Source organism: Dasania marina DSM 21967 (assembly GCF_000373485.1).
Classification (GTDB): Bacteria; Pseudomonadota; Gammaproteobacteria; order Pseudomonadales; family Dasaniaceae; genus Dasania; species Dasania marina.
On the sequence record NZ_KB891585.1, the window covers coordinates 634,388 to 676,505 of the forward strand.

37 protein-coding genes and 6 tRNA genes (1 of these 43 only partly in view) are annotated in these 42,118 nt (G+C 48.1%); 18 read left to right on the forward strand and 25 right to left on the reverse strand.

Annotated elements, in window-relative coordinates:
* The 3 genes in view from pheA to gyrA are tightly spaced (at most 49 nt apart) and all read right to left on the reverse strand, a layout consistent with a single transcriptional unit that may run on beyond the window.
* On the reverse strand, positions 1–332 hold the 5' end (the start) of the coding sequence (pheA, locus tag B067_RS0112560) for a prephenate dehydratase (protein ID WP_019530439.1). 811 nt of this gene lie to the left of the window's left edge; only the first 332 of its 1,143 coding nucleotides appear in the window; its start codon is at positions 330–332; the stop codon falls past the left edge of the window.
* Between the two features lie 11 nt (positions 333–343).
* The gene (gene serC / locus B067_RS0112565) at positions 344–1,423 is read right to left on the reverse strand and encodes a 3-phosphoserine/phosphohydroxythreonine transaminase (RefSeq protein WP_019530440.1); all 1,080 of its coding nucleotides are present in this window, start codon (positions 1,421–1,423) and stop codon (positions 344–346) included.
* Positions 1,424–1,472: 49 nt separating this feature from the next.
* The gene (gene gyrA / locus B067_RS0112570; protein WP_019530441.1) at positions 1,473–4,115 is read right to left on the reverse strand and encodes a DNA gyrase subunit A; all 2,643 of its coding nucleotides are present in this window, start codon (positions 4,113–4,115) and stop codon (positions 1,473–1,475) included.
* 375 nt (positions 4,116–4,490) lie between these two features.
* On the opposite strand from gyrA, the gene B067_RS0112575 reads away from it, so the two are divergent.
* The 5 genes from B067_RS0112575 (at position 4,491) to B067_RS0112595 (ending at position 9,309) form a co-directional block, all read left to right on the forward strand.
* Positions 4,491–5,822, forward strand: coding sequence for a TRZ/ATZ family hydrolase (locus tag B067_RS0112575; protein ID WP_019530442.1), 1,332 nt, complete (start codon positions 4,491–4,493; stop codon positions 5,820–5,822).
* Positions 5,823–5,861: 39 nt separating this feature from the next.
* On the forward strand, positions 5,862–6,569 hold the full coding sequence (ubiG, locus tag B067_RS0112580; RefSeq protein ID WP_019530443.1) for a bifunctional 2-polyprenyl-6-hydroxyphenol methylase/3-demethylubiquinol 3-O-methyltransferase UbiG: 708 nt from the start codon (positions 5,862–5,864) through the stop codon (positions 6,567–6,569).
* Positions 6,566–7,243 (forward strand): HAD family hydrolase, encoded by a 678-nt coding sequence (locus B067_RS0112585; protein ID WP_019530444.1) that lies wholly within the window; start codon positions 6,566–6,568, stop codon positions 7,241–7,243. Before ubiG ends, B067_RS0112585 begins: the two co-directional genes overlap by 4 nt.
* A 25-nt stretch (positions 7,244–7,268) precedes the next feature.
* Positions 7,269–8,021, forward strand: coding sequence for a YciK family oxidoreductase (locus tag B067_RS0112590; protein ID WP_019530445.1), 753 nt, complete (start codon positions 7,269–7,271; stop codon positions 8,019–8,021).
* A gap of 346 nt (positions 8,022–8,367) precedes the next feature.
* Entirely contained in the window at positions 8,368–9,309 is a 942-nt protein-coding gene (locus tag B067_RS0112595; protein WP_019530446.1) for a GGDEF domain-containing protein, read from the forward strand.
* An 86-nt stretch (positions 9,310–9,395) separates the two neighbouring features.
* Here B067_RS0112595 and pepN read toward each other — a convergent pair whose 3' ends face one another.
* From pepN to B067_RS0112650, 11 genes are all read right to left on the reverse strand, one after another.
* Positions 9,396–12,047, reverse strand: coding sequence for an aminopeptidase N (gene pepN, locus B067_RS0112600; RefSeq protein ID WP_026244629.1), 2,652 nt, complete (start codon positions 12,045–12,047; stop codon positions 9,396–9,398).
* 39 nt (positions 12,048–12,086) lie between these two features.
* The gene (locus B067_RS0112605; RefSeq protein ID WP_019530448.1) at positions 12,087–12,932 is read right to left on the reverse strand and encodes a DUF2797 domain-containing protein; all 846 of its coding nucleotides are present in this window, start codon (positions 12,930–12,932) and stop codon (positions 12,087–12,089) included.
* 133 nt (positions 12,933–13,065) lie between these two features.
* Positions 13,066–13,347, reverse strand: a complete 282-nt coding sequence (locus tag B067_RS0112610) for a YeaC family protein (RefSeq protein ID WP_240472860.1) — start codon at positions 13,345–13,347, stop codon at positions 13,066–13,068.
* 55 nt (positions 13,348–13,402) lie between these two features.
* Complete coding sequence (locus tag B067_RS0112615; protein WP_019530450.1) at positions 13,403–14,266, reverse strand: rhomboid family intramembrane serine protease; 864 nt, start codon at positions 14,264–14,266, stop codon at positions 13,403–13,405.
* Between the two features lie 24 nt (positions 14,267–14,290).
* Positions 14,291–15,205, reverse strand: coding sequence for an NAD(+) kinase (locus B067_RS0112620; protein WP_019530451.1), 915 nt, complete (start codon positions 15,203–15,205; stop codon positions 14,291–14,293).
* A gap of 64 nt (positions 15,206–15,269) precedes the next feature.
* The gene (locus B067_RS0112625; protein ID WP_019530452.1) at positions 15,270–16,316 is read right to left on the reverse strand and encodes a cyclic nucleotide-binding domain-containing protein; all 1,047 of its coding nucleotides are present in this window, start codon (positions 16,314–16,316) and stop codon (positions 15,270–15,272) included.
* A gap of 111 nt (positions 16,317–16,427) precedes the next feature.
* Positions 16,428–17,345 (reverse strand): 1-aminocyclopropane-1-carboxylate deaminase/D-cysteine desulfhydrase, encoded by a 918-nt coding sequence (locus B067_RS20420; protein WP_019530453.1) that lies wholly within the window; start codon positions 17,343–17,345, stop codon positions 16,428–16,430.
* A gap of 5 nt (positions 17,346–17,350) precedes the next feature.
* Positions 17,351–18,760, reverse strand: coding sequence for a hypothetical protein (locus tag B067_RS0112635; RefSeq protein ID WP_019530454.1), 1,410 nt, complete (start codon positions 18,758–18,760; stop codon positions 17,351–17,353).
* A 217-nt stretch (positions 18,761–18,977) separates the two neighbouring features.
* Positions 18,978–19,053: transfer RNA gene (locus B067_RS0112640), tRNA-Val, on the reverse strand.
* A gap of 107 nt (positions 19,054–19,160) precedes the next feature.
* A tRNA-Asp gene (locus B067_RS0112645) sits at positions 19,161–19,237 on the reverse strand.
* A 21-nt stretch (positions 19,238–19,258) separates the two neighbouring features.
* A tRNA-Val gene (locus B067_RS0112650) sits at positions 19,259–19,334 on the reverse strand.
* Between the two features lie 255 nt (positions 19,335–19,589).
* On the opposite strand from B067_RS0112650, the gene queD reads away from it, so the two are divergent.
* Positions 19,590–19,946: a 6-carboxytetrahydropterin synthase QueD gene (gene queD / locus B067_RS0112655; RefSeq protein ID WP_035802227.1), complete on the forward strand. Its 357-nt coding sequence runs from the start codon at positions 19,590–19,592 to the stop codon at positions 19,944–19,946.
* A 256-nt stretch (positions 19,947–20,202) separates the two neighbouring features.
* On the opposite strand, the gene B067_RS0112660 is transcribed toward queD, so the two are convergent.
* Entirely contained in the window at positions 20,203–20,748 is a 546-nt protein-coding gene (locus B067_RS0112660; protein ID WP_019530456.1) for a hypothetical protein, read from the reverse strand.
* 289 nt (positions 20,749–21,037) lie between these two features.
* On the opposite strand from B067_RS0112660, the gene B067_RS0112665 reads away from it, so the two are divergent.
* Together B067_RS0112665 and B067_RS0112670 are read left to right on the forward strand one after the other, a co-directional pair.
* Positions 21,038–22,021 carry a porin gene (locus B067_RS0112665; protein ID WP_019530457.1) on the forward strand — a complete coding sequence of 328 codons (984 nt, stop codon included), beginning with the start codon at positions 21,038–21,040 and terminating at the stop codon, positions 22,019–22,021.
* 74 nt (positions 22,022–22,095) lie between these two features.
* On the forward strand, positions 22,096–22,464 hold the full coding sequence (locus tag B067_RS0112670) for a hypothetical protein (protein ID WP_156820825.1): 369 nt from the start codon (positions 22,096–22,098) through the stop codon (positions 22,462–22,464).
* An 8-nt stretch (positions 22,465–22,472) separates the two neighbouring features.
* Here B067_RS0112670 and B067_RS0112675 read toward each other — a convergent pair whose 3' ends face one another.
* Both B067_RS0112675 and B067_RS0112680 read right to left on the reverse strand, forming a co-directional pair.
* On the reverse strand, positions 22,473–23,051 hold the full coding sequence (locus tag B067_RS0112675; protein WP_019530459.1) for a lysophospholipid acyltransferase family protein: 579 nt from the start codon (positions 23,049–23,051) through the stop codon (positions 22,473–22,475).
* Between the two features lie 39 nt (positions 23,052–23,090).
* On the reverse strand, positions 23,091–23,648 hold the full coding sequence (locus B067_RS0112680; RefSeq protein ID WP_026244633.1) for a nitroreductase family protein: 558 nt from the start codon (positions 23,646–23,648) through the stop codon (positions 23,091–23,093).
* 174 nt (positions 23,649–23,822) lie between these two features.
* On the opposite strand from B067_RS0112680, the gene B067_RS0112685 reads away from it, so the two are divergent.
* Positions 23,823–25,070 (forward strand): HD-GYP domain-containing protein, encoded by a 1,248-nt coding sequence (locus B067_RS0112685; protein ID WP_019530461.1) that lies wholly within the window; start codon positions 23,823–23,825, stop codon positions 25,068–25,070.
* A 9-nt stretch (positions 25,071–25,079) separates the two neighbouring features.
* Here the strand turns inward: B067_RS0112685 and B067_RS20425 are convergent, their stop codons facing one another.
* Positions 25,080–25,535 carry a PilZ domain-containing protein gene (locus B067_RS20425; RefSeq protein ID WP_169335574.1) on the reverse strand — a complete coding sequence of 152 codons (456 nt, stop codon included), beginning with the start codon at positions 25,533–25,535 and terminating at the stop codon, positions 25,080–25,082.
* A gap of 135 nt (positions 25,536–25,670) precedes the next feature.
* On the reverse strand, positions 25,671–27,533 hold the full coding sequence (locus B067_RS0112695; protein WP_026244634.1) for a beta-ketoacyl synthase: 1,863 nt from the start codon (positions 27,531–27,533) through the stop codon (positions 25,671–25,673).
* 155 nt (positions 27,534–27,688) lie between these two features.
* Here B067_RS0112695 and B067_RS0112700 point away from each other — a divergent pair, with 155 nt between their 5' ends.
* Together B067_RS0112700 and B067_RS0112705 are read left to right on the forward strand one after the other, a co-directional pair.
* Complete coding sequence (locus tag B067_RS0112700; RefSeq protein WP_019530464.1) at positions 27,689–28,678, forward strand: GlxA family transcriptional regulator; 990 nt, start codon at positions 27,689–27,691, stop codon at positions 28,676–28,678.
* A gap of 97 nt (positions 28,679–28,775) precedes the next feature.
* A complete protein-coding gene (locus B067_RS0112705) occupies positions 28,776–29,750 on the forward strand; it encodes an ABC transporter substrate-binding protein (RefSeq protein WP_019530465.1) in 975 nt (324 codons plus the stop codon).
* A gap of 86 nt (positions 29,751–29,836) precedes the next feature.
* Here B067_RS0112705 and B067_RS0112710 read toward each other — a convergent pair whose 3' ends face one another.
* The gene (locus B067_RS0112710) at positions 29,837–31,003 is read right to left on the reverse strand and encodes a TonB-dependent receptor (protein WP_019530466.1); all 1,167 of its coding nucleotides are present in this window, start codon (positions 31,001–31,003) and stop codon (positions 29,837–29,839) included.
* Between the two features lie 161 nt (positions 31,004–31,164).
* Between B067_RS0112710 and B067_RS0112715 the strand changes: the two genes are divergently transcribed.
* Positions 31,165–32,352 carry a pyridoxal phosphate-dependent aminotransferase gene (locus B067_RS0112715; protein ID WP_019530467.1) on the forward strand — a complete coding sequence of 396 codons (1,188 nt, stop codon included), beginning with the start codon at positions 31,165–31,167 and terminating at the stop codon, positions 32,350–32,352.
* 371 nt (positions 32,353–32,723) lie between these two features.
* Here B067_RS0112715 and B067_RS0112720 read toward each other — a convergent pair whose 3' ends face one another.
* The 3 genes from B067_RS0112720 to B067_RS21850 form a co-directional block, all read right to left on the reverse strand.
* A complete protein-coding gene (locus tag B067_RS0112720) occupies positions 32,724–34,325 on the reverse strand; it encodes a 5-guanidino-2-oxopentanoate decarboxylase (RefSeq protein WP_035802232.1) in 1,602 nt (533 codons plus the stop codon).
* Between the two features lie 244 nt (positions 34,326–34,569).
* Positions 34,570–34,974 (reverse strand): type III PLP-dependent enzyme domain-containing protein, encoded by a 405-nt coding sequence (locus tag B067_RS21845; RefSeq protein WP_276201905.1) that lies wholly within the window; start codon positions 34,972–34,974, stop codon positions 34,570–34,572.
* Between the two features lie 79 nt (positions 34,975–35,053).
* Positions 35,054–35,383, reverse strand: a complete 330-nt coding sequence (locus tag B067_RS21850; RefSeq protein WP_026244637.1) for a type III PLP-dependent enzyme domain-containing protein — start codon at positions 35,381–35,383, stop codon at positions 35,054–35,056.
* A gap of 199 nt (positions 35,384–35,582) precedes the next feature.
* On the opposite strand from B067_RS21850, the gene B067_RS20430 reads away from it, so the two are divergent.
* Positions 35,583–36,011 (forward strand): Lrp/AsnC family transcriptional regulator, encoded by a 429-nt coding sequence (locus B067_RS20430; RefSeq protein ID WP_051083849.1) that lies wholly within the window; start codon positions 35,583–35,585, stop codon positions 36,009–36,011.
* Here the strand turns inward: B067_RS20430 and B067_RS0112740 are convergent.
* Positions 35,995–36,285 (reverse strand): hypothetical protein, encoded by a 291-nt coding sequence (locus B067_RS0112740; protein ID WP_019530469.1) that lies wholly within the window; start codon positions 36,283–36,285, stop codon positions 35,995–35,997. The two genes, B067_RS20430 and B067_RS0112740, sit on opposite strands and share 17 nt — an antisense overlap.
* A 204-nt stretch (positions 36,286–36,489) precedes the next feature.
* Between B067_RS0112740 and B067_RS0112750 the strand changes: the two genes are divergently transcribed.
* Positions 36,490–37,299 (forward strand): type 2 periplasmic-binding domain-containing protein, encoded by an 810-nt coding sequence (locus tag B067_RS0112750; protein WP_019530470.1) that lies wholly within the window; start codon positions 36,490–36,492, stop codon positions 37,297–37,299.
* A 166-nt stretch (positions 37,300–37,465) separates the two neighbouring features.
* Here the strand turns inward: B067_RS0112750 and B067_RS0112755 are convergent.
* Positions 37,466–37,540 (reverse strand) — tRNA-Asn (locus B067_RS0112755).
* Positions 37,541–37,792: 252 nt separating this feature from the next.
* Between B067_RS0112755 and uvrB the strand changes: the two genes are divergently transcribed.
* The 4 genes from uvrB (at position 37,793) to B067_RS0112775 (ending at position 41,570) form a co-directional block, all read left to right on the forward strand.
* Positions 37,793–39,802 carry an excinuclease ABC subunit UvrB gene (gene uvrB, locus B067_RS0112760; protein WP_019530471.1) on the forward strand — a complete coding sequence of 670 codons (2,010 nt, stop codon included), beginning with the start codon at positions 37,793–37,795 and terminating at the stop codon, positions 39,800–39,802.
* Between the two features lie 130 nt (positions 39,803–39,932).
* Positions 39,933–40,009 (forward strand) — tRNA-Val (locus B067_RS0112765).
* A gap of 270 nt (positions 40,010–40,279) precedes the next feature.
* The gene (locus tag B067_RS0112770) at positions 40,280–41,086 is read left to right on the forward strand and encodes a hypothetical protein (protein ID WP_156820826.1); all 807 of its coding nucleotides are present in this window, start codon (positions 40,280–40,282) and stop codon (positions 41,084–41,086) included.
* A 397-nt stretch (positions 41,087–41,483) separates the two neighbouring features.
* Positions 41,484–41,570, forward strand: a tRNA-Leu gene (locus B067_RS0112775).
* Positions 41,571–42,118 lie beyond the last annotated feature (548 nt).

Consider the following 42,118-nt stretch of genomic DNA (forward strand, 5'->3'; position numbering starts at 1 on the left):
TCCATGGGCTTTTCTAAGGCCAAACAGGCCGACATAATTTCGCGAAACAAATGCGCTACCGTTTTATCCGGTAGCGGCCCTTCATTTCTGTCCATGACTTTTTGTAACACCTGCGCTTCACGCTCAGGCCGATAAAACATGACCTTTGATAAATCAGCTTCGCCGGTTTCGGCTGTTAGCTCGGCGAGCTTAACTTCTGCTACTCGCTCGGCCAGCCTAGCACGGTGATTTAATAAGCCCTGGATTTTGCAATCCACTTGATCAATCGCTTTACGCAATTGATCTAGGCTATGTAAACTGGCTATTTCATCTAGCTGATCTTTATCACTCATTTTTTATTGGTTTATCCGTTACGTTGAGCAAAGTCTTTCATAAAGTTAATTAAGGTATCTACCGCCTCTTCAGGTACGGCGTTGTAGATGCTGGCACGCATGCCGCCTACGCTGCGGTGACCTTTAAGGTTTAGCAAACCAATTTCATCGGCCTCAGCCAAGAAGGCTTTATCGAAATCGGCACTGGCTAAGGTAAAGGGTATGTTCATTGATGAACGGCTGCTAATTTCAACAGGGTTGGCGTAAAAGCCGCTATTATCGATATAACCGTACAGCTTTTCAGCTTTACGACGGTTTAATTGCTCCATAGCAGCCAAACCACCCTGCTCTTTTAACCAAGCAAACACTAAACCGGCCAAGTACAAGCTATAGGTTGGCGGAGTGTTATACATAGAGTCGTTATCGGCAGCGGTTTTATAGTCCAACATGGTTGGACAGTAATTGCTGGCGTTACCCATTAAGTCTTTACGCACTATCACCATGGTTAAACCGGCAGGGCCGATATTTTTTTGTGCACCGGCGTAAATCACACCAAATTTATTGACGTCTATAGGGCGCGATAAAATGGTTGAAGACATATCAGCCACTAGCGGCACATCTACCTTAGGCACGTCAAAAAACTCTACTCCACCTATGGTTTCATTAGGGGTGTAGTGCAAATAAGCCGCATCTTTATTTAACTGCCATGAATCTAGCGCAGGGATAGTGGTGAAGTTGGTATCTTCTGAGCTGGCCACTACATTAACATCGCAAAAACGCTGCGCTTCTTTAATGGCTTTTTTAGACCACTGGCCGGTATTGACATAGTCAGCACCGGTTTTGTCGCCTAATAAGTTTAACGGCACAGCCGAAAACTGGGTGCTGGCGCCGCCCTGTAAAAACAGCACGGCATAATCGTCAGAGATATTGAGCAGATCACGAAAATCTTGCTCGGCCTTATTGGCTATACCTACTAATTCAGAAGAACGGTGGCTCATTTCCATAATAGAAAGGCCAGCGCCCTGCCAATCGACTAACTCTTGCTGCGCCTGTAGTAAAACGGACTCAGGTAATGCCGCAGGGCCTGCACAAAAATTAAAACGTCGTGTCATATCAATTACTACCTATAAGATTAATAAACTTTTTAAGCGCGGGCTTGGCTTACTCTTCGCCAAGCTCGCTTGCATCTACGCTTTCGCCGTCCACATCACCTACCGCAGGCTCTGGGTTTATCGCGGGGGCAGGTTCGCCTTCTTCGATAATTGCAATAATCTCGTCGGGCTCTTCTATGCGCTCTATACCCACCACATGCTCGCCTTCTTTCAGACGTATCACGCGTACACCTTGGGTATTACGGCCTAAGATGGATATCTCATCGGTGCGGGTACGAACCATAGTGCCCTGATCAGAAATCATCATTAATTCGTCGCCCTCAAATACCTGAACGGCTCCCACCATAGCGCCATTGCGCTCGCTGGTTTGCATAAAGATCATGCCTTTATTACCACGGCCTTTAGTGGCGTATTCAGTCACTTCGGTGCGCTTACCGTAGCCGTTTTCGCTAACGGATAAGATGCGGCCACCCTCTTTCGGCACGATTAAGGAAATCAGCCTTTGGCCTTCATCCATGCGTATGCCGCGCACACCTTTGGCGGTACGGCCCATGGCGCGGACATCGTTTTCATTAAAGCGTACCGCTTTACCGGCTGTACTAAACAACATGACATCGCAATCGCCATCGGTAATCGCTGTGCCTATTAACACATCACCTTCTTCTAATTCTAAGGCGCGTAAACCGACGCTACGCTGTCTGGCAAAATCAGTTAGCGAGGTTTTCTTAACCGTGCCAAAAGATGTAGCCATAAAGATGTAATAGCCTTCGGTGTAATCACGTACCGGTAAGATAGAGGTAATTCGTTCACCCTCACCCAACGGCAGCAAGTTAACCATGGGCCTACCACGCGAGTTACGGCCCGCTAATGGAATTTGATACACTTTTAACCAGTACACTTTGCCGACGTTAGAGAAACATAAAATGGTATCGTGGGTGCTGGTCACCAATAAGTGCTCAACAAAATCTTCGTCTTTCACTGCCGTTGCCGACTTACCCATGCCGCCACGGCGCTGGGCTTGGTAATCACTAAGCGACTGGGTTTTGGCATAGCCACCGTGTGAAATAGTTACCACGCGATCTTCTTCGGCAATTAAATCTTCGGTGGTTAAATCACGTAGCGACTCAATAATTTCCGAGCGACGCTCATCGCCGTACTCAGCCAATATCGCCTCTAGCTCTTCACGTATCACTGCCATTAACACCAGCGTATCATCTAATATACCGATGTATTCGGCTATTTCGTCCAACTTCTCTTGGTATTCTTTCAGAAGTTTTTCGTGCTCTAGGCCAGTCAGTTTTTGCAAACGCAAATCAAGAATGGCCTGTACCTGCGCCGGTGACAAACGGTATTTACCATCGCGGAAACCAAAGTGCGCCGGCAAATCGTCAGGCCTACAAGCCTCTTCGCCAGCACGCTCTAACATTCCCAATACATCGCCTGGTTCCCACACAGCTGCCGATAGCTTTTCTTTGGCTTCGGCTGTTGTATCAGAGGCTTTAATCATTGCGATTACGGGATCAATATTCGAGATAGCAACGGCCAAGCCTTCTAAAATATGGCCGCGCTCACGCGCCTTACGCAATAAATAAATGGTACGGCGCGTCACCACTTCACGGCGGTGACGAATAAAATGCTCTAATAATTCTTTCAGGTTTAACTGTTTGGGCTGGCCATCAACTAGCGCCACGATGTTAATACCAAACACGTTTTCTAGCTGGGTTTGTTGATAGAGATTGTTTAACACTACCTCGCCGCTTTCGCCGCGTTTCATCTCTATCACTATGCGCATACCGTCTTTATCAGACTCATCACGCAGTTCAGCTATGCCTTCAATTTTCTTCTCTTTAACCAGCTCGGCGATTTTTTCGATTAAACGCGCCTTGTTAACCTGGTAGGGAATTTCATGGACAATAATAATATCTTTATTGCGCTTATCATCATGTATCACTTCGGCTCTGGCGCGTATATAAATACGGCCACGGCCGGTACGATACGCCTGCAGAATCCCGGCGCGGCCATTAATAATAGCGGCGGTTGGGAAATCGGGGCCGGGGATATATTCCATCAGCTCATCGATACTGAGGTGCTCGTTATCGACTAAGGCCAAACAAGCGGTAACCACTTCTTTTAAGTTGTGGGGAGGAATGTTGGTCGCCATACCCACAGCAATACCGGAGGAGCCATTAATTAATAAGTTAGGCACCTTAGTAGGCATTACCGCTGGCATCATTTCAGAGCCATCGTAGTTGGGTACCCAATCGACGGTTTCTTTTTCCAGATCAGCTAGTAACTCATGGGAGAGTTTGCGCATACGAATTTCGGTATAACGCATCGCCGCCGCAGAATCGCCATCCACGGAACCAAAGTTACCCTGGCCATCGACCAACATATACCGCAGCGAGAAAGGCTGTGCCATACGAACAATGGTGTCATAAACCGCCGAGTCGCCATGCGGATGATATTTACCAATAACATCACCCACCACACGGGCAGACTTCTTATAAGCTTTATTGTAATCGTTGTTAAGCTCGCTCATGGCGAATAGCACACGGCGGTGAACAGGCTTTAAACCATCGCGCACATCGGGCAAGGCTCGCCCAACAATAACGCTCATCGCATAGTCTAAATAGGATTGTTTCAGCTCATCTTCGATGTTAACTGGCAGGATTTCGTTGTTTATATCACCCATAAAACTCGGCGTTCCTTATTATAAATTGAACGACCACAGATTAACTGCAACCGCTGCTTTACCCACCCCTGATACACACCGGTATCAGGGCCGGTATAGACTAATCAATAAGTTAATCAATAGACCAATAAAATAGACAAACAAAAACAGGGCTAGGCCCCCTTACACAAAGGCGAAATCATACCATAAAACCCCAGTAAACCCACAGCTCTTAATCGCTTTTGTCTAAGCCCTAAACCGCTACCAGCATTAGAGTTTTAGCCCCAGCAGTACACCTTTAGCTTTAAATACCGTTATACTCGCGAGCATTCGTTTGCAGGGCGACCGGCCGCTGCAAAATCGCTCACTGGTAACCCAACAGAAATCGCTTATTTAATGAACAGCAACAGCCCGCAAACCGTCGACAGCTTAATACACGCGGAGTGGATTATCCCCATACGCCCCGCCAACACCCAGCTAAAACATCACAGCATCGCAATAAAAGATGGCGTTATTGTCGACCTATTACCCACCAAACTAGCCAAGCAACAATATTGCAGCGCCAACACCCATGAGCTAGCACAACAACTACTCATGCCCGGCCTAGTGAACGCCCACGGCCACGCCGCCATGAGCCTGTTTCGCGGCATGGCCGACGATCAAGACTTGCACAACTGGCTACAAAACCACATCTGGCCTGCCGAAGCGCAATGGGTAGATGCTGAATTTGTTAAAGATGGCTCACTATTGGCCATAGCCGAAATGCTGCGCTCGGGCACCACCTGCTACAGCGACATGTATTTCTTCCCCGATGCCGCCGCCGAAGCGGTGCAAGACAGCGGCATACGCGCCCAGTTTTGCTTTCCCGTATTGGACTTTGCCAGCACCTGGGGCAGCGATGCCGATGACTACATCAGTAAAGGCCTAGCTGCCCGCGAGAAATGGCAGCACCAGCCACTACTGAATTTCGCCTTTGGCCCCCACGCCCCCTATACCGTGAGCGACCAGCCTATGTCGCGCATAGCCGCCTTGGCAGCCGAGCTAGATATAGGCATACAAATACATTGCCACGAAACCCAGCAGGAAGTGACCGACGCCATCAACAAGGATGGCGAACGCCCGCTGGCTAGGCTTAACCGCCTAGGCCTGCTAGGCCCTAGCACCCAGCTGGTACACATGACGGTTTTAAACGACGCCGACATAGAGTTAGTGCGCCTAAGCGGCGCCCACGTGGTGCACTGCCCCGCCTCCAACTTAAAGCTGGCCAGCGGCTTTTGCCCCACCCAGCAATTATTGGAACTAGATATTAATGTCGCCTTGGGCACTGATGGCGCCGCCAGTAATAACAACTTAGATTTGTTCAGCGAAATGCACATCGCCGCGTTATTAGCCAAAGCTACCAGCGGCAATGCTGCCGCACTGGGCGATTGGCAGGCACTGGAAATGGCCACCTTGGCTGGTGCCAAAGCACTGGGGCTAGACCATAAAATTGGCAGCTTAGAAATAGGTAAACAAGCCGACCTTATCGCCATAGACATGAGTAATATAGAGCAGCAGCCTATCTACCAACCCATCTCGCAGCTGGTTTACACCCATAGCGCCGGCAATGTTAAACACAGCTGGATAGCGGGCACCCAGGTATTGCATAATCGCCAGCCCACCCAGATAAACCTCACCCAACTGGCACAAAAAGCCCAGCAGTGGCGTGATAAAATTCAACCCGCATAGCACTAAACTGCAGCGGCACAACGAATAAGAGAGCACAGCGTGAGCAACGTAGACCCACAGGAAATTGCCAAATTTGAAGCCTTAGCCAGCCGCTGGTGGGATAGAAACAGCGAGTTCAAGCCACTGCACGAAATCAACCCGCTGCGCGCCAACTATATAGATGAGCGTTCACCGGTAGCCCAGCGCACCCTTATAGATGTCGGTTGCGGCGGCGGCATCTTAAGCGAAGCCATGGCCCAACGCGGCGCCATAGTGACCGGCATCGATATGGGCGCAGCCCCGCTAGCGGTAGCCAAGCTGCACGCCTTAGAAAGCCAAGTGACTATTGACTACCAACAATGCACTGCCGAAGAAATGGCCGAACAACACCCCGCCAGCTTTGATGTCGTCACCTGCCTAGAAATGCTGGAGCACGTACCCGATCCCAGCTCGGTCATCAAAGCCTGCGCCCAACTATGCAAGCCCGGCGGCCATATCTATTTCTCTACTCTCAACCGCAACCCCAAGTCATATTTGTTTAGCATTATCGGTGCCGAGTATCTGCTTAAACTGCTACCTAAAGGCACTCACGATTACGCCAAATTTATTAAACCCTCAGAGCTGGCCAGCGCCATACGCGAGGCGGGTTTACACTTAGAGCATATGACAGGCATGGTCTACAACCCCATCACTAAGCAGTATCGCTTAAAAGACGGCGACGTAGATGTTAACTACTTAGTACACACCCGCAAGCCCTTAGCAGAATGATACAACTACAAGCCGTACTGTTTGACCTAGATGGCACCTTACTAGACACCGCCCCGGATTTTTTTGTGGTGGTTAATCAGCTGTGCCAGCGCCATGGCTGGCCGCAACAGGATTACGCCAGTGTGCGCAACACGGTATCCCACGGCTCGCGTGCGCTAATCACCTTGATCTCGGGGGTAGAGCCCGATGCACCGCATTTTGAAAGCCTACGCAACGAGCTGCTGGCGCTATACATAGATCATATCGCGGTAAAAACCACCTTCTTTGACGGCATGGAAAACGTACTCAACTGGCTGGAAAGCGAAAACATACATTGGGGTATAGTCACCAACAAACCCCGGTTATACACCGAGCTATTATTAGCCCAGCTGCAACTAGCGCAACGCTGCGGCACCGTGGTTTGCCCCGACGATGTTAGCGCCACCAAACCCGACCCCGAGCCCTTATTTTTAGCCTGCCAGCAACTCAATATAACCCCCGCCAGCAGCCTTTATGTGGGCGACCACCGCCGCGACATAGAAGCAGGCCAGCGCGCAGGCATGCAAACCGTGGCCGCCAACTACGGCTATATAGACCACAGCGACCCTGCCCACAGCTGGGGTGCCAATTACTTAGTCGAACACGCCAGCGAACTGCTGCCACTGCTGCAAAACAAACAACTGTTCTCACTATAAAACCGCCAGACTACAAGAGACCCTCATGAACACCGCCCAACACTACCAAGCCCCCGCACAACTACTTAAAGATCGCATAATCCTAGTCACCGGTGCTGGTGCCGGCATAGGCCGCAGCGCTGCCCTCAGTTTTGCCCACCACGGTGCCACGGTAATTTTATTAGGTAAAACCATCGCCAAGCTGGAGGCGGTATACGATGAGATAGAGCAAGCAGGCTACCCGCAGCCGGCGATTTATCCGCTGGACCTCAAAGGTGCAACTATGAGCGACTACCAAGACATGCACGATAGCCTAGCGCAAAACTTCGGCCGCTTAGATGGCCTACTGCACAACGCTAGCGTATTAGGCGATCGCAAGCCCATAGCACAGAGCAATGTTGATATCTGGCAGGAGGTGATGCAGGTTAATGTCAACGCTGAGTTCATGCTTACCAAAGCCCTGCTACCACTGCTAGAAGCCAGCGATAGCGCCTCGCTTATTTTCACCTCATCGGGTGTGGGGCAACAAGGCCGCGCCTATTGGGGTCCTTATGCGGTATCGAAATTTGCCACCATGGGTTTGATGCAAGTGCTGGCCGACGAGCTGGCTAACACCAGTAATATCCGGGTAAACGCCATCAACCCCGGCGCCACCAACACCGATATGCGCCGCAGCGCCTACCCCGCCGAGCAGCCCACCAACAACCCCGAGCCCGAAGCCATTATGCCTAGCTACCTGTATTTAATGGGTGCCGACAGCGCCGAACTTAACGGCCAGATTATCAACGCCCAAGGTTAGTCCTAAACAGCCCGGCAACATTGCCTAGCTGGGCCCCTTCCTATTTTCGGACCTGACCCCTCACCTTGCCCGCCTCCTCGCATTGCCCTTAGCACTCAAACTCCCAGCCCTCAGCCCAGCGGCAAACTCTAGCGGCAGCAAATTGGCTAACGGCAGGGATGGCATTGCCGCATTGACCGCCAAAATACCGTCATCGCACTAAGCCCTCGCTCAACAACTCAAACAATTTCAATAAGTTACGATAATAGAGAGCAATTGGCATGGTTTTCGCTTATTCAACACAAAGCCTATAAAAGCGGAATGGAAGCGCTGCAGGCAGATGCAATGAATCAAAGGCGCTAACCCCATGGCAAACACCCTACAACGCCAGCCTGGCAAACTCATAACAGAGAACTTTATCTTTGAGGGCGCTGTTGGCTCACTGCATGAGCCACAGCACCCCGGCCGCGACGTTTTGTCTAGCCAAGACCTGCAACTGCACATCAGCCAGTTACTACAAACCAGCCTAGAGCTGGAAAAAATACTGCACCTATTCCACAGCGAAGTGCAGCAACACTTAGCCGTGGACAGCTTAGGTTATCGCAATGAGGACAGCTGTATCGTGTTAGATTACGGCAGCAGCCGCCAACACAGTTGCCATTACAGCCTGCAAATTAATAGCAGCCGCCTAGGGGATTTAATCTTAACCCGCAGCAAACCATTCAATAGCCACGAACTCACCTTTATAGAAGCACTGATCAGCAGCCTAGTGTGCCCCATACGCAACGCCCTGCTCTATAAAGAAGCTGTCTCAGCAGCACTGAAAGATTCGCTAACCCAAATAGGCAATCGCGCCGCCTTAGAAACGGCACTGGAAAGAGAAGTAAGCTTAGCCAAAAGACACCAGCACCCTTTCTCACTATTAGTACTGGATATTGATTTCTTTAAACAGATTAATGATAAATACGGCCACTCTGCTGGTGATGTAGTCATAGCAGGCCTAGCCCACACGCTTAGCGAGTGCTGCCGCGAAACAGACACTTGCTATCGTTATGGCGGCGAAGAATTTGTATTACTGTTAAACCAAACCAACAGCCATGGTTGCCTGCAGATAGCCGAACGCATACGCAGCAGCGTTGCCGAAACTATTTTTGCGCATGAAGAGCTGACAATGAAAGTCACCGTCAGCATAGGCGCGGCCACCCTACAAAGCCAAGACAAAACCTTCGAGCTATTCAATCGCGCCGACAAAGCAATGTATAAAGCCAAACAACAAGGCCGTAATATCGTGGTATCCGTTGATAGTTAGTAGGGTTAATCTTTAGCCCTACTAACTCGTACAACTACATCTGCAACTACAACGAAACCATCACAGCGCAAGCGGGCAACAGCAACTTATGCCTGCAAGCTTTTCGATACCACTTCGTAGACATCTTTGGATAGTTTTTCCTCTCCCATAATGCGCTGCAAAGCGTCACGCATTAGCGCTGCACTGTCATTTTTATACTGTTTCCACTTAGTGAGCGGCCCCAATAAGCGCGCGGCAATTTGTGGATTTAAGGTATTGAGGATAATGATTTGATCCGCCAAAAACTGGTAACCACTGCCATCCGTTTGATGGAAATTGACTGCGTTAGCGGTAAAGGCCCCTATCACTGAACGTACTTTATTGGGGTTTTTAATATCAAAGGCCTGGTGCGCCATTAAGGCCTGCACCCTATCCAGTGTACCTGCCAAGTAACAACCTGCTTGCACCGATAACCATTGGTTAACCACCAAGGCCTCAGCCTGCCAGCGCTGGTAGAAATCGGCTAAAGCGTTTTGTTTTTGTTGTTCAAATGAGCTGTTCACCAAGGCGGCTAAAGCGGCCATGCTGTCTGTCATATTTTGTGCTTGCTGGTATTGTGTCAAACATAAATTTAACACCTGTTCATTTTCCAACAGCATTAAATAATGTAAGGCCGTATTTTTAAGACTACGCGCGGCAATTTGTTGCTCATCAGCTTGGTAAGCCACGGTTAGCACATTAGCGTTATAACTATCCCACAGTAGCTCTTGCAACTGCTCGGCAATTTCAACTCTGGCAGTCATGCGGGCCACGTGTATAGCTTGCACGTCGGCCTTTTCCATAATGCTAGCCATATAAGCCTCAGAGGGCAGGCTTAACATTAGCGCCACCATCGATTTATCTAACGACTCATCAGTGAGCAAGTGCTCATAGGCGGTAATCAAGCGGTGGTCTAATTGCATATCTTCACCAGCCTGATGGGCGGCAATCATATCTTTTAGCGCTAACACCCCCAACTGCTGGCAGGCATCCCAGCGACAAAAACCATCGCTATCGTTGCTCACTAAAAACATTAACTCATCGCGGCTGTAGGCAAACTGCAGCTGCACCGGTGCGGAAAAACCACGCAGCAAACTAGGCACCGGTTGCTCGGGTATGTTTTCAAATACAAACTGTTGCTCAGCCTCGGTCACATCCAACACCAGCTCGGTGTTGTCAGCGGTATCGGGGTTAGGTGCAGCACCCTGTAACTGCAAACGCAAAGCGCCCGCTTCGCCCAGCAATGCCATGGCCAGCGGTATATGAACCGGTTGATTGTGTTGCTGCGCCGCTTTGTAATACTGTTTAACGGTTAAGGTGTAGCGGCTATGTTCTGCTGAATACTCGCCCGTAACATGTAACTGCGGCGTGCCCGCTTGCGAATACCAACACCTAAACTGACTTAAATCTTTGCCGCTGGCATCTTCCATGGCCTTAACAAAATCTTCACAGGTGACTGCTTGGCCATCGTGGCGATCAAAATATAAATCACTGCCTTTTCTAAACAGCGCATCACCCAATAGGTGAGCAATCATGCGGACAATTTCAGCGCCTTTTTCATACACGGTAACGGTATAAAAATTAGAAATTTCCATAAAAGATTCAGGGCGTATGGGATGCGCCATGGGGCCGCCATCTTCGGCAAACTGTACGGTGCGTAAAAAATTAACATCCTCTACCCGCTTGACGGTGCGTGAACCCATCTCGGAGGAAAACTCGGCATCTCTATAAACAGTGAAGCCTTCTTTTAAACTCAGCTGAAACCAATCTCTACAGGTAACCCGGTTGCCGCTCCAATTGTGAAAATATTCGTGGGCGACTATCGCCTCTACCCGCTGAAAGGTGGCATCGGTAGTGGTTTCGGGTTTAGCTAACACACAGGAGGTATTAAAAATATTGAGGCTTTTGTTTTCCATGGCCCCCATATTAAAGTCATCTACCGCAACGATATTGAAAATAGATAAATCGTATTCGCGACCAAAAGTTTCTTCGTCCCACAACATAGAGCGTTTTAACGACTGCATGGCGTGATCGCATTTATCCAGATCTTTGGCTTCAACAAAAATGCGCAGCGTCACGTCTTTACCGCTACAGGTGGTGAAGCTATCTTCTATAAATGCTAAGTCACCAGCTACCAGCGCAAATAAATAGGCGGGTTTTTTAAAGGGATCTTCCCAGGTTACCCAATGGCTGCCATCGCTGTTTTCACCCGAGGCCACATTATTACCGTTAGATAACAACACCGGGTAGCTAGTTTTATCCGCCACTATGGTGGTGGTAAACAAGGACATGACATCAGGTCTGTCTAGGTAGTAAGTAATTTTGCGAAAACCTTCAGCCTCACACTGGGTGCAATACATTTTGGATGAGCGGTACAGGCCTTCTAAAGAGGTATTCTGCTGTGGTTTGATTTCGGTAACACATTCCAACGTAAATTTATCGGGAACGGTAAATAGCGTTAGCGTCTCTTCATCGACCTTATAAGCCTCTGGCGCTAACGCTAGCCCATCAACAGACACCGACTGCAAGCGCATATCCTGGCCGTGTAGCACTAAGCTAGCATCCTGCACAGTGGATTCGGCATTGCGGCGCATACTTAGCCGCGAGCGTACCGTAGTCTCCTCGGCAGCTAAAGTAAAATGCAAGTCACTGTGGTCAATTAAAAACTCGGGGACTTGATAATCTTTTAAAAAAATAGTTTTGGGTTGTGAATCACGCATACTAGGCTCCACGATGTAAGCTAAGCTGGCCAGCTTAGCTTAAGCAAACAATTGAATTTGATAGGCAGTAAATTTTCGTATATTAATCACGCCGCTATCTAATATTAAATATTGGCCTTTAATACCTTGTAACACGCCCTCTACGGTAGCGGTTTTATCTAAATTCAAGGAAGTGATTTTTGTTGGGTAGGTTTGTACAGGGTAGTCTATGTCTACCAGCTCGGCATCGCTAAGCATCTGTATCGCTTGCACCCCGTGTTGCTGTTGCAGTTCATTGATTTGCCCTTGGCATTCAGCAAAGAGCTGATCGCGCTTGGCGATTAAATCTAGCGGCTCTACCTCGCCTTTGAGCATTTTGCGCCAATTGGTTTTATCAGCCACATGATCTTTAAACACCACCTCTACCAGCCCCGATTGCAGGCGATTAGACACTCTGAATATGGGTAAGGCCTGTATCGCACCTTGATCCATCCAGCGGGTGGGGATTTGATTGCCACGGGTAATGCCCACTTTCACGCCAGTAGAGTTGGCTAAGTACACATAGTGATCCTGCATACAATGGGCCTCACCCCACTCTGGCTCGCGACAGGTGCCGGCAAAGTAATGGCATTTTTCGGGGCTCATAATGCAGGTGTCACATTGCGCTAGCTTTTTAAAACAGGGATAGCAAAAGCCTTGGCTAAAACTCTTATTAGATTTACGACCACAGTGCTGGCAAAAAATACCGCCCTCGTACTGTAGGCTGATGTGCTTACCCACCAGCGCATTCATGTCTATAGCGTGATCACCTATGGCTAGGGTATAGGCCACCATAGGTTGACCATCGACTTGCTGTAATGAGGTTTGCATTTTGCGCAAAGCGCCCTCGGCTATGAGTTCTGGCAACCGACTTCTCCTGAGTGATGTTATTCGTTATTGATGACTACGGACTTACTTCTACGGGCATACTGCTACAAGTTTACTGTCACTTACTTTGCTGCCACTTACTTCACTGCCATTTACTTTATTGCCACTTACTTTATTGCCACTTAAGAGGCTCAATGGCTAGCGGGTCGGGCTGGTCGTCACACTGCTCGCCCTCAGCTTTGCTGCCTCGGTCTATGTAACCTACGCGCTGCTCTGCGCTGACATGCTTTTGCTCATAGGCAATAACCGCCGCCATGCAGTGGGTTTTTTGCTCGGCACTGACAAGCTGGCCATCAGGCCATTTGCCTATTTCTATGGCACGTTTAAAATTTTGATAAACATCGGGAGTGAGTTGGGCGACAAGCTCATCGTAGCCCATGGTTTGCTTCGTCATTGGAATTACCACATTGCATCTATAACAGCGCGGGATTATACCACCCTATCAGCGGCTATGGCTTGCTACTGTTACTGCGACGATCTATAAATGCCGCGGCACCTGCTATCAACAAGCCCATTAACAAGCCTCCCACATGGGCGGCATTGGCCACTTCGCCCAAGCCCAACAAACGAGTGAAGCCCATGAGGCATAGCACTAGCCATACCAACATAAAGACTACAATGGCGTTGGGAATATGCATACTCTTGTGCGGCACTAGTACACTCCACAGCCAGCCGTAGCCTAGTAGGCCGTAAATCACCCCCGACATACCACCAAAAATAGCTGCCCCGGCAACCATGGCCTGCGCTAGGTTTGAGCCCAGCGCCACCAATAATATCAAGCCCAATAACTTGGTGCTGCCCTGTATATATTCAACCCTACGCCCTAAATCCCACAGCCACAGCGTATTAAAAACCACGTGTAGCAGGGAAAAATGCAGAAAAATCGGGGTTAATACCCGCCATAACTCCTGCTTAGACAAGATCAGGTTGTAGCTTGCGCCTTCGCGGACCACAGTAAAAAAGGTTAACTCTGCCGCCAGCCCCAACTGCGCATCAAAGCGCACCAGTAAATAACCCAGCACACTGAGCACAATAAAAATTAAGGTGACGGGTAAACGCAAAAAACAACGCCAGGGAGAAGGTGCAGGCTTGCTGCTGGAAAGCGGCTTTGACTCCGGCCATTGCAACGGCCCCTCTTGCAGGGATTTATACGCTAGTGCCACCTGCTGGGCATCCTGTTCACTAGCCACTAGCAGAAGTTGCTTATCCTCTTGCACCACGATGCGGTGCCGCAGTTTTTGCTGCCACAGCAGACGACTGAACTCAGCCAAGTCTTCACTGAGCTCCACCGCTATTACTACATACTCCGCCATAACAACTCCCAACCACCACTAAGGCTAATCGCCCAAGCGTGTACTCCAGCCTAATTTGCCCCGACAAGAAGCATAAAAGCTATGGCCCGGCGGATGAATAAGAATCAGCTTATGCGACTTTTTACGTATATGAACACAGTCGCCGGGGCTGGCGGTTATGGTCACTTGACCATCGCAGGTGACCGGCGGATGTATTTGATTGCTGCCATGTATGGTGATTTTAATTTCACTATTGCCATCCACCACTATAGGGCGGCTGCTTAAGGTATGGGGGAACATAGGCACTATGCCTATAGCGTCTAAGCTGGGGTGCATGATAGGCCCGCCTCCAGACAGAGAATAGGCGGTGGATCCGGTAGGCGTGCAGACAATTAAGCCGTCTGAACGCTGGTTGTAAACAAAGTCATTCTCTATAGCCAAGTCAAACTCTATCATCCGCGCCGAAGTGCCCGAGTTGACCACCACATCATTGAGCGCATCACCTTGGCCTATCACTTTACCGTTACGCATAACCACCACGTCCAGTAAAAAACGCTTTTCTACGCTGTAGTTGCCTTTTAGCACTTCAGTAACCGAGGCTTCGATTTCGTCAGGCTTAATATCAGTTAAAAAACCTAGGCGACCACGGTTTACACCCAACACCGGCACACCGTATTTGGCCAACATTCTGGCGGCACCGAGCAAACTGCCATCACCGCCCACCACAATAATTAAATCGCAGCTCTCGCCCAACTCTTCATTACTGCTGATTTGTAAATTTTTATTGGGGAACAAGCCTGCGATTTGCCTAGAAAGTATCACGGTTAACTGATTGGCTACTAAAAAATCAGTGAGCACCTTTAAAGACTCAGGTACACCTTCGCCATCCCTGCCGGTAATGCCTATATTTTGAAAATGATGCATAACACTGATAACGCCAATAAGATAATAGGCGGGCATTGTATAAAAACAATGCCCGTAGCACCATCTTACCACTAGGGGGCACAGAATGTATTTTCACGCGCTAACTAGCGGCGTGTTCGAAGCCGCCACTTAACGACAGTACCTCAATACCTTCATCCATTAAAAAATGTGCTGCCGCATCACTGCGCCTACCACTATTACAGTAGACAATATGCAATGTCTCTTTATCGAGCATACGGGACTTTAACTTGAGTATATTGAGCGGCATATTTAACGCACCTTCTATATGGCCGTTTTCGTATTCATCCTGAGTACGCACATCCACCCATACCGCCTGCTCTTCTAACTTAGCCTGACTAAAACTGACTCGCTGCACCTGCGGCATTTTCAGCAAGATGTGAAAATCTTTTTTATCTAGGCGCATCAGTACGCCATTGCTAGCCATAATAATGGAGGCATTTCTCACCGCATCATTGACCAGTGCATCCTCACCAAAGCACAGACCCTCGCCTAACTCATTAACCTGTACCGGAGCTTGCCGACCATCGGCGGACTGTAGCACCTTAACCACACCCTCCTTAATAACGTAGCAACAATCACCCACTTCACCTTGGCGTATCACCGTATCGCCTGCCGAAAAATAACAGGGCTCAAATTTGTTGAGGATTTGCCCGATGTTCATGGGCGGCACTTTATAAAATAAATTGGATTTTAATAGTGTGGTCATCCACTGCGCGTCTTCATCTAAGCCGCGGTCAGAGGAGACGCTAAGGGTAATATAATGACAGGCTTGATCCCAGGCAATCATGCCATCTAAGCGGTCGTTATTAAAACGTATCAGGTGGCAATCTTGCTCAGCCAGCACTGTTTCGCGGCGAGGCTGATAATGCAACAGCGGAAAACGGCACTCGGGCTCATCGGCAGCTAGGCTGCGCAGCTTTTCTTTGCCCGCCCAAATAGAAACCGAACCGCTTAATAAATACACATGGTTATTATCGTAATCACCCTCGGCAAAAAGCGCCTGCCCTTTGCATATCACCTCTATAGAGCACTCACGCAACAGGGTATCTAGGTGATCCAGGGTTAAGGCATTAACCGGCACTAGGGTGTTTAGATGACGCTTATCAAAATGTTCAATATTGTTCATAGCTTATTATTGTCTCTTTTATACGCTAGGGAGCGACTACTGCACACTCTTACAGCGTAGCAAACTGTGGCAAAGCTGCCTGTTAGAAGCTGCTCCTAGTAAGAAGGCCACCTATAGGTATTTTTCCATTAGCGGCTGCATACCTCGCAAGCCCTGCATACCACCCGTGTGTATAGCAACCATACGGCTGCCCGGGGCAATATCCCCTGAACGAATCATAGCATCCAAGGCAAAAAAAAGTTTGCCGCTATAGACCGGCTCCAGCGCCAGCGGAAAACCCTCAATAAACTGCGCCAAGGCACGATCACACTTGGCATAGCCGCCACAGTGATAATCGTGTAACAACTGCCACTGGCCATGAGGCGTAGTGGCCGCTGCAGCTAGATGCGCCTGCACTTCCGCCTCTAAATAGCCCTCGCCCTTCAACACCGCCACCCCCAACACCTGCTTACTGGGCGGCAAACCTAACACCACACCGGCCAGTGTTGCGCCGGTGCCACAGGGCAGCATAACGGTATCGTAGCCGTCGCCTAAGCCCTGCTGTATATGTTCCGCTATTTCGACACAGCCCTGTACCCCTAAGGCATTGCTGCCACCTTCGGGAATAATCCACGCATCGGGGTATTGCTGCCGTAAGCCCTGTAGATAATCCTCATCCACGCGACGCTTATAATCACTACGACTCACAAACTGTAACGCCATACCCCAAGTTTGCGCATCCGTTAAGGTAGGGTTATTGGCTGCACTCTCCTCACCACGAACAACCCCCAGCGCCTCCATACCACACTCTTTGGCCGCATAGGCTAGGGCATGAATATGGTTAGAGTAGGCACCACCAAAACTCAGTACCCGGCTATAACCCTGCGCCTGGGCATAGGCAAGATTATGCTTGAGCTTAAAATATTTATTCCCCGATAGCTGTGGGAAGAATTGATCTAGCCGCAATACCGATACCGCCACCTGGCTATCCTGCCAAGGCGGGTAAGCTATGGGTTCAACCGCCGCGTAGGCTTGCGCAGGACTTAACATAAAAACTAAGCCTGTTCTTTTTTGTCGGCATGCAAGGCAGCAAAGTCATGCTGCGAACAGCGGTCACTGTCATTGGGAATAAAATCTGCAGGGCGTTCAACTTTAGTAATGGGCTCACCGCACACCGAGTCATCCACCTTATGGCGACAAACCGGCAACTGATAATGGGCTAGCCACTGCTCGTATAAGGACTGATCCACCCCGTAGCGCTCCGCGACATAGCCGGAGGGGGATTCTAAGTAAGCAAATAAATCTAACTGCGGCACTGACAGGTGATCCAGCCCCGGCTGATAAGCCACAAAGGTAATACCTGCCTGCGCTAATCGGGATAATAATTTATCGCCACCATCACTAAGCAGAGCCTGCCTTTCGGTGCGTAATTGGCTAATTTCCTCACGCAGGCTACCCAGCTGCTCTTCGCGATAAAATAATTCCACTTCGCGCATTTCCAGCATTTCTTTGAGCTCGGCGGTAGCCGTGTCGACAGTGGCGCGCAACTCCTCGGCAAATTTTTGCTCCAGTGCTACCACCTGCTGGGTCTCTATATTTTTGGCTGCCGTCACATTCTGCTGAAACTGTTCGCGCTCGTCATGCAGGTTCTGGGCTTGAGCTTCTAGGGTTTCTTTATAACGGCGACTAACACTTTTTTCGTTTGCCAGCGCCTGTAAGGCCTCGCTATTTTTCAGCGTTAATGCCGCCGCCTCGGAACGGTAGTGTCTATGCAGCTTTTCTACATGCTCCCTAGCTTCAGACTTAAGCGTGGCTATACGCAGTTTTTGTTCGTCTAACAGAGTCGCTTGGCGCTGCTTAAAATCATCTTGTAACTGCTTACGCACAGCGTCATTGGCAGGCGCAGCTTGGCCGGCGGAGAACTGCTCGGATAAAACGGGGATGTTTTGCGGTGCCTGCACAACAGGCTCCGGCTCGATTACGGTTAAACCCAAACGATTGCGCTTTAATAAGGCAGCAATTTTTTCAAAAGTAGTGGGCTTGCTATCAGTCACCGGGTCCCACAGCTCACGCTGATGCCAGGAAACCGCACACTGGCTGCGGCAGGAAAGCTTTATCGCGCCGGCACCTAAATCTGGCCCTCTGGCACCTTTATCGGCCAAATGCTGTAAAGGAATATTCCAACTGTTATCGGCATTACCTTTGCTATCAAAGCCCAGCCTAAAAAAAACTGCTGCAGTGACATTCAGCTGGGTATCTATACGCAGGTATACCGCCGGCACTTGCTGGCCAGCAAACTCGGATATGCCCACCACCCTATCGAGTACCGCCTCAAACTCAGGATATAACATCTCCTTAGTCACATGATTATCTGCCAAGAAAATAATCGCTTCTGTAGTCATACCCGCTCTCGCCCACTCATCCGTAATAGCAGTCTTATTATTAAGCAGCAATAATAACGGCATAACACGCCGCCCGACCAGCCATTTCCGCCTAGTTTAATGCGCACAGCAGCATTTACTGTGACTTATTGAGCAGATTGCTAAATGAAGATGGCAGTAGCAAATCATTAGTAATAAAGATTCACCGCAAAAAAAGACTCTATAGACAAATGACAGACATAAAAAAACCACCTCGTGGGTGGCTTTTTTGCGACTTTCTTGGTTGCTACGCTATAGCGAATGGTGGGTGATGACGGGATCGAACCGCCGACCCTCGCCTTGTAAGGGCGATGCTCTCCCAGCTGAGCTAATCACCCCGCTTCAAGCGTCTGTCGCATACACCTAATAAAGGTAAACCCTTCATTTCGGTTACTTTTCCTAGACATAAAAAAACCACCTCTCAGGTGGCTTTCTTCTATTGCATTGGCGGACCGGACGGGACTCGAACCCGCGACCTCCGGCGTGACAGGCCGGCATTCTAACCAGCTGAACTACCGGTCCTTGCAATACTTTACATTCGAATGGTGGGTGATGACGGGATCGAACCGCCGACCCTCGCCTTGTAAGGGCGATGCTCTCCCAGCTGAGCTAATCACCCTCTGCTTCGAACGTGGGGCGCATTCTACAGTAAACACTTTGCTTGTCAAACGGGTATTAGGATTTTTTATATTTTTTCGTGAATTAAAGCTAATTGCTTGTTTTGCATACAAAAACTGATGGATAAAACGGCACATTGCACGGCAATTAGCCAGCCAATAAGCTGCCCTACTGTATGGATTTTAAAATTCGATATACAGTCTCTTTCTAGGCCTTTATTATGGCGCCGCATTCACACTTAGATAGTTTTATACCTATGGAAATCTACAAAGAATTTACTTTTGAAGCAGCTCACCTACTCCCTCATGTTGAAGTAGGCCACAAATGTGGGCGCTTGCACGGCCACTCTTTTATCGTGCGTATATATGTGGAAGATGACATAAACCCACACACCGGCTGGGTGATGGACTTTTCTGAACTCAAACAACACTTCAAACCTTTGTATGAGCAATTGGACCACAACTACCTCAATGACATAGAAGGTTTAGAAAATCCCACCAGTGAAATACTGGCCCAGTGGATATGGCATAAGCTCAAGCCCACACTGCCCATTTTAAGCCAGGTATACATCAAAGAAACCTGCACCAGCGGTTGCATATACCGAGGCCAATAAAGCCTCTGCGCAGCAATTAGCCGAAAACAAGCCGGGAATTTTACTCACAAAGGAAAAGACGCCGCGCAGGCTGGGGATAAAAGCAGCCAAATAATAATGATGCGCTTTAACTAAAAGCACTAACTCATTGATTAATATAGAAAAACATGTGAAAGAGCAAAAAAACAGCAATGCTTAACATGCTAGGCCCTATAGGCCCGCCAGCATTAAGCAAACAAGTTGTGCACAGTTTTATCCACAGATACTGTGGATAAAACTACGGTAAATCAAAGCCCGCCGACAATAAAGTAACGTACTCCCCCATTTCCTCCATACGGTCATAGGGGCGACGCTTTAATATCTCCCACTCATTTTGCTCTTCGGGTGCTGCTAAATACACTGACATAACATGATGCTGGGTAATAATAATGCCGTGCGAGCCCGCACCTGGCGCATAATCTGCCGCCACTATCATGTCGAACTCGGGTAGGTTTTTACGATGTGCAACCTTGCGAAACTCCATGGAGCGGTTCTCAGAACGGCTGTTATACACCCGCCCTAGCCTGTCGGCGAAACCCTCCAAGGTTAATTGTTCTAATATCGCCATTTGCCGGCCGGCCTTGGCATCACCGCTCTCGGCAACGAGCTCTTCAGCCTCCAAGCTAGCGCTTGCGTCACCTGCCTGTAAGCGGCCTAATAAACTATGTAGCTTTTTAACTTCAGCACTGTCGTGGGCAATGATTTTGCGATAATCGAGCTGCCTAGTCACATTCAACAGAGCGGAAGCTTGTTCGATCAGGATGTCAAAAGGTGGTTTTTTCATAGAAAGCAGGTCTTATTTTTATAAGTATAACGCTGTCGCGCATAGCCAAACTACGCTGTATTCTACGTCTTAGCCCCTCACAATGAAAGACTAGCCCTCTTGCAGCTACCGGTATTAAATCGCTAGATTATTTACTAATTACACTATAATTCCAGCCACTGTCATATTCTTGCAACATTACAGTCACAAAATGCACAGCATTACAGAGCAAACGGTTTTTTATAAAAGCAGCCGCGCCCTGTTACTAGTGATCTATATTACAACGACAAAGATATATCTGGAGAGACGAATGAAAATAAGCAACCTAGCTGTAACCATTGCCGCATTAAGTGGCGTAGCCATTGCAAGCCCTGCATTAGCTGAAAACGATATGACAATATACGGTAAAGCCAACCTCAGCCTTAACCAAGTGGATTTGGAAACCGGCGATGAAGACCAATGGAATCTCACCAGCAATGCCTCACGCATAGGCATTAAAGGCAGTGTTGCAATCAATGACGACCTGAAAGCTATTTATAAAATGGAATACGAAGTCGCCATTGATGATGGTGATGCTGATGGTGACGAATTCAAACAACGCAACATCTACGTAGGCTTACAAGGCTCTTGGGGTACTATCATTGGTGGTAAGCATGACACCCCAACTAAACTAATAGGCAAGCCGGTAGACCGCTTTAATGATTTACAACTAGGTGATATCAAAACTTTATTAGAAGGCGAAAACCGCGAGTCTAATATTGTAATTTACAGCTCACCTACATTCGCTGAAAACTTTACCGCTTCTGCGGCCTTTATTCCCGGCGAAGATTCTGATAACTCAGATAATGAAACCAATGACGGTTTAGCCGATGCCACCTCTATTGCCTTAAGCTATAAAAGCGACTTGCTATACGCAGCTATCGCTAACGATAGCGAAGTCGATGGCTGGGACTTAACTCGCCTAGCGGCTGACTTTACCCTCAGCGACGTCGCTAAAGCTGGTATTATTTTTCAAGATGGTGAAGAGTCAGACGGCGATATTGAGCAAACAGGTTTTATCGTTAGTGGCGAATACGGCATTAAAAAAATCGTATTAAAAGCCCAATACGGCATGAGCACCTATGACTTTGGCAGCTTTGATACGGACCTTACTCAAATCACCTTTGGTGCTGACTACAAGCTGAATAAGCAGGTTAAAGTGTATAGCTACTACTCAATGATAGAGACCGATGTAGAAACCGACACCACTTATGACGACACGGTTTTATCGGCGGGTATAGAAGTTAAATTCTAGACCTATACCGCACGATGATATAGGGGCGTTTATCGCCCCTTTTTTATACCCTCACATTAACCATGGAGCCACCCATGTTCATACGCATATTATTAATCAGTTTAATGGCCGCCACATCTACAGCGGTTTATGCTGAATTTGATGTTGATGATGCCGACTCTTTAGACTTTTCTTCTTTTCACAGCAGTAAAAAAGTCGCCAAGCCGCCAGCGAAAAACAAGCCTAAAACAGCAGCCGCTATAGCATTACAGGCAGAGGGTTTGGTCGTATCCACGCACTACAATCCTGAACACAGCGAGCAAACACTGCATGCGATCGCAGCCCTACATAAGCAATTGGCGCAACGCTGCCCGCAGGGCTGGTTAAAAGAAAAAGAATGGAGTCAATATATAGCAGCCAGCGATTACCAACTGCACTATCAGTTTAGTTGCCTAACCAATTAAGTGCGCGCTCAGGTTAACTCAGGACGTATGCCCTGATAACCGGCATAAAACACTTTGATAGCGGCCATGTCCTGCTCCACATCACCACTGGGGGTAAATAACTTACCCAGCCCCACCGTTTTATTGGCACCATCGACATAAGCCAACACTATAGGTACGCCAGCACCGTGGGCGATATGATAAAAACCGGTCTTCCATGTGGTTACCTTACTACGGGTACCTTCGGGGGTCATAATGACAGCCAAATCATCATGCGCTTGGTAGTGCGCCACCATTTGCTCTACCGTATTACTGGCTAGTCTGCGGTTTACCGCTATCCCGCCCAACCAACGCATAAAACCGGCAAAGGGCTTGGGGAACAAGGAGTCTTTGCCCATCCAGTGTAAATCTGCGCGCACCGAAAAAAGCACTAGCAACATTAGGATAAAGTCCCAATTGCTAGTATGTGGCGCGGCCACTAACACAAATTTAGGTGTGGCCGGCAACTGCCCTGCTATGCGCCAACCTATCAAGCGCAAGATCACTTTAGATAAAACAGTCAATACACTATTAAGTAGCGGCGTACTAAAGATGGTTGAGCGCTTCATTATGCAAACCTATTAATTAACGCCACAGCGCTTAGCCCATTATGGCCACTGCTGCACGTAGTCTTCTAGCGCCAATACCGGCAGTGGCTTATAAGCCCTCGCTGGCGTGCCTATATACAAAAACCCCACGATCACTTCGTCACTGGCCAGGCCTAGGTGACGCATCACGGTGCCATCAAAAGCATTATCACCGGTGCGCCAAACGCCACCGTAACCCATAGCCTGAGCCGCCAATAAAATACTGTGGGCAGCGCAGCCCGCCGATAATAACTGCTCAACAGCGGGTACTTTAGGGTCTTCAAGCTGCTTGGCCACTACCACCACTAGCAAGGGGGCTCTAAATGGGCTAGTGCGGGCTTTATCTTGCTCGGCCTCGGTACTTGCAGGGTTGCGCTGCAGCAAAGCCTCAACAAAGACCTCTGCTAACTTACTGCGGGCCTCACCACTAATCGTCAAAAATCGCCAAGGCCGTAATCTGCCATGATCGGGCGCACGCACTGCTGCCTGAAACAGCGTATCTAATTCTTCAGCGCTAGGGGCGGGCTCACAAACTCTAGGCGCCGAATTGCGCCCCAACAATAAATCTATCGCATTCATAAAAAAATCTCTGTCAACATCTGGACGCATAGTAGAGAGATGCTTGCTTTGTATCAAGTTACTCCACATAACTTTACACAAGAGTTTGGTACAAATCACAAATAGTCTCTATAATTCAGTCAGCGTAATTTTAGCTAGCTTAACAATAAAAATAGGGAGTAGCCTCGGGCGCACGTGAAAAAAACCATCAGCAAACCTGGCCGTACGGTTAGTAGCAATGTTAAACGCCCCATTCCTGTTGCCGGCTTAAAGATAGGCATGTACGTGGCTGAGCTGGACAGGCCCTGGTTGGAAACGCCTTTTTTATTACAGGGCTTTCGCATAGAGTCACTAGAAGATATCGATACACTGGCAGGCTATTGTGACTATGTGTATGTAGAAGAGCCTGAACAGCAGTGGCTAAAAGGCGAACAGCGCACCCTTTTAGAACAACCCACCGCCAGAAAAATTTACCCACAAAACGCCCTCAACAAGCAATCGTTTGCGGTTGCTGGTGCCACCCATAAAAACGCGAGACAACTGACGCGCTCCTTTATGGATGATGTACGCCTAGGCCGCGGCATTAATATTCAAGATGTCAAAACCACCGTATCTGAATGCGTAAAAAGCATTATGCACAATCCCGATGCGTTACTGTGGATGGGCAAGATTCGCCAAAAAGATGAATATACCGCCGAGCACTCCTTAAATGTAGGCTTTTTAGCCATGACCTTTGGCAGACACTTAGGCGCCAGCGAAGAAGAGCTTAACGTCTTAGGCCTGTGCGGCATTCTTCACGACGTAGGCAAAATGAAAACGCCTTTAGAGGTCTTAAATAAAGAGGGCCGACTGACTGCGGAAGAATTTCAGATTATGAAAAGCCACCCAGTCGATGGCCGCGATATTTTATTGAATCATAAAGATGTGCATCACAGTGCTGTCGATGTTTGCTATAGCCACCATGAAGCCTTGGATGGCAGCGGCTACCCGCGCGGCTTACAATCCAGCAACATTTCTGAAATTACTCGTATAGTCACTATATGCGATGTCTACGATGCCATTACCAGTGAGCGCGTGTATAAAACTGGCCAGTCCTCATTGGAAGCTTTAAAAGTACTGTATCAAAACCGTGAAACCAAATTTGATAACCGCTTAGTCACCGAATTCATTGAGTGCATAGGCCTGTATCCACCAGGCAGTATCGTAGAGCTTAAAAATGGCGAAGTCGGTATAGTGATTAGCACCAACTATCGCCATCGCCATCTACCCAAAGCATTGCTAGTGCGCGACAGTAATAAAATGCCCACCAAAGAAACCGTCGTTAATTTAGAGAAAAAAGCGGGTTCTGAAAATAATCTCTATGTTATTAATACGGTATTGGCCAACGGCTCGCACGGCATACGTATAGAAAAGTACATTAAACGAGGCTTAACCATAGAGTAGGCCTTAGCCTCAGTTTAGGCTTGGGTTTGAGCTTGGGCTTTCACCCAAAAAATCAGCAGCGTATTTTTGTATCCACTCCGCTGCGGCCTCATTACCATCCAGCAACCTACCCTCGCGTTCGTAAATCATATTTTTGTACACGTCTATTTGGCACACCTGCTGCACCATACGTGAGCGAAATGATTCCTGCTGATTCAAAAAACACACACCCACTTCGTAGCCACTACTTTGAGGCTTACACCACACCACCTTACCTAAACCGTGGTACTGCGGCGACACGGTGGTGATATCAACGCAAACCTGACAACCTACAGCTAGGTAATGACCAATGTCACAGGCTATACCGCCCTGGCTGACATCGACCATTTCACCGCTAACACAGGCTGTCGTTGGCATACCGCTAACGTCAAAGTCTACTGAGATTTGGATGGGTACATCTGCAGGGTGGCGCATATATTTACGCATACTACCTCCAACAGCTAATAACAGAAGGGCTGTTGCTATAAGTGTAGTGCGCTTATCCATAGGGTAAAGAAAATGCCGCTAATAGCGAGGCTATGCGGCATTTTGGCTGTTGACGATGCGGCTATCAGGCTGACCTTAGAGCATATCCTTATAAGGAGAATCTATATCCAAGTTTACCTGAGCACCAAAACCCGGCACGCCTATGCCGTGGCTATCCATGCTCAAGTCCTTACCACCTAATACATTGTTATCAAACTTATATATCAGCTCAGCGCCACCACTAGTAGCCAGCGCATCATAGGCCGCCGATTGTGCTTTAACCGCCTCGTTGCTGCTTAAATATTGTTGATAAATCTTATCACCGTATTTTTTAGCTAGCATTTTGTGGGCGATGTGCGGCGCCAATATCGGTGCGGAAGCATTGTTGCCACCAAAGCCTTTAGAGTTAAGCACCGCCACATCCATACCCTCAACGCCCACCTCTCGGTGCTGGGTACTAAACGCCAGGTTGCTACAGTGTACGTCCTCGGCAATAGTGTCGATGGTGTTAATACCGGGAATGATACCCTTATTCCACACGCCCAAGCTATTAACCAGCTGATCACCTGAAGACACACCTAAAGAGTGCCCTATATAGGACTTAATCGCCGCGACTGGCCACTGGTTAATGCCAAATTGCTTGGCCACTTCATTCAAAATATGGGATTCAGTAACCCGGTTTTGCGGCGTGCTGCTGCCATGGGCATGTATATACGAGCGCTGCTGTACCGCCTGCTCACCCAAGATAGCCTTGGCCACCGCCATAGACTTCGCCACCGTGAGATAATTGCCTACACCCGGCGATGAGATAGATTTTTTATAGCCATCGGCATTGATAAATACATCGGTGACTGCGCCATACACGGTAGCGCCCAACTCCATCGCCAAGGCATCATCAAATAACACTACAAACTGGGCGGATTCGGCGATAGTAAAGCCGCAGTTATGGCCAAAGGGCCTGACTGCCCGGCGGTTATCGGGAGTATCGCTGCCATCCAGCGCCATCAGTTCAGCATCTGTGGCCAAGGCCCCCATAGCAGCATAACCCGCCACCACATCAGGGTTAATCGGTGCTTCGCTACCGCCTACTATCACCACTCGTGAGCGGCCCTCACGTATTTCATTCACGCCCTGACGCAGGTTATATAAAAAGCTGGCGCAAGCGCCTAGAGTGGCACCGGTAGTACCCGTACTCCCTATCACATAGGCATTAATAAAATCGGCAGGCATTTCGGCAAAGCCCAAGGCACAGTTTTTAGAGGTGACGCGGCGGCCATCAAAACGTGAACCTATCATACCGCCAAGGCCATCTGCATCGGATTGCCCCATAGAGCTACCGGCAAACACACTAATTTGATCGGCAGCCACATGATCACGCACTAGATCCCAATCGATACCCAGATTACCCAAGGCATCAGAAGCACCAAATACTGTCATTTGCAGGCCGCGGGGGTGGCTGCGCGAAGGGTATAGCTTACCCGGTTCAAAACCACTGGGTAACTGCCCCGCCGAGCTCACTGCCGTCGCTCTAGGGTCGGGCACTAACATTTCAGTGGCTTGGTGTATCTCTACCTTAACCGTAGCACCGGCTAAATCAGTCACGACCCAGCCTGCAGGCAGGGTATCGGGTAGGTTGCGTCTTTTAGTTTCAAACGTCAGTGGCGTTGCGGCATCAACATCCATAGCCATGCGCTTGTTAAACACTACCGCGTCGGGGTTAAACCAGGCATCTTCTATACGCCTAACTAAGCTATGATCCAGTATGTGCTGACGTTGAGCCTCACTTAGATCCTCACCTGATGAGCTTATATTCATCAACGCAGCGAGGTTTTGGTAGGTATGCTGCGCCTCAGCTTGGGATAGGCTATCGATAATCATACGGCGATAACCATGATGGCCCGAGCTGCGCCCGGCAGAATTAACGCCACCAAAGCCCACAATAAGAGGAATGCTTGTCATAATACCTACGCCTAATTGTCCAAATATCGATAAATCACAGAAAACGTGACCAATCGTCATAATTAACGGCCATTGTAGACCCAGCACCGACTTTAAAACATAAGTAAAAAGACATAAAATAGTTCTTTTTTGCCAAATGTCATCGTGAGACCTGCATGTACACCGTCAGCTTTATTGCTCTGCCCCAATGCCTAGCCTCTAGCATTAGCCTGCCTTTAGAAATGCTGCATGCTGCTGACCACTTTCACCGTAGTCACAACCGCAGCCGCCAATCCCTGCAAATCAATATCGTCAGCACCGGAGCCGACAGCATAGCCACCGCAGGTGGCCTACAACTACTGGCCACCTGTAAGCTAAAAGATGTTAAGCACAGCGATTTAATTATTCTGCCCTCACTGTGGCGTAACCCTCTAAAAATTCTGCGTAAGCAGCCGCAACTGCTTAGCTGGCTGCAACAAATGGCAGCCCAGGATGCCACCATCTGCGCCGTGGGCACTAGCAGCTGCCTACTGGCTGAGGCCGGTCTGCTGGATGGCAAGCCCGCCACCACCCACTGGTACTTCTGCGAGCAGTTTCAACGGCAATACCCCAAGGTTGATTTAAAGCGGCGCTATTTAATCACCCAAGCTGACAACCTTTATTGCGCGGGCAGTGTTAACTCGGTAGCGGATTTAATTGTGCATCTAATAGAGCGACACTTCGGCCCCGAGATTGCGCATTTAGTAGAAGGACAGTTTTCGCCGGAAATACGCCGATCCTTTTCCAGCCACGCCTATGATGAATACGCCAGTAACCTGCACCAGGACGAGCTCATTATTCAAGCGCAAGAGTGGCTGCAACATCACGCCTTAGAAGACATTAGCATTAGCGATCTCGCCGCCTCCCTAGGGCTGGGCATGCGCACGTTTAATCGCCGCTTTAAACAAGCAACTGCCGCCACCGCTTCGGACTACCTGCAAAGCCTTAGAGTGAATACCGCCAAAGAGCTATTACGCACCAGCAATTTAAGTATTGCCGAAGTTGCCGAGCAATCGGGCTATCACGATAGCAGCTACTTTTGCTCGCGCTTTAAAAAGCTCACGGGGCAAACGCCATTGGCCTATAGGAAAAGTGTTAGAGGTAAGCTGTTTAAAGTTAGCGTCTAAACTCCGTGCTTTATAAACTTCGTTTACTGACTATACTTAGCCAGCACTACAATGGTATTTGCCTATGCAAACAACTAATAAAAAAGCGGTCTTTTAAATGACTAACGTTTTCTTGCTTCGCTGCTTGATGCTCTTACTCTTATCAACTGGGCCCACATTTTCCCAAGACACTACACCTGCCCCCTCAACTGACATCAACATAGCCTTTGACTTATGGCCAGGGTACTACCCTCTGATAATTGCTGAGCAACAAGGCTACTTCAAAAAATATCAGCTCAATGTTAAATCCACTTACTTTGACCGGGTCAGTAAGCTACAAACTCGCTTTGTCGACAAACAATTTGATGCGGTATGCATAGCACTGGGTGATATATTTTCTTTACTAGAACAATTACCCAACGCTCGTATTATTTTAATTGCCGATTTATCCGCTGGCGGTGATGCCTTACTATCGCTGTCACCACTGCCAAAAAACCTTAACAACTTACGCATAGGCATTAACGTCAATGGTTTTGGTGAGCTGTTTATTACTGAGTTCCTTAAGGATTACGATCACAATATAGAAGATGTAACCCTAGTTAATATAGATGCATCGGAAACAACCCAGCTACTGCTAAGCCGGCAGGTAGATATAGTACATAGCTGGGAACCCTTTGTTACCGAGGCCATCAGCGCTGGCGCAAAAATCTTATACACCAGCCGCCAGGCCCCCGGCTTATTACCTGACGTCGTGGCCTTTCACGGAGACTTTTTAGCGCTACATCCTCAGGCTGCCAAAAACTTTACTAAGGCTTGGTTTGAAGCTGTAGAGTGGTGGCTTAACAACCCTGCAGCCGGCAATAAGATTATTGAAAAAACGCTAACACTCAACAAACCTGTAGACTTAAAAGGCATCAAACTGATGTCTTATGAAGACAATCTAGATTCCTTTAACAATCCTCGTTCAGCCCGTTCACTAGACAGAGTATTAAACCGCTATATCGAGTTTTTTTCTCATAAAAATATCATTAGCAAAGAATTGAACGCCACAGAAATCATTAACGCTAATTTCTTAAGCGCCCCCTCTAAGTAAATAAAAAACCACCGATAGGTCTCACCCATAAAAAAGCCGCGCCATGATTACTCATGGCGCGGCAACGTGAGACCTAACACATCACATTAAAATTTGTAGCTAGCCTCTACACCATAAAACCTAGGCATATTCGGCATACGGGCCACACCTGCCGCGCCATAAAAATCTTCAGTAGCTACCCGTTCGTCAGTGGCATTCTCAACAAACAGAGTTACACCATAGTTTTCTGTTTGTATGCCGGCACGAATATTCATAAAATCAGAGGTGTCTGAAGTAATAACATTATCCAATTCCCAAGCCAGCGGGCCTTTGCGAATTAAATCTACACGTACCACCGCGTCCATCATATCGCTTACAGCCGTAGTATATTCTACGCCAGCATTGATATTGTATTTATGTACGCCGGGAACTTTGTTACCGTCTATATCACCGTAATCTTCCGTGGCGGTAAATTTATCAATTTTTGAATCCGCATAACCATAACCTAGGTTAAAGCGTAAACCCTCCATAGGCTGAATAACCGCTTCCAGCTCAACACCTTGTGAGGTGCTTTCGTCTATACCTAAGTTTTCCAAAGTGAAGGTATCTAAATTAAGTCGGGTAAACTGGGTGTTTTCTATGTCTATATGGAACACAGCACCACTTAAGGTCATTGCGCCGCCCCACAATACCGATTTAAAACCTAGCTCCACATTTTCTGATACTTCTTTATCGAAGGTTCTAATAATAGTGGGATCGTATTCGTTAAAACCACCACTACGAAAACCTTTAGACGCGGAGAAATAGGTCATCATATCTTCGCTCCAGTTATAGGTAATCTGTAACTTAGGCTGTGTTTCGCTAAAGGTTTCTGAGGCCTTAGATACGTCCTTTTGACGCTCATCAAAAGATTCACGCTTATCTTCGTCGTAACGTAAGGCGAAAGCGATAGATAACTCATCATTGACATCATAATCAGCCTGACCAAAGACCGCCCATGAATCACTGGTGTTTTCATCCACTACGGAGTAAGCGTATTCAGTACCAAAGTCAGCATCAAAATCAAAAGCACTAACCGCCATATCATATTCAGCTCTAGGTATAGTAAAGCTGCTTCTGTCTCTTTCAACGGTGCCTACCCAATCTGAAAACCAAGTAAACTCAGAGTTAATTTTACGGTGTTGGTAATACGCGCCCACCTGCCACTCTAGTACCTCACTATCACCGGTAATGCGGAATTCAGCGGAACAACCTAATAGCGCCGTCAGTAACATTCACCACTATAAATCGACGCTATAGCGCCGCGGTGCATAAGCAACGATTATAGGGCGGTTTTTCAACGAAAGATTCGGTAACGCGCCAGCATTTCAACTACCTATTTCCCTTTTATTGCCTACCATTAACTAAGATTCCAACACTTAACACAGGTATACTCATGACTACCGGCCTAACTTTTAGCAAATCAATACAACGCCTATCACAACGCAGCTCCAATGTATGGGATATACATGATAAAGCCTGTGCTCGATTAGATGCCGGCGAAGACATACACCTGCTATCGGTGGGCGACCCAGATCTAGCCACTCTAGACAGCACCATTAATCACACCATAGAGAGCCTCAAAAAAGGCCGCACCCACTACTCACCCGGTGCCGGTGAAGCCGAGCTGCTCAAGACCATAGCCGACATAGAGGCCCGTGCCTCACAAAAGCCCTGCAGCCCCGATGAGGTACTAATCTACCCCGGCGCTACCCATGCTATTTACTCGGTGATGGCCTGTTTATTAGACGATGGTGATGAGATAGTCGTACCCGAGCCTATGTACATAGGCTACCACGGTATTTTTGATGCCATAGGTGCGAAAGTGGTTAGCGTACCGCTAGAAGTACACGATAACTTCAACCTCGATGCCGACGCGGTAAAAGCTGCCATTAGCGACAACACCAAAGTGCTGTTTTTAAACACCCCAGGTAACCCCGCAGGTAATATGATCGCCCCCGAAGTGCTGGCTGATTTAGCCCAGTACTGCCTAGAGCGTAATATCTGGCTGGTATGCGATGAAGTGTACTCCATGATTACCTACGATAAGCGCCACACCTCTATACGTCGCGCTGCCGCCTCGCTGGATAACATCATTGTTATTGATGGCCTTTCCAAGTCCCATGCCATGACTGGCTGGCGCCTAGGCTGGAGTGTTGCCCCCGCCGCCGTCACCGAAAAGCTATTGCAATTTAGCTCATCGATTGTTTTTGGTTGCTGCCAATTTATTCAAGACGCCGCCACCTTCGCGCTGAAAAACGACGAAGAGTATATGAACAGCATGCGCGAAGAATACAAAACCCGCCGCGACTACGCCTATAAGCGCTTAAAAACCATGCCCGGTCTTAAATGCCAAGCGCCACAGGGCGGTATGTTTTTAATGGTCGATATCACCGATATCGCCGCCGACGGTTTTGCCTTTGCCAGCGACCTGCTAGACAAGCAAGGGGTATCAGTGTTGCCCGGTGAAGGCTTTGGCCCGTCTACCAAAGGCTTTGTCAGAATCTCGCTCACCCTAGGGATCGGTGAGCTGGAAAAAGCGCTGGATAAAGTGCAGCGATACACGCAATCGCTTAGTGCATAACACCCTAGCGGTCGAACATTTTTGACTGATCAGATATTTTTGTGCCCAGCAAGACCTTTTAATCTTGCTGAGCACAAAGAAATTAATCAGCCATCATTTGATGCGCTATAAAACTTTACGTTTGACCCGTCGGTCTCAACCCGCCCATGCAAATGAAAGTAACACGCCCAGCAAGGCGGAAAGGCAGAAGCCGCCATATTTAAAAAACAATTAAGAAAATTAAAACACCGAGTACCGGGTTAATCCCAGCGCGACCCAAATTAGCTGTGGAGCTATCCCTCCTAAGCCTTTTACCAAATACCCACTAAACGAATTGCTATGGCTAGTCGATAACGACTAGCCATTTAGTTTCAGGCTTTAATCCCAATAGCTCAGGCATAGCCATCGACAAACTGCGCCTGTGGCAATTCTATTAGCGTAGGTTTGTTACGCTGGTTGGCAGCCACTAGCTCTTCATGTAACTCGGCATGGCTATTAACTTGGCGAGTTTCACAACCAAAAGCCTTACCTATACCAATAAAGTCTGGGGTATAGATATTAACGCCTATTTGCTCAATATTGCCGTCTTCCATAAAGCGTTTTATTTCGCCGTAGCCGTTGTTATTCCAGATTAAAAAGATCACCGGCACTTCGGCCTCTACCGCACTGGCTAATTCACCTATAGTAAACTGAGAAGCACCATCACCAATTAATGCCACTACCGGTAACTCAGGCTTAGCCAACTTTGCGCCTATAGCTGCAGGTATGCCGTAACCTAAAGTGCCGAAGCCACTGGCTGAATGAAAGTAACGCCTAGCGTGTTCAGTTTCATAACTCACCCAAGCATAATACGTAGGCTGGGTAGAGTCGCCGGCTATCACCACCTCGGGTAAGGCATCGCGTACGGTGTCAAAAAAGGCTGCATACTGCTCGTTGCGCACGCTAAACACGGCTTCTTTTAACGCTGCCGCCCTAGCTACACCTGCCGCTTTATCGGCAGCTACCTCTAGCAATTGGCTATTGATGGCCTCTACCGCAAATTTGGCATCACTTAAAATTGCCACCTGGGCTTTAACATTGCGGGTTAATTGGCTGGCATCGATATCCACCCGTATTAAGGCGCCGCCTATGGTGATGTCACCCAAAAAGAAAAAGTCATAATCGGTTTCGCCAAACTCTGTGCCCACCGCCAATACCACATCGGCTTCGCTAAACTCTTTGCGTATGGCCTCCCAAGAGCCAGAGCCGCCCACCGCTAGCGGGTGGCTATAAGGCACTATGCCTTTGGCATTCACGGTATTCACCACTGGCGCACCTAATTTCTCTGCTAAGGCGATAATCTCTGGCCCGGCATTAGCCGCACCACCACCCAAGGCAATTAAGGGGCGCTGGGCTTTCGCTAATAACGCTACTGCGCGAGCAACCGAGCGTGGCGCAGGTGCAGGCGGCTCGGGTAAATCAAATAGGGTTTGATCAATATGATCGGCAGGCGAGGTGATGACATCAATGGGAATTTCTATGTGTACCGGGCCGGGGCGTTCGCTGTTAAACACGGTGAAAGCTCTGGCCAATACTTTCGGTAATTCATCGGCGCGCAATAAGGTGTGGCTAAATACCGAGACGCCGCTCATTACATTGCGTTGGTTGGGCATTTCATGCAAACGGCCCTCGCCCATACCTAGCTCATAGGTGCGGTTAACCGAGGAAATCACCAACATAGGTATAGAGTCGGCTAGCGCCTGGCCCATGGCAGTAGCTATATTAGTCATACCGGGACCGGTGATAATCAAACACACACCGGGCTTGCCGCTAACACGGGCATAACCGTCAGCCATAAAACCTGCACCCTGCTCGTGGCGCGGGGTGATGTGTTTAATATGGGTGTCGGGCAGGCCGCGGTATAACTCCACAGTATGCACACCGGGAATACCAAAGACGGTATCCACACCGTAGTTTTCTAAAATTTTAACCAGTACTTCACCGCAGGTTGCCATAATTGTCTCCGCCACATAAACACACAATAAAACAGGATATACGCTATCAAAACACGCTGTTGTTACACATGTTGCTACACATTAGCCCCTGAGGGAGAAGTGTACAACGCCAGCCGCTTTTGATAACGCTTTGATAGTTTTAAAGTTTACCGTTTTGTAGACAAATTATTCGCTGATTACAGCGGTTTTTATGGCATACAATGCATTCTTAGCGCATAAAAACCGTGTTTTCAGTACTGCGGCTTTATGACTGGCTAGTCTGCAACTGTTTAACAGCCGCTATATGGCCATCCCTAATTAACAACTTAGGCTTGGCTATAGCATTAAACTCTGATGCCATTACCGTGGTATACGCCCCCAGACAAGGCCCCACCACATCATCGACAGCCAGTTTAGGCAATATAACGTTTTCATAAATAACGTCCACGCTATCACAGGTAGGCCCCGCCAATACCGTATTGCACTGCGGCGCCGCATCGCCAAACACCTGTAGCGGATAGCGATTACCCGAATAAAACGCACCGCTAAACGAACCATAGACGCCGTCATCCAAAAAATACCATTGCGCTTTTTCCGCAGCTGCCGCACCCATAATCGTCGCTACCGAATAAAAACACGGCGCCGATAAGCAGCGACCCGGCTCGGCAATAACTCAACCTTATCCGCATAGGCGGCAAACTTATCCAGTTCCTCAACACAATCCACCACAAAGGTGTTGCAATCAAAGTCTAAGGCGCACGCATGTCGGCATCTTTTTTAAAGGGATGGGTATGGATCAATTGCTTGGGACGATGTTCTAGCTGCTGCAAAATATCAATTTCACCATTGGTTGCGATATCTATACCCGCCCCCTCTGCAATTAACACCTCTAAAAAAGCGGGCTCACACTGCGACTTCATCGCATAGTACAGCTCAACACTAGGCAGGGCCTCGCATAGCTCCCTATAACGTGAACGCACCTTATCTCTATCTAAGAGTAATAGCGGCGAGCCATGCGCTTTAGTCATAGCCTGATAATACTCACCTAGCTGCGCGGGCAGAATCTCTATAATCGACACGGGCTTATACTTTCAATAAAACGTAGTAAAAACAGCAAACAAAGACATTTTTGGCTTGCTAAAGTCATGCATATTCCTTTAACGTAAACCACGATAAACGCCTAACACAGCGCTAATAATACGAGCCTTTAGCGCCACAAACTGTCGGCAATCACCGTGAAAACGTCGCCATTAGCCTGCGTTTTACTTTAACAAAAAAATGAAAACTAAAGTTAATAACTTAACATTGAAAATTGAAAATCGAGAGCGCTCGTGGATAAATTTGATCAACTTATTTGTTGTCGCCCTGCGCAAAGATACCAGGCAATCGGTATCAGATATTGCCGACAGCATTAGTCATTCCCGCTCGGCGGTATCAGAAAAAATAAAAAGGCTGAAACTAGCGGCGTTATACGCGGCTATCAAGCCATACTGGGGAAGCTGCAGTGAGATTATCGATATCTTTAAACGCATACCCGAAGTGCAATCCTGCCACGGTATCTCAGGGGATATAGATTTATTGGTATATCTATGTGCCGAACCCATGGATAGCTTGCAGCACATTAGAGAGCACATCGCTAGCCAAGAAAGCATTGTCAAAGTCAAAACCCATATAGTACTAAGCGAATGGGTTAACCACCTAGCCTAGCGGCTAGGCTTATCATTATGTGGTCATTATCCAGGCGACATGCGGGAACGGTGCGACCATCTTTTTTAAACACCATTAGCAATACGTTAATAAGCATCGCCGATAAAAAAGAATCACCGGCAGGGATAGTGGTAAGGCGTATTGCACCGTCACTTGATGCAAAGGCGACTAATATACCTAATAGCCAGGATGATATTGCCGGCCATGAGAGAGCGGGAACTGAGTCACAGTAATGCTGGTGATTATGTCGCTCTTTAGCCACTAAAAAACGCATAATCTAGCCTATTAGCAACAAGCCTCACAGCCCGGATAATAATCTGATTATTAAAGCCAGCAAGGCTTTAGTGGTGTAATAACTGCTTTTTAGTGCCGCTAATTCTTGCTGCAGCAACTCTAGATCGAAATACTGCTCTATAATTAAACCGGGACCGTCACGTTTATACCCACAAAGCCAAACCAGTGGAGAGTAACTACCCTAATGCCCTTGCATAGACTGCTAAAAGTATTACTGATAGGGCTATTACCCAGTATCAGCTATGCAGCACACAGTAACGGCGAAAATCATCACCAAACCCTCTATGTTGTTGCTAAGGAGTGGCTAGGCTACACCGAAAAAAATGGCCATGGCTTATACTTCAATCTAATCAAACGTATTTACGAAACCGAAGGTTATACGGTAAAAACCCAAATCATGCCTTTTAAGCGTGCCATCGGTTACATTAATTTAGCTAAGGCCGACATATTGTTAGCAGACGATGATTTGCAATATCTCGCCAAATTAAACACCTATCAAATAGAAAAAATCCTACAACCTTTATACCCGCTCAATAACGCACTAATAACCGCGGTCTACCCTAAAGCTACAGGCCTTAACTGGCCAAGCATACGCAGCAATAGTAAGCTTGCACTGGCCTGGATCAACGGTTACGGGTACGGCCAAACACTAGCACTGCCCCACCAAAAGGTTTCTTTCCTCAATAGCACACAACAAGGCTTAAAATTATTACATTCCGGCAGAATAGACTGCCTTATTGATGACCTTACAGACTTAGAAATAAGTACTAAACGCATGAATCTAAATATGGATGGCTATCGCTTTGATGTTATCAGCCACAGACATCTATACCCTATTTTTAGCAATACACCGCGCGGTATAAAACTCATGCAAGTTTACGAAAAGACTATGGAAACCATGATAGAAAGTGGTGAAATTTTTGAACTCTACAAAACCTATAGGCTCAACTACCACAACATTTTAAGCACTAGTTCTGCTGGCCATGAACATTAAAGGTTAGAGATGCTATCTAAGCTGGTCCACGCCTAACAAAGCCTTATCGACTAAAATTAACTAAAAAACAGCTCAAAATAAGTAAAACAAAGCCACCACAGCTAATAGCCGCACAAAGTGACAGGCATAAAAAAAACCCAACTTAAAAAAGCTGGGTTTTTCTATTTGGCTCCGACGGTTGGGATCGAACCAACGACCAATTGATTAACAGTCAACTGCTCTACCGCTGAGCTACGTCGGAATAAACTGTGCCACCTTGATAACATTGATTAACTCTGCAACAGAGTTAAGGGGCAAGCGACATCTCATGTCGTCAATGTGGCGCGAATATTAAAGCCCAACTCCGCAGTCGTCAACCTCTTTACCGAGAGTTTTTGGCTATTTCGCTAATAAAACGCATTTTCGTTTAATCATTAATCAAGTTTCAGGGTTTTACCTTTAGTATGCGGGCTAAGCTGGTGTAAAATCACGCATTTATTCGCGGTAATTGTGTATGTCCAAAGCTTTTCAAGTAGTGTCTAAATACCAACCAGCGGGCGACCAACCCACCGCTATCAAAAGTTTGGTAAACGGCATTAACGCGGGACTGCACAGCCAAACCCTACTGGGGGTAACCGGCTCGGGCAAAACATTCACCATTGCCAAAGTTATTGAACAAATACAGCGCCCCACCATTATTATGGCCCCCAACAAAACCCTGGCGGCCCAGCTATATGGCGAGTTTAAGGAGTTTTTTCCCAATAATGCGGTGGAATACTTTGTTTCCTACTATGACTACTATCAACCCGAGGCCTATGTCCCCTCCTCTGATACCTTTATAGATAAAGACTCCTCGATTAACGAGCATATAGAGCAAATGCGCTTATCGGCCACCAAGGCCCTGATTGAACGCAAAGATACGATAGTAGTATCCACCGTCTCGGCCATCTACGGCTTGGGCGACCCCGAGCAATACTTCAAGATGGTGATGCACCTAGACCGCGGCGACCAAATAGACCAACGCGCCGTGCTCAGGCGCCTAGCCGAGCTGCAATACACCCGCAACGATATAGACTTTACTCGCGGCACCTATCGAGTGAGGGGCGACGTGATAGACGTGTTCCCCGCCGATGAGGAGGCCCAAGCCGTGCGCCTAGACCTGTTTGACGATGAACTAGACAATATCTCCATTTTTGACCCGCTCACCGGCGAAGTTTTCCAAAAAGTCCCGCGCATCACGATTTACCCCAAAAGCCACTATGTGACCGAGCGCAGCACCCTGATCAACGCCTTGGACGCCATAGAGCTAGAACTTAAAGAGCGGCTGCTACAACTACGCAACAATAACAAGTTAGTTGAGGCCCAGCGCTTAGAACAGCGCACCCGCTACGACTTGGAGATGATACGCGAGCTGGGCTACTGCAACGGCATAGAAAACTATTCCCGCTACCTCTCTGGCCGTAAATCCGGGGAAGCGCCCCCGACCCTGTTTGACTACCTGCCCGATGACGCATTAGTCGTGGTGGACGAATCCCATGTTGGCGTGCCGCAACTAGGCGGCATGTACAAGGGCGACCGCTCGCGCAAGGAAACCCTAGTGGAATACGGCTTTAGGCTACCCTCGGCGCTGGACAACCGCCCCATGCGCTTTGACGAGTGGGAACGGAAAGTACCGCAGCTAGTCTTTGTCTCCGCCACACCCGGTAAATACGAAGCCGAACACGCCGACAATATCGCCGAGCAAGTCGTGAGGCCCACCGGCCTGCTAGACCCCGTTATAGAAGTACGCCCCGCCGGCACGCAGGTAGATGACGTATTGTCAGAGATACACAAGCGCGTAGCCGTGCAAGAACGGGTATTAATCACCACCCTCACCAAGCGTATGTCAGAGGACCTTACCGACTACCTCAGCGACCATGGTGTTAAAGTGCGCTACCTGCACTCCGATATAGACACCATCGAACGGGTAGAAATTATTCGCGACCTGCGCTTAGGTGTATTTGATGTACTGGTAGGTATCAACTTATTGCGCGAAGGCTTGGATATGCCGGAAGTGTCACTGGTGGCCATACTCGACGCCGACAAAGAAGGCTTCCTGCGCTCCGACCGCTCACTGATACAAACCATAGGCCGCGCCGCCCGTAACCTCAACGGCAGGGCCATACTCTACGGCGACAAAATCACCGGCTCCATGGAGCGCGCCATAGGTGAAACCGAACGCCGTCGCGAAAAACAAATCGCCCACAACCTAGCCAACAACATCACCCCGCAGGGCCTCAACAAAGACGTCAAAGACATCATGGAAGGCGCCCACCATGTGCCCGGCAAAAAAACCAACCGCAAAGCTGGCAAAGTGGCCGAACCTAGCGCCGCCTATATGAGCATGAGCCCCAGCCAACTGGCCAAAGAGCTCAAGCGCCTAGAAAACAAAATGCACGAACACGCCAAAAACCTAGAGTTTGAAGCCGCCGCAGCCACCCGCGACCAACTGGCCGAAGTGAAACAGCACAGTTTTATACAATAGGTGATAGTCTCTAGAAATTAGTCGCTAGTCGCTAGTAAAAGCACTTGTGCATGATAGAGCAGCTCATTATAATGCGGGCCTTGTTGAGCAAAGCTAAGTGCTTGCTAAACAAACAGTTTATAAGGTTTATACGACCGTAGCTCAGTTGGTTAGAGCACCACCTTGACATGGTGGGGGTCGGTGGTTCAAATCCACTCGGTCGTACCAAAAAACGCTGACAAGTCAGCTACTTAAAGCCTCGCAGTCGCGGGGCTTTTTTGTGCCTGCAAACTTTACCCAGTATTTACCCACCTAAAATATTTAATTTTGCTCCCAAAGCAAACGCCATATATTATTTGCCACAAACAATAAAACATTCCCATGGGAAAGCTAAGGTGCAGCCTAAGCAACCCATAAAATCATCAATTCAAATAGCTAGAGCAATGCCAGAAAAGACCTGACTGATAGTCAACAACTTAAACTCAAGGAAGACGATTAATGAGGCACAAAGGCTACAAAGATGTTAGAAGTTTAACTAGATCAACAATGTTTTGGGTTTGGCTTGTCTGCCCAGTAGTAACTGGATTAGTTCTAATGTGGTCCGCTGGCGCAGACATGGTTTGGGATTGGTCGCCAGACGGCTTCAACTATTGGGCAAAATCATTCGCAGTTCCCTTAACAATAATGGGACTATCTGGGCCGCTCACAGCTATCTATGTTGCGCACCATAGGTCAACCCATCAAGAAACACTTTATAGAGTGCAGACCGAAGAAAATAGACGCTCGAACTATTATGACACCTTTAAAGAGTTTGAATCACTCTATAAAGAGTTCAAGAGCGACCTAACCACCAATAATTCTGAGTTTGAAAGCGCATTGCCAACAGCGAGATTCCTATTTTCTCAAGTTTGGGACCGCAGCATGGGATATGAACTAAGCTTGTCATCAAAAGTTATCAACTTAAAAAACGAGGCTCTTTCAATAGCTCGCTATACCTCAGGATTATCCCCCGACAAGATTTATGATGATGCAAGCCCGTTTAAAAAAATCGCACTCGAAAACATTAAAAACTATATTTCATGCTTTTGCCATATTGGAGTCCCTATACATTCAATTAATCAAGACATAAGCGTTTATGGAGCACTGATAGCAAGTACCGAAATCAATAGATTTTTATCAGACCATATTACTTTTGTTACAGGCATTCCATTTCCAAAAGGCCCTGAAGTCTTTGGCCCTAGCGTAGCAAGGATATGCGTCAGCTTTGAGTTAACGTCTGTTCCTCTCTCAAGATTAAAAATGTAAAGTATTGCCCGCCGCGCCAGCTAGAGACTAAACCAGTAACAACTGGTACAAACACTGACCGCGGGCTGAAATAGCCCCCATCTATTCCAGTCAATCCCCCCTAACAACAAACTCACACCCTCGATAGAGTGAACCTTGTTGTGTGGTACATACCAGCGCGTGACGCTGACCGCCTGGTTCGAAAATTTGTGCTTACGATCCGCACAGCGACGAATCCCGCAGGGCCAAAACAGCCTCAAGCTATTTCAGTCAATCCACTCCCCCCACAACAAGCTCACACTCTTAACAGAGCCGGCCTTTTCATTTCAACAACCCCCTTCCCTTGAAAATATTGACAAACCCCCACACTACGCGTAAATTTCGCGCCTCTACAGAGCTAGCAAGCTCTGAGCTATCTGCCCAGATGGTGAAATTGGTAGACACGCTAGCTTCAGGTGCTAGTGCTCGCAAGGGCGTGGAGGTTCAAGTCCTCTTCTGGGCACCATATATAAATTGTTGTTTTTAACAGTAGAGCAACAAGTATAATCGCCAGAATTTCTGTTGTAGTTTTGGCGATTTATATACGCGCCCAACCCCAGTTAGCCTCGAGCCGTTCCAGCCGCGCCTTCCAGAATCCGCTAACTTTCAGCAGACAGCTACCTGCGTAATTACCTATAAATTACCCATACTGTAGCGAGGCAAAAGTATTAACCTTTATCTACCAGTTTAAGTTGCTGTATAGCCCGCCACAAATTTATATATAACCGCCGTATAAAAAGCACATAACATCTTTAAGCAACAACAGAAATTACCAATTTACTAGCAACGAGCTTCACTTTCGCGCTTAGAGCCGGATGTTGTTTTTGACGATGATAAAAAAACAGCGACTTGTAATAAAGCTACGTGGATTCAAATCTGAAGTGCATCATCTAACTAGGTAGAAGAAAGGGCCAGCTGAAGGTAAGCTCCTACCCTTTTTCTCCGGCAAGAGATGAAGTGATGACGAGAACCTACCAACAACTGACTTATGAACAACGATGCCAGATTTCAGTA

Coding starts and splice junctions, on each gene's coding strand:
- serC (WP_019530440.1), bottom strand. CDS start 1,423: ATGACACGACGTTTTAATTTTTGTGCAGGCCCTGCGGCATTACCTGAG.
- gyrA (WP_019530441.1), bottom strand. CDS start 4,115: ATGGGTGATATAAACAACGAAATCCTGCCAGTTAACATCGAAGATGAG.
- B067_RS0112575 (WP_019530442.1), top strand. CDS start 4,491: ATGAACAGCAACAGCCCGCAAACCGTCGACAGCTTAATACACGCGGAG.
- B067_RS0112585 (WP_019530444.1), top strand. CDS start 6,566: ATGATACAACTACAAGCCGTACTGTTTGACCTAGATGGCACCTTACTA.
- B067_RS0112590 (WP_019530445.1), top strand. CDS start 7,269: ATGAACACCGCCCAACACTACCAAGCCCCCGCACAACTACTTAAAGAT.
- B067_RS0112595 (WP_019530446.1), top strand. CDS start 8,368: ATGGCAAACACCCTACAACGCCAGCCTGGCAAACTCATAACAGAGAAC.
- pepN (WP_026244629.1), bottom strand. CDS start 12,047: ATGCGTGATTCACAACCCAAAACTATTTTTTTAAAAGATTATCAAGTC.
- B067_RS0112610 (WP_240472860.1), bottom strand. CDS start 13,347: ATGACGAAGCAAACCATGGGCTACGATGAGCTTGTCGCCCAACTCACT.
- B067_RS0112615 (WP_019530450.1), bottom strand. CDS start 14,266: ATGGCGGAGTATGTAGTAATAGCGGTGGAGCTCAGTGAAGACTTGGCT.
- B067_RS0112620 (WP_019530451.1), bottom strand. CDS start 15,205: ATGCCCGCCTATTATCTTATTGGCGTTATCAGTGTTATGCATCATTTT.
- B067_RS0112625 (WP_019530452.1), bottom strand. CDS start 16,316: ATGAACAATATTGAACATTTTGATAAGCGTCATCTAAACACCCTAGTG.
- B067_RS20420 (WP_019530453.1), bottom strand. CDS start 17,345: ATGTTAAGTCCTGCGCAAGCCTACGCGGCGGTTGAACCCATAGCTTAC.
- B067_RS0112635 (WP_019530454.1), bottom strand. CDS start 18,760: ATGCCGTTATTATTGCTGCTTAATAATAAGACTGCTATTACGGATGAG.
- queD (WP_035802227.1), top strand. CDS start 19,590: ATGGAAATCTACAAAGAATTTACTTTTGAAGCAGCTCACCTACTCCCT.
- B067_RS0112660 (WP_019530456.1), bottom strand. CDS start 20,748: ATGAAAAAACCACCTTTTGACATCCTGATCGAACAAGCTTCCGCTCTG.
- B067_RS0112665 (WP_019530457.1), top strand. CDS start 21,038: ATGAAAATAAGCAACCTAGCTGTAACCATTGCCGCATTAAGTGGCGTA.
- B067_RS0112670 (WP_156820825.1), top strand. CDS start 22,096: ATGTTCATACGCATATTATTAATCAGTTTAATGGCCGCCACATCTACA.
- B067_RS0112675 (WP_019530459.1), bottom strand. CDS start 23,051: ATGAAGCGCTCAACCATCTTTAGTACGCCGCTACTTAATAGTGTATTG.
- B067_RS0112680 (WP_026244633.1), bottom strand. CDS start 23,648: ATGAATGCGATAGATTTATTGTTGGGGCGCAATTCGGCGCCTAGAGTT.
- B067_RS20425 (WP_169335574.1), bottom strand. CDS start 25,535: ATGCGTAAATATATGCGCCACCCTGCAGATGTACCCATCCAAATCTCA.
- B067_RS0112695 (WP_026244634.1), bottom strand. CDS start 27,533: ATGACAAGCATTCCTCTTATTGTGGGCTTTGGTGGCGTTAATTCTGCC.
- B067_RS0112700 (WP_019530464.1), top strand. CDS start 27,689: ATGTACACCGTCAGCTTTATTGCTCTGCCCCAATGCCTAGCCTCTAGC.
- B067_RS0112705 (WP_019530465.1), top strand. CDS start 28,776: ATGACTAACGTTTTCTTGCTTCGCTGCTTGATGCTCTTACTCTTATCA.
- B067_RS0112710 (WP_019530466.1), bottom strand. CDS start 31,003: ATGTTACTGACGGCGCTATTAGGTTGTTCCGCTGAATTCCGCATTACC.
- B067_RS0112715 (WP_019530467.1), top strand. CDS start 31,165: ATGACTACCGGCCTAACTTTTAGCAAATCAATACAACGCCTATCACAA.
- B067_RS0112720 (WP_035802232.1), bottom strand. CDS start 34,325: ATGGCAACCTGCGGTGAAGTACTGGTTAAAATTTTAGAAAACTACGGT.
- B067_RS20430 (WP_051083849.1), top strand. CDS start 35,583: ATGAAAACTAAAGTTAATAACTTAACATTGAAAATTGAAAATCGAGAG.
- B067_RS0112740 (WP_019530469.1), bottom strand. CDS start 36,285: ATGCGTTTTTTAGTGGCTAAAGAGCGACATAATCACCAGCATTACTGT.
- B067_RS0112750 (WP_019530470.1), top strand. CDS start 36,490: ATGCCCTTGCATAGACTGCTAAAAGTATTACTGATAGGGCTATTACCC.
- uvrB (WP_019530471.1), top strand. CDS start 37,793: ATGTCCAAAGCTTTTCAAGTAGTGTCTAAATACCAACCAGCGGGCGAC.
- B067_RS0112770 (WP_156820826.1), top strand. CDS start 40,280: ATGAGGCACAAAGGCTACAAAGATGTTAGAAGTTTAACTAGATCAACA.